Below are 54,968 nucleotides of genomic sequence, written 5' to 3' on the forward strand. Positions count from 1 at the left end.
CGAAATCCTGGACGACCTCGGGGCGCGGGGCGTGGAAAAGCTCATGGTCGAAGGCGGCACGAGCATTCACACCGAGTTCCTGCGCGCCGGGCTGGCCGACGAGATCCGCGTCGCGGTGGCGCCGATGCTGATCGGGCAGGCGACGGCCCCGCGTTTCGTGAATCCCGCCGAATTCCCCGGTGGACCGGCACGCCGATTCCACCTGGAGGACGTCACGAAAGTCGGGGACGTCGCGGTGCTCCGCTACCTCCCGAAAGTCACTTCCTCTTCACCAGGCTGAGCGCGCCGAGGATCTGCTCACGGCGGTAGACCGCGATCACCAGCGCCCACACCATGAAGACCAGCGGCATCGTCGCGTCGTCGATGCCGCCGTTCGTCACGAGGAGCATCTCGGTGAGCGCGGCGCCGGCCATGATGCCCGCCAGCGCGAGCGCGGCGAGGCCGCAGATGCGCGGGATGAGCAGGCCGACCGCGGTGGCGATCTCCAGCACGCCGGTGAGGTACCGGAACCACTGCCCGAAGCCGATGTCGTCGAACTTCGCGACGAACTGGTCGGTGAACAGGGCGTAGCCGTTCAGGAAGAACTGCACGGCGAGCGCGATCTGCAGGATCCAGACGACGACGTTGCCGACCTTCGCCGCGGTAGAGGTCTGCTCAGACATGGCGGGATTGTCCCACCGCGACAGCGCTGGTCGTCCACAGCCAGAGCACGTCGCGACCGAACGACCACACCAGCGACGCCAGCGCGAGACCGACGAGCACGCTCGCGAACGGCAGGAGGCCCGACGCCGCCACGACGAGGAAGATCCCCTGGACCGCGGCCACGACCTTGCGCGCGTAGCTGGCGGGCAGCGGCGCGTTCATCCAGCGGAAGCGCCACGACGCGGCGACGAACACGTACCGCATGAGGCCGATCGCGAGCACCCACGGACCCATGTGCACGGCCACGTACGCGCTGAGCACGAGGATCAGGAAGGCGTCGACCTCCATGTCGAACCTCGCCCCCAGCGCCGTCGAGGTGCCGGTGCGGCGAGCGACCTGGCCGTCCACCCAGTCGAGCGACAACGCGACAGCCGCGAGGGTCACGACCAGCGCCACCGGCACGTCCTGCCCGGCGCGGTCGGCGACCAGCGCGGTCACGGCGCCGACCATCAGGCCGCGGGCCAGCGTGACGCGGTCAGCGGGCCCCAGTGACCTGGTGCGGTGGCGTTGCATGCCGTAGCCGAGGAACGCCCACGTGGCGAACCCGTAGGCGAGACCCGCGGCCCAGCCCATCGGCCCGAGGCCCGCGGTGGCGGCCACCACACCCAGCAGGAGGACCTGGGCGAGGGCCCAGGCGGCAGGCTCCCGCACGACGGCGGGTGTCCCGGTGTGCTGAAGTGTGATCATCAGGTGCCCCTAACGAACTTCGTGCGGCGGAGGTGTTGTGAGTGACACGTACGGCGAGTGCCTTTTGGCTCAATGAATCCGGGAACGGGGAGGTCCGGCGGGTCGCGCTGGCCGAACCCGGTCCGGGTGAGGTCGAGGTGCGCACGCTGTTCTCGGGGGTCAGCCGCGGCACGGAGACCCTCGTCTTCCGCGGCGGCGTGCCGGAGAACCAGTACTCGGTGATGAGGGCTCCCTTCCAGGAGGGCGACTTCCCGTGGCCGGTGAAGTACGGGTACCTCAACGTGGGCGTCGTCGAACACGGACCCGAACGACTGCGCGGGCGCACGGTGTTCTGCCTCTACCCGCACCAGACCCGTTACGTGGTGCCGGAATCGGCGGTCACCCCCGTTCCGGACGGCGTTCCCGCCGCTCGGGCGGTGCTCGCGGGCACCGTGGAGACCGCGGTCAACGCCGTGTGGGACGCACGTCCGCTGGTCGGCGACCGGATCGCGGTGGTCGGTGGTGGCATGGTCGGGTCGAGCATCACCGCGGTGCTCGCGACGTTCCCCGGCGCGCGGGTCGAGCTCGTGGACGCCGATCCCGCGCGCGAGTCGACCGCCCGCGCCCTCGGTGTCGGCTTCGCCCTGCCGGACGACGCCCTCGACGGCTGCGACCTCGTCTTCCACGCCAGCGCGACCGAAGCCGGTCTCACCACGGCGCTGAACCTGCTCGCGCCCGAGGGCCGCGTCGTCGAGCTGAGCTGGTACGGCGACAGGAAGATCTCCGTGCCGCTGGGCGAGTTCTTCCACTCGCGCCGGCTCACGATCCGCAGCAGCCAGGTCGGCGCGGTCGGCCGCCCGGACCGCACCTACGCCGAACGCATGGCCGTCGCGCTGGACCTGCTGGCCGACGACAGGTTCGACGCGCTGATCACGGGACACAGCGCGTTCGAGGAGTTGCCGGACGTGATGCCGGGACTGGCCGACGGTGCGATTCCGGCGCTGTGCCACCGGATTGACTACGGTCGGGGCCATGTTCCCGAGTGACACCACGGTCGACGTCCGCGACCAGCGCGTGGCCGTGCTCCCGGTCGGCAGCACCGAGCAGCACGGCCCGCACCTGCCGTTGGCCACGGACTCGGTGATCGCGTGGACGATCGCGTCGGCGATCGCCGCGCGGTACCCGGTCCGGCTGCTGCCGCCGCTGCAGTTCTCGTGCTCGCAGGAGCACGCCGACTGGGCCGGCACCGTCAGCATCACCGCGCGCACGCTGATCTCAGTGGTCGAGGACATCGCGGATTCCCTGCGGCGCACCGGTGTCACGAACCTGGTCCTGGTCAACGGCCACGGCGGCAACTACGTGCTGTCGAACGTCGTGCAGGAGGGCGAGGGGCTCGCGCTCTTCCCTGGCCGCGACGACTGGGCGTTCGCGCGGGAGAAGGCCGGCATCGAGACCCCGGCGTACAGCGACATGCACGCGGGCGAGCTGGAGACCTCGATCCTGCTGCACGCCCACCCCGATCTGATCCGCCCCGGTTACGACAGCGCCGACCACCTGGCGGAGGACCGGCGGCACATGCTGACCCTGGGTCTGGCGCCGTACACCGGGTCCGGCGTCATCGGGCGCCCCTCGCTCGCGTCAGCGCGCAAGGGCGAGCTCCTGCTCGCGGGTCTGACCGAGTCGTTCGGCCACTACGCCACCCTTTTCGGTCTTGGCACGGCGTGAGAGGAAGAGCACGACCGCGCCGGGCAGGGCCGCGATGAGCGCGAGCACGCCGTAGACGATGCCCGTGGTGAAGCCGTGCTGGGCGCCCAGGCCGGCGGCGCCGAACGCCACCGCCAGGAACGCCTCGCGCGGGCCGAACCCGCCGATGTTCACCGGGATCGCCATGATCAGCAGTGCCAGCACGACGACCGGCGCGAGCTGGGTGATCGTGGCGTCCGACCCGGCGGCGCGGGCGGCCACCAGGAACAGCGCGACGTAGCCCGCGACCGCGGCGGCCGAGAGCGCGACGACCGCGGGCCAGATCTTCAGCGAGAGCAGCCGGATGCCGTCCGCCAGGGTGGTGACGAGCGCCCTCCGCACGGGCTTGACCCGCCAGCCGGCGACCACGGCCACGACGAGGCCCGCGAGGACGAGTGCCGCGGTGGTGGGGTCCGGAGCGAGGCCGAGGCCGGGCGCGGGGTGCGTGAGCAGCACCGCGAGCCCGATCCCGATGAGGACCATCTGGCCGGCGAAGCGTTCGAAGAACACGGCGCGCACGCCCCGTCCGACGTCGCCCGACTCCCGGCCGTGGTTGACCGCGCGGTGCACGTCGCCGAGCACGCCCGCGGGCAGCACGGCGTTGACGAGTTGGGCGCGGTAGTAGTCGCCGACCGCGGTGCGCAGGGTCAGCGTCAGGCCGAGGCGGCGCGCGACGAGGACCCAGCGACCCGCGCTGAGCACCGTCGTCACGAGCCCGATCGCCAGGGCGGCGGCGACGGAGAACGCGTCGATCGCGCGCAGCCCGTCGACGAACGCCCCGGTGCCCAGGCGCAGGCCCAGGGCGAGGAGGATCCCCGCCGCCAGCACCAGGCGCAGCCACGGCCAGAACTTCTTCATCACACAGCTCCCGGTAGTGCCAGCAGGTCGACGTGGTGGACCACCGCGGAGGCCGTCGACCTGCGGCGCAGGTACTCGGACGCCTCGGAGGCGAGTGCGGGTTCCTGCTCCACCGCCGCGCCGACCCAGCCCTTCAGCCACTCCGACTGCAGGGCGCCGGCGTGCAGGCGCCAGGGGCTCCGCGCCGTGCGGACCGAAGCGCCGAGAGCCGCGAACGCCTCTTCCGCGACGGCCGGGGCGTCCGGTCCGAGCAGACGACGCCCGTCCACGACGCGACGCTGATGGGCGTTGAACGCGTCCTGGAAAGCGGCGTCGAGCGGCTCGGCCGGGTCGAGTTCGATCCGGCCTGCCACCGAGAGCGTGAACAGTGCGGGCACATGAGCTTCTACGCAGGCAGCGGCCAGAGCGTTCATCTCCTCGGCGGTGAGCAGGTCCAGCAGCGCGGAGCAGGTGACGAGGTCGGAGCCCTCGAGGTCGGCGGCCCGCAGCGACGTGAGGTCACCCTCGCGCGTCTCGGCGGTGACGTTCTCGAAGGCGCTCATGCCGGCCTCCGCGAGGCCGAGCAGCCGGGGGTCGCGGTCGTGCAGCACCCAGTGCTGCACGCCGCCGAGCCTGCCGGCGAGCCACCGCCCCATCGATCCCGTTCCACAACCGAGGTCACGGATCGTCAGGGGGTTTCGGTTCACCAGAGTTTCGCGGAGGGTCTCCACGAGCTCGGCCGAGCGCGCCTGGGCGTCGGCGCTTTCCCGCAGTGCCAGCCATTCCGGGGCGAAGGTCATGGCCGCAGAGTAGCCAGCACCCTCCGCAAGTCCTCTGTGGATTCGTCCCAAGTGGACAGGACGGCTCTTCTGGCGAGTGCCCTGGCCCGCAGCTCCGAGCGGAGTTCCTGATCTTGGAACCAGCGCGTCAGTGCAGCTTCCCAGGCGTTTTCGTCCCCGGCGGGAACGAGCAGGCCGCCGTCGCCGAGGGCGTCCGGGACAGCGCTCGCGATGACCGGCAGGCCGTGTGCGAGCGCCTCGGTGACCACCATGCCGTAGGTCTCGGCGCGGGAGGCCAGCACGAACAGGTCGGCCTGGAGGTAAGCGCTGGTCAGCGCCTCGCCGGCGAGTGGTCCGGGGAAGCTGACGCGCTGGTCGGGCGGGAGTTCGCCCAGGAACGGCCGGTGCGGGCCGACGCACGTCAGCCGCCAGTCGCGGTCGATCCTCCGCAACGCCCTGAGCAGCACGTCGTGGCCTTTGCGGGGTGTGATGGACGCGACGCAGAGCAGGTGGTGCACGCCGTCGGTGCCCGTGGCGACCGGCGCCGGATCGGTGCCCGGCACGACGACGTGGACGTGCCCGAGCCCGTGCTTGGCCCGGATCTCGCGCGCGGCCGTGGGACTGGTCGCGACCACGGCGCTCGCGGCCCGCAGGACCCGGCCCTCCTTCTCGTCCAGGAGTGCGGCCCTCGCCGGGTCGAGCCCGGTCTCGTCGGCCAGCGGGAGGTGCACGAGGACGGCGAGCCGCAGCCGCCGGGCGTGCGGGACGATCACCTCGGGCAGACCGCAGCCCACCAGGCCGTCGAGCAGGACGACCTCTCCGTCCGGGATCCGCGCAAGCGTTTGCTCCAACGCGGTGGGGTCGGACGGGCGCGGCCAGTCACCAGCGACGGTCAACAGGTCCATCCCCGCGCTCACGCGGAGGTCGTAGACGTTGCCGCCGCTGGGACTGGCCGGATCGCCGACGTCAGCCGGCAGGACGAAGCGCACGTTCGTAGCTCGCCCACGCCACGTGCGACTCGTGGAGTGTGACGGCGATCGCATCGATCCCGTGAGCGCCCTCACCCAGTGCACCCTCGGAGATCTTCTCCGCGAGCTGGTCGGCGATGTGCTTCGCGAGCCACTCCGTGGACGTGTTGATGCCCGCGAACTGCGGTTCCTCGTCCAGGTTGCGGTAGTTGAACACGGCCAGGACCTTGCCCAGCTCCTGCGTCGCGAGTCCGATGTCGACGACGATGTTGTCGGAATCGAGTTCAGCGCGTTTGAACGTTGCGTCCACCAGGAACGTTGCTCCATGCAGACGTTGCGCTGGACCGAAGACCTCGCCGCGGAAACTGTGGGCGATCATCACGTGATCGCGAACGGTGATGCTGAACAGGATGACCTCCGCTGTGCGGTCGGGTTACGGTGCGACCTCCATCCGAGCGTAGCTGCACGTTCGGAAGGCGTTCTGTGACGAGGGGACCGAGATGTTCGAACAGGCCTTCAGCGAAGAGGACGTGGCCGAGTCCGACCTGGTGACACGACGTGGCACTTTCCGCGCGGTGGCGTTCCGATCGAACGGTCACGAGCACATGGCCCTTGTCTACGGGAAGACCAAGCTGCGCGAGAACGTGCTGGTGCGCATCCACTCCGAGTGCATGACCGGTGACATCTTCGCGGCCATGCGCTGCGAGTGCGGAGAACAGCTCGACGCCGCGTTGAACACCATCGTGCGTGAGGGCAGCGGAATCCTCGTGTACGTGCGCGGGCACGAGGGTCGCGGGATCGGTCTGGTGTCGAAGATCCGCACGCACGTGTTGCAGGACCAGGGACTGGACACGTTGGACTCGGCGACGTCGCTCGGCCTGCCGGTCGACGTCCGCGACTACTCCCCCGCGGCCCGCGTGCTCAAGCACCTGCGGGTGCAGTCGGTGCGGCTGCTGTCCAACAACCCCGACAAGATCGCGGCGCTCGAGGAGAACGGCATCTCGGTGACCGCACGGGTGCCGTCGTTGATGAAGCCCAACGCCCACAACATCGCGTACCTGACGGCGAAGCGCGACCGGCTGGGCCACGACCTGCCCCAGGTCGAGGAGTTCACCCCCCTCCCGCACGCCCGCTGACCGTTGCTTTCCCAGCACGTGGAGCTCACACTGGCCGGATGCTGGCGCTGCGGGCAGGGCGTGCCTTCGACGGTGAGCGGACGCTCACCGGCCCCGTCACGGTCATCACCGAGAACGGCACGATCAAGGCCGTCGAGCAGGGCCATCCGGACGTCGCGGGTGCCGAGGTCGTCGACCTCGGCACCGCCACCGTCCTACCGGGACTGATCGACACCCACGTGCACCTGTGCGCGGACAGCGAGAACGGCGCGCTGGACCGCCTGCCCGAGTTCACCGAGGACCACCTCGACGAGGTGGTCGAGGACGGTCTGCGCCGCCACCTCCTGGCCGGTGTCACGACCGTCCGCGACCTCGGCGACCGCCGGTGGTCCGTCGTGGAGCAGCGGTCGAGGCACCGGCAGCGCGTCCTCGCGTCCGGCCCGCCCATCACGAGCCCGCGCGGCCACTGCTGGTCGATGGGCGGTGAGGCGTCCGGCGACGAGGCGTTGCGCCGGGCCGTGCGCGAGCGGGCCGAGCGCGCGGCCGACATCGTCAAGATCATGGCCAGCGGCGGGTTCGCCACCCCCGGCACGGCCGTCGACGACTGCCAGTTCACCGAGCACGAACTGCGCGTGGTCGTCGAGGAGGCCCACGGGCTCGGCCTCCCCGTGACCGCGCACGCCCACAGCCTCGCGGCGGTCCAGCGCGCCGTGGCCGCGGGCGTCGACGGCGTCGAGCACTGCACGTGCCTGTCCCGCGGGGCGATGGTGCTCCCCGCGGAACTGCTGGACGCGCTGGCAGAAGCTGACATCGCCGTCTGCCACACCCTGGGCTCCACGCTCGAACCGCCCCCGCACGTCAAGGAGGCGTTCGAGCGCATGGGGATGAGCCTCGCCGCCAAGATCAACGCCGTCGGCCGCATGTACGACCACGGCGTTCGTGCCGTGTCCGGGACCGACGGCGGCATCGGTGCCGGCAAGGGCCACGGGATCACCGCCCACGCGCTGGGCGACATGATCGACGCGGGCCTGCCGAACCGCGCCGTGCTGGCGAGCGCGACCAGTCAGGCCGCCAGGGGCGTGCGGGGTGAGCAAGGGGATGCTGAGGGCCGGTTGGGACGCCGACGTCATCGCCGTGCAAGGAGATCCCATGCGGGACATCACGGCGCTGCACCACGTGACGACCGTGGTGATCGGCGGTCAGGTCGTGACGACGACCTTGCCGAGCACCCGCCGCGAGTAGACGTGCTCGATCGCGTCGAGTCCTTCGGAGAGCGGGAACTCGCGCTCCACCGGGGCCCGGAGGCTGCCCGCCTCGACCAGCACGCGCAGTTCCTCGAAGACGTCGGCGCGTTCAGCCGACATGAGGGGGACGAGCTTCTGGGACACGAACAGGTTCAGCACGACCGCGGCCAGTGACCGCTCGAACCCGCCCGTGACCGCGCCACCGGTCTCGGAACCGACGAGCACCAGCGTGCCTCGCGGTGTGAGCATCTTGCGCATCTTCGACAACGACCTGTTGCCACCGCAGTCGAAGATGAGGTCGTAGGTCCCGGTGAAGTCCGCGACCGTGTAGTCGACGACCTCGTCCGCGCCCAGCGAGCGCACCAGACCTACCTTGCGCGTGCTGCACACACCGGTGACGTGCGCACCGAGCGCCTTCGCGATCTGCACCGCGTACGACCCGACGCCACCGCCGGCGCCGAGCACGGCAACCCGTTGTCCCGCCCGCACTCCCCGCAACCCCTGCAGCGCCGTTCCACCCGAGATCGGCAGGGCGGCCGCCTCCGCGAACGACGTCCCGGCGGGCTTGCGCGCCAGCCGTGAGACGGGGGCGACCGCGTACTCGGCGAACGACCCCTCGCACGTGCCGAACACCTCGTCGCCGACCGCGAACTCCGCGACGCCGGGCCCGAGTCGCGTCACGACACCGGACACGTCCCGTCCCGGCACGGGCGACTTCGGCCCGCGAACCCCGAACCCGATGCAGCGCACCAGGTACGGCTTGCCGGTGAGGAGGTGCCAGGTGCCCATGTCGACGCCCGCCGCCCGCACCTCCAGCAGAACCTCACCCTGTCTGGGCACGGGCACGTCCAGCTCACCGAACACCGCCGATCCGTATCTTCGTTGCACGACAGCCTTCACAGCTCACTCCTCCGGATACTGGAACACCTCTTCGAGCGACACCCCGAACACTCGGGCGATCTTGAACGCCACCTCCAGCGAGGGCGAGTACCTGCCCTGCTCGATGGCGATCAGCGTCTGCCGCGTGACGCCGACGGCCGAGGCGAGGTCGGCCTGCTTCATCTCGCCGTGCGCGAACCGCAGGGCGCGGATGGAGTTCGTGACTTTCGTGGGCTTCACAGCGTTCCCCGCCGGTAGAGCGCGATCTTCGCGGCCGAGCCGAGCACCGCGGACAGCACGAAGCAGAGGTACAGCACGTTCGCGATCCAGAAGTGCGACGCCTCGAGCACCGCCAGCACCATCGCGGTCATGCCGCCGATGACGACGAACGACTGCCCGACGTGGTCGCCGAGCCGGCCGATCTCCCTGTCCCGTTCGTCGCTCTGCAGCCCGTCGTTGCGCGCCGCGACGCCGAACCAGATGCCCGACACGATGCCGGCGACGATCCCGAGCCCCGTGGTCCACAGCAGGACGTCCGCGTACGACACGTCGACCAGCGACCCGGCCGCGGCACGACTCAGGACAACCACCGCGTACACGGCGTACCCGACCAGGGCGATGACCGCCAGGGCCCACGCCCGCTTCTCCTCGAACGCCACGGTCCCGCTCCTGATGTCAAAGAAACCTGACACAACCAAGGTAAAACGAAGCCGACACCGTGTCAAACATCTTTTACATTCCGGGCAACCTGGCCGACGCGGCCGTCTGGCGGTCGACCGCCCCCGATCACCCCAATAGCGTGCGGCGCATGCTCCGTCCGATCCTCGTCGCGTGCGCGCTCGCCCTGACGGCGTGCGGCCACGCCGTGACGGCGGAACCTCCCGCCGCGGCCCACACCCCGGCCGCGGCACCTCCCGTGGCCGCGCCGGAGGCCTGCCCGCTGCCCGACAGCGGGTTCGAGTGCGAGTTCCAGAGGCGCCTCGAGACCGCCGAGGACTACGCCGAGACCAGGCCGGGCACCGTGGGCTTCGTGCTGCGCGACCGCAAGACCGGCGCGATCTGGCGCAACGGCCACGCGAACGACCTGACGTGGACCGCGTCGACCATCAAGCTCGCCATGGTCGTGAACCTGCTGGAACGCCACCGCACCGGCGAGATCAAGCTGAGCGGAGACGACCGCACGCTCATGAGCGCGATGCTGCACACGTCCGACGACGATGCAGCGGACACGCTCTGGAAGCGCTACGGCGGCACGACGTTCAACACCGCGTTCGCCCGGTACGGCATGACCGGCCTGGTGGCACAAAGGGGGTACTCCGCCGCGTTCCCCTACTGGGGCTTCGAGAAGTGCACGGCGAACGACCTCGACCGCCTGATCAACTACGTCCTCGACGCCGTGCCGGCCGAAGACCGCGCCTACGTCGTCGAGCAGATGCGCGAGGTCGGCCCGCCGCAGCAGTGGGGCGTCTGGGGCCCGGACTCCGGTGCGAAGAACGGCTGGTCGGAGGAGGACGGCGGCTGGGTGGTGAACTCCGTCGGCTTCGTCGGCCAGGACGAGCGCTACACCCTCGCCATCATGAACGACCTCAAGGGCGAGGGCGCCTACGACGAAGGCCGCGCCACCGACACCGAGATCACGCGCATCCTGTTCCGCTAGCTCGTCGCCTGTGAGGAACGCCGCCGTCGCGACGAGCACGTCGACCTGGCGGCGCGGCCCTCAGCCCTCGACCGGCTCCTCAGCCGATCTCTCGCCGTCGTCGGCAGGCGGCTCGAACCCGCCCCTGCTCATCGCGCGAGGTCGGGCACCTGGGCCACCAGCTCTTCCGGCGCCGTCAGCCGCCACGCCTCGAAGACCAGTTCGCCGAGCTCGTCGGCGTCGACGCCCTCCAGGTGCGCCACGACCCAGCCGAAGCCGCCGGAGGTGAACTGCACCTCGAACACGTCGGGGCGTTCGGCCACGAGCGCCAGCTGCTCCGACAGCGTCTGCTTGAGACCGACGGTCTGCGTGCGCGGCCAGTAGTAGCCGAACACCTTGCCCCGCACGCGGAACGTGTCGTACTGCCGACCGGACGAGCGCTGCGCCTCGGCGAGTCCGTCCACGATCGTGAACAGCTGCTTGTTCGATGTCGCCACTGCCGACCCCCAAAGCCGAAGGCGGAAAGTATAAATCCGGGTTGTCAGGGCGCGGACGCGGTGAGCCTCCTCAGGTGGTCGGCGACGAGAGCGGCATGGGACAGCGGCGTCCTCACGTCCTCGACGTCGCCGTTGGTGGTGTAGTCGAGCAGCACGACGTCGGAGGACCGGGCCAACTCGCGCAACCGCTCGACCTCGGCTCGCAACCGGTGGTCGAGGGCCCAGCGGTACGCCGGCAGGTAGATCTCGCGGCGGGCCGTGCGGTAGTCGAGCAGGTGCTCCCCCGCCAGGCCCGCGCGGTGGCCGCGGACCTGACCGAAGCGGCGGACCGTCCGCTTCAGGCCTTTCATGGACTTCACCGCGAGCTTGGAGGGATCGACGCCGGCCGACTCGAAGACCTTGAGCGCCTGCCACAAGCCCTCGACGGATTCGCTCGTGACGCCCGGCGACAACGGCACCGGAATCCCGCCGTGCGGGTAGAACGGGCTGAAGCGCACCCACGGCGCGGGACCGCGGGAGGTCACGTCGACGACCACCGCGTCGGGGCGCTTCACCTTGCGGCGCTTGCTCACGACTTCGATCGGCACGGGTCGAGCATGGCAGGGAGGTCCGACGATTCCGGTGGGTCAGCGCACCGGCTGGGCCGTTGCCGCCGTGGGCGACGTGGCACGGTTGCGTTGGGTCAGCACCACACACACGAGAACGACCGCGGCCGTGGCGAGTGCCGGCCAGCCAACGGGTTCACCGAGCACCACGGCCGACCACAGCAACGTCAGAACCGGTTGCGCCAGCTGGATCTGCCCGATCTTGGCCACCCCTCCCGCGGCCAGGCCCGCGTACCAGGCGAAGAAGCCGAGGAACATCGAGATCAGCGACACGTACCCGAAGCTGAGCCAGACGACGCCGGTCGCGCGGGAGAAGTCCGCCGTCCACAGGGAGATCGGGACCGTCGCCGGCAACGAGACCACCAGCGCCCAGCACACCGTCCTCGCCCCGCCGAGCTCGCGGGACAACGCGCCGCCCTCGGCGTAACCCAAGCCGCACAACACGACGGCGACCACCAGGTAGAGGTCGGCGACGCCGAGCGATCCGGAGAGACCGCCACCGGTGGCCACGAACGCCAGCACCGCGAGCAGACCGGCACCGCTGGAGAGCCAGAACGCGACGGGCGGACGTTCCGAGGCGCGCAGGACCGCCCAGATCGCCGTCGACATCGGCAGCACGGCGATCACGACGGCGCCGTGGGCCGAGGTCTGGGTGGTGAGGGCGAGAGAGGTGAAGAGCGGGAAGCCGATCACGATGCCGAGCGCGACGACGACGAGCCGCCGCACCTGCGTCACCGTCGGGCGGGGCGCACGCGACAACGCGAGGTAGCCGATCGCCAGGACACCGGCGACGAACGCGCGTCCGAAGGCGACGAACCACGGGTCGAGTCCTGCCACCGCCAGGCGGGTCGCGGGCAGGGAGAAGCTGAACCCCAGCACGCCCAGCGCGCCGAGTGTTACCCCCGCAGGCACGATAACGTTACTCTTGGCTCTCATGAATGAGGATAACGCAGCCGTCCGCGTTATCGAGGACCTCAGGGCGGCCGCCCGCGCCGGTCGCGCCGGAGACCGCATGCCCTCGGTGCGCGACCTGATGGCACGGCACCGCGCGTCGCCCGCGACGGTCCAGCAGGCGATCCAGCGCGTGGCGGCGGAAGGCCTCGTCGAGGTGCGGCCGGGCCGGGGCAGCTTCGTCGCCCCGCGGACGGGTGCGAGCAGCCACGACCTGTCGTGGCAGGCCGTCGCGCTCGGCGAGGGCAGGCCCGGCGAGGACCTGGTGGCGAACCTCGTCGCGGTGCCGAAACCCGAGGCGATCCCGCTGACCAGCGGCTACCTCGACCCCGGCCTGCAGCCCACCGACGCGCTCGGCGCCGCGCTCAGCCGGGCCGCCCGCAGACCCGCGTCGTGGGGACGCGTGCCGGTCGAGGGCAGGGAGGAGCTGCGCGCGTGGTTCGCGAAGGAGGCGGGCGGCGAGCTGCGGGCCGGTGACATCACGGTCTGCGCGGGCGCGCAGGAAGCCCTGGCGACGGTGTTCCGCGGGCTCGGCAGCCGGGGCGACGCCGTGCTCGTCGAGTCCCCCACCTACCTCGGCGCCATCGCGGCCGCACGCGACGCCGGGCTCAAGGTCGTGCCCGTCCCCGCCGACCACGACGGCGTGCGGCCGGACCTGCTGCGGGCCGCGTTCGACCGGACCGGCGCGAAGGTCTTCTACTGCCAGCCGTTGCACGCGAACCCGCACGGCGCGGTGCTGTCGGACGAGCGGCGCACCGAGGTCATGCGGACCGTCCGCGAGGTCGGGGCGTTCCTCGTCGAGGACGACTGGGCACGCGGCTTCACGATCGACGGCACCGCGCCGCCGACGCTGGCCTCGCAGGACACCGATGGCCACGTCGTCTACGTCCGCTCGCTCACCAAGGTCGCCGCGCCCGGACTGCGCGTCGCGGCGATAGGAGCGCGCGGACCGGCCGGCACACGCCTGAAGAACACCCGTTCCCGGCAGGACCTGTACGTCGCGGGACCCCTGCAGGAGGCGGCGATCGACTTCGTGACCTCCCCCGCCTGGCGGCGGCACCTGCGCACGCTCCAGCAGTCCTTGAGGTCCCGCCGCGACGCTCTGGCCCGCGCGGTCGGCGAGCACCTGCCGGAGCTGCGGATCGCGAAGTCGTCGGGCGGCCTGCACCTGTGGGCGGCGTTGCCCGACGGCGTCGACGACCTGGAGCTGACGACGGCCGCGGCGGCGCGGGACGTCGTGGTCTTCCCGGGACGGCCGTGGTTCGCCGCTGAACCGCCCGGGAGCTTTCTCCGTTTGACTTACGGGGGCGCACCCGAGCACGTGCTCGCCGAGGGTGTGCGACGGCTGGCGGACGCCGTGTCGGCCGTGCGGCGGTGACCGCGCCGCGAGAATTGCATCATTCATTAACTTGACTCAATCCAGAAAAGACGGCAGAGTGGGGTCGTGCCCACGGCTTCCGATTTCGAGCGCATGTTGCGTGGAGCGTCGCTCCGGGTGACAGCTCCGCGGATGGCAGTGCTGTCCGCGGTGCACTCCCACCCGCACGCCGACACGGACTCGATCATCGGTGTCGTGCGTCAGAACCTCGGCGCGGTCTCCCACCAGGCCGTGTACGACGTGCTCCGTGCCCTGACCGGAGCCGGCCTGCTGCGCAAGATCGAACCCCAGGGCTCGGTCGCGCGCTACGAGGCCCGCGTCGGGGACAACCACCACCATGTCGTGTGCAGGTCCTGCGGTGCCATCGCCGACGTCGACTGCGCGATCGGCCACGCACCGTGCATGGACGCGTCCGACGACCACGGGTTCGTCATCGACGAGGCCGAGGTCATCTACTGGGGCACCTGCCCTGAGTGCACGACCGCCGCGAAGAGTTCTTGAACACCCGGAAGGATTCCTGTGTCCGACAGCACTGACGCCAACGTGAGCGAGTCGAAGGGCGAGTGCCCGGTCGCCCACAACCGGCGCAGCCACCCCACCGAAGGCGGCGGCAACCGCGACTGGTGGCCCAAGCAGCTCAACCTCCGGATCCTCCGCAAGCACCCCGTCCAGGCCAACCCCTTCGGTGGCGACTTCGACTACGGCAAGGAGTTCCTGACCGTCGACCTCGACGAGCTCGCTCGCGACGTCGACGCCGTGCTGACCGACTCGAAGGACTGGTGGCCGGCGGACTTCGGGCACTACGGCCCGTTCATGATCCGCATGGCGTGGCACAGCGCGGGCACCTACCGCACCCACGACGGCCGTGGTGGCGCCGGCGCGGGCATGCAGCGGTTCGCCCCGCTGAACAGCTGGCCGGACAACGGCAACCTCGACAAGGCCCGCCGTCTGCTGTGGCCGGTCAAGAAGAAGTGGGGCCGCAAGGTCTCCTGGGCCGACCTCATGATCTTCACGGGCAACCGCGCCCTGGAGACCATGGGCCTCAAGACCTTCGGCTTCGCCGGCGGCCGCAACGACGTGTGGGAGCCGGACGAGGACGTCTACTGGGGCCCCGAGACCGAGTGGCTGGGCGGCGACACCCGCTACAGCGGTGAGCGCGAACTGGAAGCGCCGCTCGCGGCCGTCCAGATGGGTCTGATCTACGTCAACCCCGAGGGCCCGAACAGCAACCCGGACCCGCTGGCCTCCGCCCGCGACATCCGCGAGACGTTCGGCCGCATGGGCATGAACGACGAGGAGACCGTCGCCCTCATCGCCGGCGGCCACACCTTCGGCAAGGCGCACGGCGCGGGCGACCCGTCGCTCGTCGGCTCCGAGCCCGAGGGCTCGCTGATGGACGCGCAGGGCTTCGGCTGGATCAGCACGCACGGCACCGGCAAGGGCCGTGACGCGATCACCTCCGGCCTCGAGGTCACCTGGACCCAGAAGCCCACCCAGTGGACGAACCTGTTCTTCAAGAACCTGTTCGAGTTCGAGTGGGAGCTCACCAAGTCCCCGGCCGGCGCCCACCAGTGGAAGCCGAAGGGCGACGCGGGCGCCAACACCGTCCCGGACCCCGAGGACGGCACCCTCAACCGCCAGCCGATGATGCTGACGACGGACCTCGCGCTGCGCTTCGACCCGATCTACGAGCCGATCTCGCGCCGGTTCGCCGAGGACCACGAGGCCTTCGCCGAGGCGTTCTCCCGCGCGTGGTTCAAGCTGACCCACCGCGACATGGGCCCGATCCAGCGCTACCTCGGCCCGCTGGTGCCGCAGGAGGAGCTGATCTGGCAGGACCGCCTCCCGGCCCGCGACCACGAGCTGATCGACGCCTCGGACGTCGCGGCCCTGAAGGCCAAGATCCTCGCGACCGGCCTCTCGGTCTCGCAGCTGGTCAAGACGGCGTGGGCCTCGGCTTCGTCGTTCCGCCAGAGCGACAAGCGCGGCGGCGCCAACGGTGCCCGCATCCGCCTGGAGCCGCAGCGCAACTGGGAGGTCAACGAGCCCGACCAGCTCGCGCGGGTCCTGCCGATTCTCGAAGGCGTGCAGGAGGCCTTCAACAGCTCCGCGACCGGCGGCAAGAAGGTCTCGCTGGCCGACGTGATCGTCCTCGGCGGCGCCGCGGCGATCGAGCAGGCCGCCAAGGCCGCGGGCCACGAGGTCGAGGTGCCGTTCCTCGCGGGCCGCACCGACGCCACCCAGGAGCAGACCGACGCCGAGTCGTTCGCCGTCCTGGAGCCCACCGTCGACGGCTTCCGCAACTACGGCAACAAGGCCACGCCGCTGCCGTCGGAGTACCTGCTGATCGACAGGGCCAACCTGCTCGGCCTCTCCGCGCCGGAGATGACCGTGCTGGTCGGCGGCCTGCGCGTGCTGGGCGCGAACCACGGCGGCTCGACCGCCGGCGTGCTCACCGCCAAGCCGGAGACGCTGACCAACGACTTCTTCGTCAACCTCCTCGACATGGAGACGGAGTGGAAGTCGGTCACCGAGGACCAGGAGAACTTCGAGGGCCGCGACCGCGCCACCGGAGCCGTCCGCTGGACCGCCACCCGCAACGACCTGGTGTTCGGCTCGAACTCCGAGCTGCGCGCCGTCGCCGAGGTCTACGCGAGTGACGACGCCTCGACGAAGTTCGTCCAGGACTTCGTGTCCGCGTGGAACAAGGTCATGAACGCGGACCGCTACGACGTCTGATCCCGTTCTGCCCCGGTACCCCAGGCCACTCCTCGGCCTGGGGTACCGGCGTTTTCGGCGTGTGGTGGCTCGGGTGGTCGGGCGCGAGGGCGCTCGGGTGGTGAGGCGCGGATCCGGCTGAGCGGCCAGGTGCTGGGCCGGCCGAACGCTGGAGCGCGAGGACTCGGGTTGTCGCGGCGCGAAACCCGCGGCGCTGCCCTCTCCGGTGAGGCGCGACCTGAGGCTTGCGGCGCCGCCTGCACGGGTGGCGTCTGTTGTCGGACAAGCAGCGGTGGACGGGCAGCGCCGGCGGGCCTGAATTCGCGGGCCGATAGCGGTCCCAGATCGACCACGGAAGCAGAGTCCCGTTCGGACAGTGGAGCCAGAACACCACCACAACAGACAACGGGCCGCCTAACGCCGCACTCTTCAACCACCGCGGCGCGCCCTGCCCACACCTCCCTGCTCACACCTCCCCTGCGCCGCAACGTCATCGGCGGACGCGGGGCATCACCACCGTCTCCTCCGGATCGCCCGTGGAGCGCTGGCGCAGCCGCGTCACCACGAACAGCACCACGGCGACCACCACGGCGGCGATGACGAGCTTCTGGAAGATGCCGGCGTACGACTCGACACGGTGCCAGTTCTCGCCGAGCAGGTAGCCGGCGCTGACGAACACCGTGTTCCAGATCAGGCTGCCGGCGGTGGTCAGCACCAGGAACTTCGGGAAGTTCATGCGTTCCACGCCCGCGGGCAGCGAGATGAAGCTGCGGAACAGCGGCACCATGCGGCCTAAGAACACCGCCTTGGTGCCGTGGCGGGTGAACCAGGCCTCGGTCCTGTCGAAGTCGGACACGCGCACCAGCGGGAGGCGCGAGACCAGGCGGCGGGTCCGGTCGCGGCCGAGGAGCAGGCCCGCCAGGTAGACGACCACAGCGCCCAGCACCGAGCCCAGCGTGGTCCAGAACAGGGCCGCCGGGAAGCTGAACACGCCCTTGCTCGCGGAGAAGCCCGCGAGGGGCAGGACCAGTTCGCTCGGGATCGGCGGGAACAGGTTGTCGAGGCCCACGACCACGGCCGCGCCCACGCCTCCCAGCGACTCCATCAGCGAGACGGCCCACTCTGCCAGCATCGGATTCTCCCTGCGTTGCAACGGATTTGTCGTGGTCAACGCTAGGAAGCGGGTCGCTCGAGGACCATGAGGTCTTCCGTCGGGATTCGTGTGGGAAGCCGCAGGGCAAGAGTGCGGTAAACCGCAATGCCGGGGCTCGGGTGGGTCAGTACCGTGATCCACGTGCACCAGGATGAGCAGCTCAGCGCGGGTTCGTTGGTGCGCGGCTGGTTCCGGGCGTTCTTCGGGGTGCTGCTCGGGATCGCGACCGCGCTGCCGGGCCTGCTGGCCGCGATGCTCGGGGTCGGCACGGTCAGGATTACCGAGTTCGAGCTGCGACGCATCGAGCGGTGGAGCGGCGCGGCGCACGCCGACCCGCTGACGCCGCGGCGGTGCCAGCGTTACCTGGGCGTGCGGTGGATGGTGGGCGGCCTGGGCTTCGGCGTGGTCCTGATGCTGCTGCTCTACCTCACCACCGCGGCGTCGATGGTGACGGCGTGGCTCTTCGACGGCTCGTGGGGACTGGTCAAGGACGGCGACGTCGTGAGCGGCGAGTTGATCGCGGTGGCGACGCTGCCGGGCGCCCTGCTCATCTTCGTCACGCTGGCCGGCGTGACGGGCGTGGCGGTGCTCGACCGGTGGCTCGCGACGGCGATGCTCGGCCGCAGTCAGCAAACGATGCTGCGGCAACGGGTCGCGGAGCTGACCAGCACGCGGGCGGAGGTGATCGAGGCGATCGACGACGAGCGCAGGCGCATCGAGCGCGACCTGCACGACGGCGTCCAGCAGCGGCTCGTCGCGCTCGGCATGCTGATCGGCAGAGCGCGGCGGGCCAGGGGCGAGGAGCAGGTGCAGCAGTTGCTGGAGCAGGCGCACGACACCGCGGGCGAGGCCATCGACGAGCTGCGCGAGGTCGCGACTCGCGTGTACCCCGCCGTGCTCGACGACTCGGGGCTGGGCACGGCGCTCGAGGTGCTGGCGGAACGGTCGGGCGTGCGCGTCGAGATCCGCAACGAGCTGCGATCCTCACCGGGCGCCGCGCTGGAGACGGTGATCTACTTCGTGGCGTCCGAGGCGGTCAACAACGCGGCCAAGCACGCCGGCGCCTCACTTGTGGAGATCTTCGTGCAGCAGGTGCCGGGCGGCATCACGGTCCTGGTGCGGGACGACGGCGTCGGTGGCGCCGACCCGTCCGGCACCGGGCTGTCCGGGCTCGCCAGGAGGGTCAAGGCGGTGGACGGGGTGTTCGAGGTGATCAGCCCGAGCGGCGGTCCCACCACGATCGGTGCGAGGGTGCCGTGCGAGTGATCCTGGCCGAAGACTCGACGCTGCTGCGCGAGGGCCTGGTCCGGCTGCTCGCCGAGGAGGGCCACGACGTCGTGGCAGCCGTCGGCACCGCGCCCGAGCTGCTCAAAGCCACCGAGGAGCACCGGCCGGACGTCGTGGTCACCGACGTCAGGATGCCGCCGGACCACAGGGACGACGGCATGCGGGCCGCGCTCGAGATCCGCGAGCGGTGGCCCGAGGTCAGCGTGCTGGTGCTCTCCCAGTACGTCGAGAACCGCTACGCCACCGAGCTGATCACCAGCACCGGCGGCAAGGTCGGCTACCTGCTCAAGGACCGGGTCGCCCAGGTCGACGAGTTCCTGGAGGCGCTCGAGAGGGTCGCGGCGGGCGGCGCGGCCTTCGACCCGGAGGTCGTACGGCGGCTGCTGACGAGGACGACGCACGTCGACCCGCTCGAAACGCTGACAGCGCGGGAGAAGGACGTCCTGGAGCTGATGGCGCAAGGCCTCACGAACGCCCGCATCTCCACCCAGCTGCACATCTCGCAGAGCGCCGCCGAGAAGCACATCAACGCGATCTTCGACAAGCTCGGCCTCTCCGGCTCGACCGGCGTGAGCCGCCGCGTGATGGCCGTCGTCCGCTACCTGGGCAGCTGATGGCCGGCCTCGCCGAAACGCCGAGCGAAGGCACTCGCGAACATCGGAAGGCAGGACCCGCCGTTCGCCTGCCGCAGGTCCTCGAGGACAGGTGGGACCTGCCACGCGGCCAGGTCCACGTCGTCCTCTCGCACCTACCCGGCGCCCTGTTCCTACCTGCCCGGCACCCGGTCGAGCACGGACGCCGAACTGGCCGGCCTGCTCGACGAACCGCTGCACCACGCGGGCGGGCTGCGAGCAGCCGAGACGATCACCGAGTTCGTCTTCCGCCGCTGACCGACGACGAGCGGAGCCAGGCCGAGGAAGTGCTGCGGCATCCTCGACTGGGACTTCGCCTGCGCCGGCGACCCCGCGCTCGACGCGGCCGCGATCGCGAGCTACGGCTGGCCGCTGGTCCGCCGGGTGCGGCCTGACCTGTACGACCGGGCGCTCACGCACGCCGCGATGTTCCCGCTGACGGGCGCGGTGTCCGCACTCCGGCAGGGCAGCGACCCGGCGAGCTTCCTCGCCTGGTTCCACCGCCGCCGCGCGGTCCGCGAACACCCTCCCACCAGCGGAAAGACCTAGCCCACAGCACCGGGACGAGAACCGCGGAGGCGACCGGCACCGTCAAGGCCGCCTGCGAGCTCCCAGCCACGAAGATCACCAACGAGACCCTGTGCTCACCATCACAGGACCGAGGAACTCGCCGGCGAACCCCGAGGCGTTCGCCGGGTGTCCAGGTCGCCGCCGATAGACCCGACGACCTCGCGCTCACCCCGGGTTCGTCCTGCTCACCCGCACCGGAGGCGCCCGGCACGGCAGGTCCGGCCTCAGCGATGCAAGTCCCACGGTCCGGGTCACGCCGCCCGCGTCGAGCCGGGAAGGCCGGGTGACGCCGCAGCGTCTCCCCCAGAAGCTCTGATCCGCCGGAATCGTGCGCTTGGGCAGCGGCGTCGCGCTCTGCACGACCGCTCGCGGGACTCATCGCCGAGGTATGAACCGGCCCAGCGCCAACGGACTTCACCCGACCGGAGGAGTTGATCACTATGATGAGTGGGTGCCCCTGAGTCGCCGACCTCCCGCGTTACTCGCTGCGCTCGCACTGCTCAGTGCGGTCACCGCGTGCACGAACGCGGCGGTCGGTGACCCGGTCGGCGCTCCCGAGGAGCCGCAGACCAGCACGTCGACGAAGAAGACGCCACAGGCCGCACCGCCCAGGAACAAGATCAGGCTGACGCTCGAGAACGGCCGGCAGAGCGCCGGGACGGTGCTCGCGGGCTCCGGGGACGCGCCGTACAACTACGCACCGGCCGTGATGGTGGACAAGGGGCGCATCCGCGCCTGGTGGTGCAGCCAGCTCAGCGCGGCACCGCCCGGCGGCGACGACATCCTCTACAGCGACGGACCGTCGGTGGGCGGCCCGTTCAGCACCGCGATCCCGGTGTTCTCCGGCAGCGGCGGCAGCTTCGACGCGATGCACACGTGCGATCCGTCGCTGGTCAAGGTCGGTGACAAGTACTTCATGTACTACACCGGCGCCGCGCGGGACAACCACGCGAACGGCAGCTCGGTGGGCGTCGCGTCGAGCTTCGACGGCATCACCTGGACGCGGGAGAACGGCGGCCAGTCGATCGTGGCCCCGGCCGGCGACAACATCCGGGAGAACACCTACGGCGCCGGTCAGCAGTCGGCCGTCTACGTCGACGGCTGGGTGTACCTGATGTTCACCGACACGACCGGCCTCGCCTCGCACCAGAACGGCGCCGGTCAGTACGTGCTGCGCTCGCGCGACCCGCTGTTCACCAAGGGCGTCGAGGCGCTCGGCCAGCAGGGCTTCAAGCCGGTGACGTCGAACAACCAGCCGCGCACCCGATCGGTCGTCGAGGCGTTCAGCGCGGACTGGATGTGGATCGAGGCGGTGTCCTCGTTCGCCATCGCCCACGAGACCGACGACGGCACGACCGTCACGTTCTGGAACAAGGACTTCACCCGTCACCCGTTCGAACCGGTGCTGATCCCCGGCGTCTGGGAGGAAGGCCCCGGCCTGGTGCGCACGCCGGAGGGCCACGCGCCGGTCGACCTCAAGGACCCGTGCGGCCGGGTGGCGCTGGACGTGCTGCGCGGCACCTTCGAGGGTCCGGCGGGGCCGACGAACATCTCGCACTTCGGCCTCGACGCCGTCGGGATGAAGGGCTGCACCACCGGGCCCGAGGCGCACGTGCTCAACGGCTACGCGGTGCCGTCCCCCGAACGCACGCTGGACGTCGTCATCGGCGGCAACGTGATGCGGTTCGAGCGCCGTTCGGTGGCCGAGAAGTTCGCCCGCGGCGTGCTGAGCACCCGTCCCCTGGGCGTCGACTCGCTGAAGCTCGCGGTCACGGTCCCCGCGGGCGCTCCCGCGGTCGCCAACCCCCAGGGCGAGGTCGGGTTGCTGCTCGACGACAAGCTGTGGGTGGTGACGGCCGAGGTCGCGGCGCTGAACTCGTCCAAGGTCACGCCGGTGTCCGCGGAGCAGTGGACCCGCTACCAGCGCCTGCCGGACCTCGCCCGCCGCTGACCGGATACGTTCTCCCGGGTCGAATCGGACATGGGGGACCGAGTGGTGGCGATGACGGCGCAACGGTCAGCAGCGCTCGCGGACGGCGTGGTGCCGCTGCCGGACGAGCCCCGGCACGAACGGGCCTGGCTGGGCCTCCTGGCCGGGTTCCTGGCGTCGATGGCGTTCCTGCTGCTCGTCCCGGCCGGCTGGTCCCGGCTCGACCACCTGTGGGCCGAGGACGGCGCCCGGTTCCTGGTCGACGCGGTGCGCTCGCCGGCGCTGGAGAACCTGGTCACCCCCTACGGCGGCTACCTGCACGCGCTGCCGCGCCTCGTGGCCCAGCTGGTCGCGCTGCTGCCGGTCGAGTGGGCCGCGGCGGGGTTCGCGGTGTGCGCGGCGGTGCTGCGGGCGTTGATCGCGTTGATCGTGTTCGCGGCCTCCAAGGCCTACCTGCGCTCGGCGCCGCTGCGGTTCGCACTGGCGGCGCTCGTGGTCGTCCTGCCCGCGGGCAACTCCGAGACGCTCAACAACATGACGAACCTGCACTGGTTCCTGCTCTACGGCGCCTTCTGGGCGTTGCTGTGGCGCAACGCCCCGCGCGTGCCGGTCGCCGTGTTCGTGGTCCTCGCCGCCCTGTCCAGCCCCTTGATCTTCCTGCTGACGCCGATCGCGCTCGTGCGGTTCTTCCAGCCGCGCAAGGTGGTGCCGATCGCGTTCCTCGCCGCGACGGCCGTCCAGGGCCTCACGATGATGTTCACGTCCCGCACGCCGTACTCGCACGACGAGGTCGACCCGGTGCAGGTACTGCTCGCGAGCCTGCTGCGGGTGCCCGTGGTGGCGTTCACGGGCTCGGAGCGCGTCAGCCAGTTCTACCCGGCGCACGGCAACCTGGTGGTCCTCGGCGCGCTGCTGGTGGCCGCCGTGCCGATCGCGGCGGGCCTGCGGTTCGGCGACCGGGCGGGGCGGGCGCTCGTGCTGGTGTCTTGCGTGTTCAGCGTGGTCGTCATCGTCGCGTGCCTGGTGCTGAACTGGACGCAGGTGCTGCAGGTGCAGGCGCCGGAGGTCGTGATGGCCGGGCAGCGCTACAGCATCGCGCCGTGCCTGTTCCTGTTCACCGCGATCTTCGTGGGCCTCGACGCGACGCCGGCGAAGACGTGGGAGCGGCTCGCGGTGTCCGGCAGCCGCTACCTCGTCGGCATCCTCGTGGTGGTCAGCGTCGTCGCCCACATGCGGGTGCCGAGGACGGTGCTGTCAGGCATTCCGTGGGACGAAAGCCTCACTCGCGCGCGCACGGAATGTGCAACCGGCGCATCGGAAGCACGGCTGGAGCACGAGCCCTCGGGCTGGTTCTTCATCACGCCGTGTGAATCCATACGCCCGTAGGTGTCGAAACGCGGATCCGCGATCGCCGCACAACTCCACTTTGGACCGGGCCCTACGCGGTGCTCGTTCGCCTGATGAAGTCCCGGAACGACCGGGCGGGCCTGCCCGTCACGTCCTCGACGGTCGTGCTGACGCGGTCCTCCGCCCCGCCGCGGATGTCCTCGTCGAGACCGGCGAGCAGCGCGGCGAACTCGGCCGGCAGCCAGGAGGACAGGCGTTCGGTCAGCTCCTCGGTGCTGACCGAACGGTGCCGCACGGGCTGTCCGGTGACCTCGGTGATGATCGCGGCGGCGTCGGCGTAGCTGAGGGCCTCCGGACCGGTGATCAGGTGGTCGGTGTTGTGCGGCAACGGGTCCGTGAGCGCCCGTGCGGCCACGGCGGCTATGTCGGCGGCATCGACGAACGCGATCCTGCCGTCTCCGGTCGCGGTCACGATCTCCCCGGCGCGCACGCCGGCCGCGACCGCGTGGTCGCCGGTGAAGTTCTGCATGAACCAGGACGGCCGGAGCACCGTCCACTCCGGCATCGCGCGCACGAGTGCGGGGAGAGCGCCCATCCCCGAGACGCTCTCCGCCACCGCGGACGAGCTCAGCAACACCGCTCGTCGCACGAACCGCGCCCGTGACAGGAACGACTCGACCACCGGCGCGGGGTCCGCGACACCGACCGGGGGGATGAGGTAAATGCTGCTTATCCCTTCCAGTGCCGGTTCAAACGTCTCCGGATCGTCCCAGTCGAACAGGACGTGCCGGTCGTGCGCGGGTCTTCTGGTCGCCACGAGGGAATCGGGCAGCAGGGACGCGAGCAGGCTGCCGGTCGTGCCGGTGCCGCCGATGAGCAGCGTGCTCATGCCGTGAGCTCCTGCGCGAGCAGCGGGTTCCAGTAGTCGCGGTAGTGCGCGATCTCGCCGTCGCGGGTCGTGATGACGGCGATGTACGACGCCCGGTACGGCTTGCCGGTCGCGACCACGACCCCCTCGGCGTCGAACTCGGCGATCAGCACGCCGGCGTCGGTGGTCCGGTGCACGACCTGCTTCGGGAAGCTGCGGATGTCGAGCGTCTCCGGGTAGTCGCGCAGGTAGTCCTCGATCGCGGCACGGCCCTCCAGCCGTGCGGGCCAGCCGGGTGGGGCGAACGGGAACTCCACCACGCCGTCCTCGGCCCACAGACCGGCGAACCCGGCCATGTCCTTGTCCAGCAGCAGCTGCAGCGCCCTCGGGATGAGATCCACGGATGTCCTCCGAACGAAATGGACGAGACGGTACCGTCCCGTCCATCACATTAGGCGGGACGGGACCGTCTCGTCCAGCCCTATGATGTGCGCCATGACCAAGCGCACCCCGACCGGCGCCGCCGTCCTGCAGCCCCAGGTGACGCGGGCGATCACCGAGGCCGTGTTCGACGAGCTGGCCCTGCACGGCTACGGCCGGCTGTCGATGGAGGCGGTGGCCAAGCGCGCCGAGGTCGGCAAGAGCGCGCTGTACCGGCGCTGGCCGTCCAAGCAGGACATGGTGGTCGCGGCGCTGTCGGAGTTCTCCGTGCCGCTGGCCGAGGTCCCGGACACCGGGTCGTTGCGCGGCGACCTGCTGGCGACCGTCACGGCGGTGCACGACTGGCTGACGCACCCGCGGTTCGCGACGATCCTGCCCGACCTCACCGCCGAGGCGGTCCGCAACCCGGCGCTGTCCGAGGCGATCGCGGCGACGATCGGCGAACCCCGGCGCGCGCTCGGCGCGGCGACGCTGCGGCGGGCGGTCGACCGGGGCGAGCTCCCCGCGGATCTCGACGTCGAGATCGCGCTCGACCTGGTCGCCGCGCCCGTCTACTGGCGGCTGTCCGTCCGCCGCGCCGAGATCGGGCCCGACTACCTCGAACGGCTCGTCGACCACCTGCTGCGCGCGCTTCAGTGCTGATAGCTGGGGTAGTCGATGAACCCGCGGGGTGCCTGGAAGTACGTCTCGCGGTCGGCGCTCACGAGCGGCAGGCCGAGCCGGAACCGTTCCACGAGGTCGGGGTTGGCGATGTACGCGCGGCCGTAGCTGATCAGGTCGGCGCCGTTGGCGAGCCAGCGCTCCCCCTGCTCCCGCGTGCTCTCCCGCGGGCCGATCTGGCCACCGGGGTTGAGGATGAACGCGGTCGGCCACGCCTTGCGCAGGCCCATCAGCACCTCGTCGTCCACGGTCGCGACCAGGTGGACGTAGGCGATGTCCGGCAACGCCTTCAGCAGCTCGCCGTAGAGCACGGGCACGTCTTCTTCGACGATGCCCTGGATCTCACCGCCGGGTGAGAGCCGGATGCCGACGCGCTCCGGCCCGATGGCGCCGGCCGCCGCCTCGACCGCCTCGACGGCGAACCGGATGCGCCCGGTGACCGAGCCGCCGTAGCCGTCGGTGCGCCGGTTGGCGCTGGAGGAGAGGAACTGCTGGATGAGGTAGCCGTTCGCGCCGTGCAGTTCCACGCCGTCGAACCCGGCGTCGACGGCCCGTCGTGCCGCGTCGGCGAACGCCTGGACCTGCTCGGCGACCTCCGCGGTCTCCAGGGCGCGGGGCACCGGCGCGGGGGCCGCGCCCGCGGGCGTGAAGACCTCGGTGCCGGCCGCGACCGCCGACGGGCCGACGGGGTGGTGCCCGGCGACCTCGACGTGGCCGATGCGGCCGCCGTGCATGAGCTGGGCGAAGATCCGGCCGCCGTTGGCGTGCACGGCGTCGGTGACCCCGCGCCAGGCCGCGACCTGCTCGTCGGTGTGGATGCCGGGCATGAACGGACCGGCCTGGCCGACGGCGTTCGGGTGCACGCCCTCGCTGACGATGAGACCGGCGGTGGCGCGCTGGGCGTAGTAGGTGGCTGTGTCCGCGGTCGGTTTGCCGTCGACGGCCCGTGCGCGGGTCATCGGCGCCATGACGAGGCGGTTCGGCAGGGTCAGGTGTCCGAGGCGGTAGCTGGTGAGGAGCATGGGAGCTACGCTAGAAACCTGACGTTGACGTCAGAGGTAGCTTTTGTGGCGGAGGTCTCATGCGGATCGGTGAGCTGGCGGAACGCACAGGTGTGAGCGTGCGCGCGCTGCGCTACTACGAAGAGCAGGGCCTTCTGACTTCGGAGCGCAGCGAAAGCGGGCAACGGCGCTATGCCGGGAACGCCGTCGACCGGGTGCGGCTGATCCAGCAGCTCTACGGCGCGGGGATCTCCAGCGCGTCGATCCTCGAGATGCTGCCGTGCGTGCTGACGGGGGTGGCGGCGCCGGACGTCCTCGCGAAGCTGCACGGGCACCGGTCGTCGGTCGTCCGGCAGATCGAGGAGCTGCAGGAGACCCTCCTGCGGCTCGACTCGGTGATCGCGGGTGCCACGGAGGCCTACGCGACCGGCAAGCCGTGCCCGCCGCAGTGAGCGGGCACGGCGCCGGACCTCAGATGGTCGAGGCGTCGATCACGAACCGGTACCGCACGTCGCTCGAGAGCACGCGCTCGTAGGCGGTGTTGACCTGGTCGGCGTCGATCAGCTCGATCTCGGCGCCCAGGCCGTGCTCGGCGCAGAAGTCCAGCATCTCCTGGGTCTCGGCGATGCCGCCGATCATCGACCCGGCGAGCGTCTTGCGGCCGCCGAGAAGGCCGAACAGGTTGATGGAGACGGGCTCCTCCGGTGCGCCGACGTTGACCAGGGCGCCGTCGGTCTTGAGCAGGCCGAGGTAGGCGGTCAGGTCGAGCGGCGCGGACACCGTGGAGACGATCACGTCGAACTGGCCGGCGAGCTCGGTGAACGTGGCCGGGTCGCTGGTGGCGCGGTAGTCGTGGGCGCCGAGCTTGAGCCCGTCGTCCTTCTTGCGCAGCGACTGCGACAGCACGGTCACCTCGGCGCCGAGCGCGGACGCGATCTTGACGCCCATGTGGCCGAGACCGCCCAGACCGACGACGGCGACCTTCTTGCCCGGCGCGACACCCCAGTGCTTGAGCGGGGAGTAGAGCGTGATGCCCGCGCACAGCAGCGGCGCGGCCACGTCCAGCGGCAGCGCGTCCGGGATGCGCACGACGAAGTTCTCGTCGACCACGATCTGCCGCGAGTAGCCGCCGTAGGTGACGTCACCGCGGCGGTCGACGCCGTTGTAGGTCATCGTGTTGCCGTTGGCGCAGTACTGCTCCAGGCCCCGCAGGCAGAACTCGCACTCGCGGCACGAATCGACCATGCAGCCGACGCCCACCCGGTCGCCGACGGCGTGCCGCGTGACCTCGGAGCCGACCTCGACGACCACGCCCGCGATCTCGTGGCCGGGGACCATCGGGAAGATGGCCTCGCCCCAGCCCTCGTTGACCTGGTGGATGTCGGAGTGGCAGATGCCCGCGAACTTGATGTCGATCAGGACGTCGTGCGCGCCGACCGCGCGACGCTCGATGGTGGTGCGCTCCAGCGGTGCCTTGGGTGCGGGAGCGGCGTAGGCAGCGACGGTGCTCATCGGGTTTCTCCTCGGTTCGTCGTGTCGCTTCCCGACACTGCTCCGGTTCCGGGGATGCACCCAGACACCTGGTTTTCGTACGACTGGCGTGCCTACCACCGGCAGTGGCAGGCACGACCTCCGCGGCACGGGGATACTCGGTCTCATGACCGATCCGCGCACCGAGCTGAGCGAGTTCCTGCGCAGCCGCCGGGCGCGGCTGTCCCCGGACGACGTCGGGCTGCCCCGCTACGGGCGCACCCGCCGCGTCCCCGGCCTGCGCCGCGAGGAACTGGCGCAGCTCGCGGGCGTCTCGGTCGCCTACTACACGCGTCTGGAACAGGGCAACGGCCGCAACGTCTCGGACGAGGTCCTGGACGCGATCTCCAACGCGTTGCAGCTCAACGACGCCGAGCGCACACACCTGCGCAACCTCTCGTCGTGCCCGCACGACACGAGGAAGAAGAAGGCTGCCACCACACGTCTGCGGCCGGCGCTGACGAGCCTGCTCGACCACGTCGGCGTGCCCGCGTACATCGGCGGGCGGCGCTCCGACGTGCTCGGGTGGAACCCGATGGCCGCGGCGCTGTTCGGCGACTGGTCGAAGGTGCCGCCGCGGGAACGCAACTGGGCGCGGTTCATCTTCCTGCAGCCCTCCTACCAGCAGCTCTTCGTCAACTGGGAGAGCAAGGCCGCCGACGTCGTCGCCTTCCTGAGGATGGACGCGGGCTGCTACCCGAACGACCCCGAGCTGGCCGCGCTGATCGGCGAGCTGTCGGTGAAGAGCGACCTGTTCCGCCGGCTCTGGGCGAAGCACGACGTCAAGGAGAAGAGCTTCGGCACGAAGGTGTTGCGGCACCCGCTCGTGGGCGAGATGACGCTGTCCTACGAGACGCTCCGGATGCCCAGCGAGCCGGACCTGTTCCTGACGACCTACCACGCCGACTCCAAGACGCCCTCCGGCGAGGCGCTGCAGCTGCTGGCGAACTGGGGTGCCGACGCGACCAGGTCCGGCACCTCGGTTGAATCGCAGGCATGAGAACACCGCGTCTGGAGATCGAGTACTGCACGCAGTGCCGCTGGCTGCTGCGCGCCGGCTGGACCGCGCAGGAGCTGCTGACCACGTTCACCGCGGAGCTCGGCGAGGTGGCGCTGGTCCCCGGCACCGGCGGCGTGTTCGACGTGCGGCTCGACGGCGAGACCCTGTGGTCGCGCAAGGAGCGGGACGGGTTCCCGGACCTGGCCGTGCTCAAGCAGCTCGTGCGCGACCGGGTGGCGCCGGAGCGTTCGCTGGGGCACACCGACCGCAAGAACTCCTGAGCCGCTCCCGCGGCGTGGACCCAAGCGCAGCAAGGTGACTTCGCGGTGGTGTCACCCGTCCACCCGTCGGACCTCCACCACCCCTTGAGCCCGTTCCGGTAAACCTCTGCGGCTGCCCACCCCCCGCTCCGCTCCAGCAGGTTTCGAGGCTCCACCAATACGTTCGGCAACCAACCAAGAACGCCCTCGCACCTGCTCACGACTGCTGACCGCTTGGGGGATTTCTGAGATGTCGCAAGAAGCTGAAGTCGACGGCGGCTGCCTCCCGGACCTGCTGCGCAAGCAGGTGAAGGAACACCCCGATCGCACGGCCGTCGTCTTCGGTGACCAGAGCATCACCTACGGCGAGCTGTTCGAGCAAAGTTCCGCGCTGGCCACACATCTGCGCCGGCTCGGCGTCAGCACCGACGACTGCGTCGGCGTGTTCGTCGAGCCGTCGCTCGACCTCGTCGTCGGCGCCTGGGGAATTCTCTGCAGCGGCGGCGCCTACCTGCCGCTGAGCCCGGAGTACCCGGAGGAGCGGCTCCGGTACATGATCGAGGACTCCCGCACCAAGGTCGTCGTCACCCAGCCCGCCCTGAAGCACCGTCTCGCCGAGCTGGCGCCCGCGACGACGAGGATCGTCACGCTGGACGACTGCGACGAGGCGTTCGACGACGGCTTCTCCCCCTCGCACGACAGCCTCGCCTACATCATCTACACCTCGGGCAGCACCGGGCGGCCCAAGGGCGTGATGATCGAGCACCGCAGCATCGTCAACCAGATGCTGTGGCTGCACGACGTGCACGCCATCGACGGCACGAAGCGCGTGGTGCAGAAGACTCCGATGAGCTTCGACGCGGCGCAGTGGGAGATCCTCGCGCCGTCGGTCGGCAGCACCGTCGTGATGGGCCGTCCCGGCATCTACCGCGATCCCGAGATGCTGATCGAGACCATGCGCGAGCAGGGCGTCACGACGCTGCAGTGCGTGCCGACGCTGCTGCAGGCGCTGATCGACACCGAGGAGTTCCACACCGTCACGTCGTTGAAGCAGGTCTTCAGCGGCGGCGAGGCGTTGTCCCGCACGCTGGCGCAGAGCTTCGTCGACACGATGCCCGGCACCGCTCTCATCAACCTCTACGGCCCGACGGAGACGACGATCAACTCGTCGTCGCACGTGGTCGACCCCGCCGAGCTCGCGGAGGCCCCGAAGTCCATCTCGATCGGGCTGCCCGTCACGAACACGACGTACCTCGTGCTCGACCAGAACCGCGACCTGGTCACGCCGGGCGAGATCGGTGAGCTCTACATCGGCGGCGTGCAGGTCGCCCGCGGCTACCTGCACCAGCCCGAACTGACCGAGGACCGGTTCGTGGACGGCATGTTCCGCACCGGCGACCTCGTGACGCAGAACCTCGACGGCACCGTGCAGTTCGCCGGACGGGCGGACAGCCAGGTCAAGCTGCGCGGCTACCGGGTGGAGCTCGACGAGATCCGGCTCGCGATCGAGACGCACGACTGGGTGCGCAACGCGGCGGTGATCGTCAAGGAGGACCAGCGCACCGGGTTCCAGAACCTGATCGCGTGCGTCGAGCTGAACCCCAAGGAAGCCGCCCTGATGGACCAGGGCAACGCGGGCGCGCACCACCAGTCGAAGTCGAGCCGCCTGCAGGTCCGCGCGCAGCTGTCGAACCCCGGCGTGCGCGACGACCTCAGCGGCAGGCAGACCTTCGCGCTGCCCGGCGAGGAGGCCTCCTGCCTGCAGCGCAAGGTCGTCTTCAGCCGCAAGTCCTACCGCTTCTACGAGGGCGGCCAGGTCACCGACGACGACCTGCGGCGGTTGCTCGAGCGCAAGCCGATCGGGGCCGGCTCCCAGGACCCGAAGTCGATCCACTTCGCCGAACTGGGCGAGATCCTGCGTTACTTCGGCGCGCACTTCAGCGACCAGCGGCTGCTGCCGAAATACGGCTACGCCTCGCCCGGTTCGCTCTACGCGACGCAGCTGCACCTGGAACTGCACCACATCGCGGGCCTGCCGTCCGGGCTGTACTACTACCACCCGCTGCGCCACCAGCTCGTGCTGATCAAGCAGCTCCCGGAGAGCTTCGAGGCCACGGTGAAGCTGCACTTCATCGGGCACAAGGCCGCGATCGAGGCGGTGTACCTCAACAACATCCAGGAGGTCCTGGAGATCGAGACCGGCCACATGGTCGGGCTCTTCGAGGAGGTCCTGCCGGGCTACGGCCTCGACGTCACGGCGTCAGCGTACGCACCGGAGACGAAGGACCTGCTCGACGTCGCCGGCGAGGACTACTACCTCGGCACGTTCGAGCTGTGCGCCTACACCGGTGTCCGCGAGGACGACGTCGAGGTCTACCTGCAGACGCACCCCGGCCGCGTCGCGAACCTGCCGAGCGGGCTCTACAGGTTCGCGGACGGCGAGTTCGAGCGCGTGTCCGACGACCTGTTGCAGCGCAAGCACGTCATCGCGATCAACCAGGCCGTGTACGAGCGGGCGAGCTTCGGCGTCAGCGCCGTCGCGAGGTCGGCGGAGGGCTGGCGGCGCTACGTCGACCTCGGCCGGACCATGCACCGGTTGTCCGCCAACGACGTCGACCTCGGCTTCATGTCGTCGGGCTACAGCTCCAAGTCCGACAACGACCTCCCGTCCGCCAAGCGCATCTGCGACATCCTGAAGGCAGCGGGCGAGCAGGACGGCCCCTCGTACTTCTTCCTGGGCGGCAAGGTCTCCTACGAGCAGCGCCGCAGCCCCGGCATGAAGGAAGACGTCGTCCACATGAAGGGCCCGGCCGAGCTGATCCGCGACGACCTGGTCAACTTCCTGCCGGACTACATGATCCCGAACAAGGTCGTGGTGCTGGACGCCCTGCCGGTCACCGCGAACGGCAAGATCGACGTCAAGGCGCTGGTCGCGTCGGACAAGACGAACGTCGACGACCAGGACCGGCCGTTCGTCGCGCCGCGCACCACCACCGAGCGCCGCATCAGCGAGATGTGGAAGAAGCTGATGAAGCGCGAGACCGTCTCGACGCACGACGACTTCTTCGAGACGGGCGGCAACTCGCTGATCGCGGTCGGTCTGGTCAACCGCATCAACAAGGAGTTCGGCACGAGCCTGCCGCTGCAGGTGCTCTTCGAGTCGCCGACGATCGAGCAGCTCTCCCGGCGGGTCGACGGCCTGCACGAGGGTCCGATCTCGCGGCTGGTCCCGTTGCAGCCCAACGGAGATGACGTGCCGGTGTTCTGCTGGCCCGGTCTCGGCGGCTACCCGATGAACCTGCGCACGCTCGCAAGCCGTTCCGAGCGCCCTTTCTACGGCGTCCAGGCGCACGGCATCAACGAGGGCGAGACGCCGTACAGCACGATCCGCGAGATGGCCGCGGCCGACATCGAGGCGATCAAGGAGGTCCAGCCGGAGGGCCCGTACACGCTGTGGGGCTACTCCTTCGGCGCGCGCGTCGCGTTCGAGACGGCCTACCAGCTGGAGCAGGCGGGCGAGAAGATCGCGAACCTGTACCTGATCGCGCCGGGGTCGCCGAAGGTCCGGTCGGAGCGGGACAGCGACGAGGCGTCGTACACCAACAGCGCGTTCGTGACGATCCTGTTCTCGGTGTTCGCGGGCAGCATCACCGACGCGCGGCTGGCCCGGTGCCTGGAGGTCGCGCGGGACGAGGACAGCTTCGCGGCGTTCGTCAGCAGCGAGTTCCGCGACCTCGACAGCGAACTGGTGCGGCGGATCATCAGGATCGTCACCGAGACCTTCTCCTTCAAGTACACGTTCGGCGAACTGGCCGAGCGCACGATCACCGCACCGCTCACCATCTTCAAGGCGCAGGGCGACGACTACTCGTTCATCGAGGGCAGCGAGGGCTTCTCGGTCACCGAGCCGACCGTCGTCGAACTGCAGGCCGACCACTACAGCCTGTTGCGCGAGCCCGACATCGACGAGCTGCTCGCGTCCATGCGGCGGCGCAACACCGTGCAGGCGGAAGTCGCCCATGTGCCGGTGCTGCTGTCCAACGAGCAGATGTCCGAACTGATCGCCGCCGTCACCAAGGCCGTCACCCTCGCCATCGCAGGTGGCCAATCCTGAGGAGTCAGTCGTGCCGCACGTGAACATCAAGCACTTCCCCGCACCGCTCACCGAAGAACAGGCGTCCGAGCTGGTGGCGGCCATCACCGAGGCGGTCACCCGCGCGTTCGGCTGCGACGAGGGCGTGGTGTCCATCGCCCTCGAACCGGTCCCCCAGCAGGCGTGGCAGGAGCAGGTCTACGCGCCGGAGATCCTGCGACGCGGGGAACTCCTGCGCAAGACCCCGACCTACTGAGGGCTCGGATGCACATCCCCTGGTGTGCGGCGAGGAAGTGGCCGGGGCGATCACGGCCGGGCTGGGGTTCTTCTCCCCGGCCGGGATCGCCGCCCACGCGAAGGAAACCGCTGCGCGAACTTCAGCGCACGACGTCGTAGACGAGCTTCTGGATGCCGTTGGAGTAGGTCTCGCTCTCGACGACCTTCAGCATCTGCTTGTCCTTGTCGGTCTGGCTGAACAGCCGCTTGCCCGCGCCGAGCAGCACCGGGAACACCAGCAGGTGGTAGCGGTCGATCAGGCCCGCGTCGGACAGGTTGCGGTTCAGCGTCGCGCTGCCGTGGACGGAGATCGGGCCGCCCTCGGTCTCCTTCAGCGCGGCCACGTCGTCGAGCGACCGCAGGATCGTGATGTCGCCCCAGTTGTCGACCAGCTGGTCCTCCTTCAGGGTGCTGGACACGACGAACTTCGGCATGGCGTTGTACTGCGGGAAGTAGTCGAGCGTCGGCCACACCGGGGCGAACGCCTCGTAGCTGACCCGGCCCATCATCATCGCCGCGGCTTCCTCCTGCTCACGGCCCTTGATCTCGTAGGCGGCCTCGTCGAACTCGATGTCCTTGAAGGTCCAGCCGGCGCTGCGGTGGCCGGGCTCGCCACCGGGCGCCTCGACGACGCCGTCGAGGGAGACGAAAGCGGTGGCGATGAGGGTGCGCATCTGGATCTCCTTGATGTTCGCGCTTGCTGTCATCAGTGCGTCGAACGGTAGATGACCGGAATCGACAACTCGCGCGGAGGAACTTCCCGGCGCCTCGCTCCCGCGGCCCCCACGACCGGTCAGGAATCGAGAAGCACCGCCACCTCTCCTGCTCCTAGCGTTGCCGGCATCGGGTTCGACGACAGGGAGGACGAGGAAGATGGCAGGCAGCAAGGGGATCCGCCGGTTCCACCGCGTGGTCAGCATGGTGTTCATGGCCACCGTCGTGTTCACGGCGGCGGCGCTGACGGTCGACAGCTCGATGGCGTGGGTGTCGTACGTGCCGCTGTTGCCGCTGTTCGTGCTCATGGGCACCGGCGTCTACATGTGGTTCCTGCCGCAGATCACGCGGCGCCGCGCGGCCCGCGGCGTCTAGCCGTCGAGGCGTTGTTCGAGGTGCGTCAGGGTGGCGTCGAGCGCCACCCCGTACACCGCGATCCGGCACGCCAGCCGCCACAGCGTCCCGTCGGACGGCGCCACGGCAAGGCTGATCACCAGTTCGCGCACGAGCCGCCGGGTCTGCGCGACCAGCACCCCGACGCTCTCGGTGATCTCCCCGAACGCCGCCGACACCGCGCTCAGACCCCGGATCGCCTCGATGTTGTGGCCCATCAGCCGCAGGTGCTCCTCGCACCCGGTCCACCCCGGCGCGTCGTGCTCCAGGAACGCCTCCAGCTCGGCGGCCATGTCCCGCTGGGCGAGCGCGATGTTGTACCAGGTCGCCGCGTGCGCGGCGATGACGTCCGGAAGACCGGTGAGGTCGTCCAGCACGTCCTTCAGCGGCCCGATCTGCTCCATCGCGGACCCGGCCGCGGGTTCGACCGGCGCGACCAGTGAGGGCACGGCGGCCTCGCGCACGGGGTCCGCGGCCGGTGGCCGCACGCCGTAGAGGTCGTAGAGGCCCGCCACGATGAGCCGCAGGTTCTCCTCGACGTACGAGACCAGCTCGTCCTGCCGGGCGTGCTTCTCCAGCACCGCGTCGATCACCCACCGGCACAGCCGCCCGTACACGGTCTCGTCGCCGACGACGACGGCGCTGGCCTTGGTGACGGCGGCGAACCGCACGCGCACGGACTCGATCTGGGCGGCGTGGCGCACGATCTGGCCGGTCACCCGTCCCCCTCGGCTCAACGAACCCTCGCGGCTCCACGTTAGTGGGCAGGAGGGGTGCGCATGACCGGACCACGCCGCAGGATCGTCGGGGTGTCGATCGCGGTCGCGGCGCTGAGCAGCTGAGCAGGAGCTCGTAGGCTGTCGGCCACCGGTGGCGAACGGGAGGTCGGGCGGTGGCGGAGACGGTGGCCGAGGTGATGGCCGAGCTGGCCGCGCTGGAGGACCCGAGGGCGCGGGCGGTCAACGAGAAGCACGGCGACGACCACGGCGTGAACCTCGGCAAGCTGCGGGCGATCGCGAAGCGCCTCAAGACCCAGCACGACCTGGCGCTGCGGCTGTGGGCGACCGGCGACACCGCGGCCAGGCTGCTCGCGCTGCTCGTCTGCCGCCCCAAGGCGTTCGGGCGCGACGAGCTCGACGTCATGCTGCGCGGGGCCCGGCGCCCCAAGGTGCACGACTGGCTCGTGAACTACGTGGTGAAGAAGAACCCGCACGCCGAAGAGCTGCGCGTGCTGTGGTTCGCCGACCCGGACCCGGTGGTCGCGAGCGCAGGCTGGGCGCTCACCGGCGAGCGCGTGGTGAAGAAGCCGGAGGGCCTCGACCTGGACGGCCTGCTCGACACGATCGAGGCCGGGATGAAGGACGCCCCGGAACGCCTGCAGTGGGCGATGAACCACTGCCTGGCGCAGATCGGGATCGAGCACCCGTCGCTGCGCGCCCGTGCGATCGGCATCGGCGAACGGCTGGAGGTCCTCAAGGACTACCCGACGCCACCGAACTGCACGTCGCCGTTCGCGCCGATCTGGATCAACGAGATGGTGAGCCGCAAGTCCTAGCGGACCGTTCCGCTAGGTCGCCTATTCGGGCCGGACCGCCTGAGCGCGCGGGTACTTGCGGCCGGGCATCGGCGCGGGCGACCCGGTGAACGACACCGGCGTGCCCGCGAGCAGCAACGTCAGCCCGGCCGGCAGTTCGTCGCGCGAGACGAACCACGAGCCGCCGCGCGTGTCGGTGATGAACCCGTGCGCCTGTCCGGTCTTCCAGCTCGCCACGGTGCCCTTCCTGCGCCCGCGCGGTGCTCCGACCGGGGACGCCACGGCCTGTGACGACCGCACGAACGCACGCCGCAGCGGGTAGTCGGCCTGGTCACCGGGGGCGAACAGCGCGTCGAAACCGGGGGTGAAGGGCGCCGCGGCCCGCAGCGGCGCGGCGGTGCGCGGCGTCCAGGCGGGCGGTGCCTGCACGGTCCTGATGTCCACGACCGGCACGACCACGTGCACGCCCCGGGCCGCCAGCCTCGCCGCGAGCGGGGAGAAGTCCGAGTCGCCGGTCAGCAGCACGACCCACTGCAACGGCACCGTCGTCGCCCGGTCCCACGCCTCCAGGGCGAGCTGGACGTCGACGCCCTTCTCCTTGCCGTTGTGCAGCGGCAGGTCGTGGCGCGTGATGCCGGCGGCCGCCAGTGCCCGGTCGAACGACTCGGCGGGTGTCTCGATGCGACCGCGGACGTAGTGGGCCTCGGCGACCACGCACTCGTCGAGCGGGCGGCCCGTCTCGGTGTGGACGAACCAGCGCAGCGCGTCGTGCAGGCCGTCGAGCGCGATCCGCGCGCCTCTCGGGTGTGCCGTGGCGTAGAAATCGCTGAGGTAGGCGAACCACGTGCCGTCGTAGAACACTCCGATCCGGACGGTCTCACCCACCAGATGAGGTTACTACTTCCCCTCGAACGCCGAATGGCCCGGCGCCGCGGGTAACTCCAGCAGCCGGCCTGCGACGTCCAGGAACTCGCCACCGCACTGCCACAGGGCCAGGTCGGGATCGACGAGGAACGGGTCGGAGAGGTCCGAGTCGCTCTCGCGGACGCGATAGGCCAGGGCTTCGGTCTCCGACAACGCGAGCACCGTCTCGTTGGTGCCGCGCCACACCCGCCGGAACATCACAGCGTTGACGCAGGTGAAGCGGTCCTGCACGACACTCCGCCGGAACCCGCGCCGCAGCAACAACTTCATGCATTCCTCGACGCTGTTCACAACGCCCGATTCTGGCCGGGCGCAGTGGCGTCCTCACCGTCCATCACTCGATAGGGTCAAACGTTTCAGGCACGTGCACAACACGGGACTCCCCCTTTCGTGCACACAACCACACCGGAACGGGCTATCGCTCCCAGCCGCCGCATGCGCAAGCCTCTGGCGGTGGTCGACATCCCCGCCCCGAACCCCGCAGCCCCGCTGTACGACCGTGCCGCGACGCAGATCCCGCGGATCGCCGAGAAGGTCCTCGAGGCGTTCTTCGCCAGATCCGCCACCTACCGGCAGCTGCCGCACCAGCTGGTGGACCGCGAGATCAACGAGGCGGTGACCCGGCACCTGCACGTCTTCCTGCGGGCGTTGCGCGAACAACGCCCGCCCGCGCCGGAAGAGCTGGACATGCAGATCGCCACGGCGGTGCGCCGCGCCCAGCAGGGCGTTCCGCTCGACGTCGTGCTGAGCACGTACCACGTCGCCGCGACCGTCGGCTGGGAGGCGATGGCCGCCGTCGCCGAACCGGACGAGATCCCGGACCTGCTCGCGACCGTGCCCGCGCTGCTGCGGTACCTGAGCTTCGCCGTGCCGTCGGTGGCCGCCTCCTACCTGGCCGAACAGCAGGCGTTGCACGCGGAACGGCGCGAGGCGGGCCGTGCGCTGGTCGCCGCGCTGCTGACCGGCAGGGAGGCCGAGCCGCTCGCGGAACGGATAGGCCTGGAGCTGTCCGGTCACCACGTCGTGGTCGCCGTGCGCGTCGAAGCACCGCCGTTGGCCGAGGGTGCCGACGCGAGGCTCGCCGTCCACGGGCTCGTACGACGCCTGCGCGCCGAGTTGCCGAAGCACGCCCTCTCGGCGTTGGACCACGACGGCGGAACGGTCCTGCTGCCCACCACCCCCGACGCCGTCGACGCGGACGTGGAGGAGGCCCTGGCCCTCGTCCGCACCCTGCACACCGCCGCCGGCACCGGCCTGACCGGCGGGGTCGCCGTAGCGGAACGCCGCGAGGACGTCCCCGCGGCCGCCCGGCAGGCCGCCGACATCGCCGAGCTGGCCGAACGCCTCGGACGCCCGCCCGGCGCGTACGTCCTCGACGACGTGCTGCTCGAGTACCAGCTCTGCCGTCCCGGCCCCGGTCGCAAACGCTTGGCACGGGTGATGGACAGGCTGGCGGAACACCCCGACCTGCTGCACACGCTCCGGACGTTCATCAACAGCGACCACAACCGCCACCGCACGGCCGAGGAGCTGCACCTGCACCGCAACACGCTCAACTACCGCCTGCGCCGCGTCGCCGAGCTCACCGGCTACAACCCCGCCGACCCCACCGACGTCCGGCTGCTCTCGGCATCGTTGATCGTCCACGACCTGGGGTCCTGAACGCCGGGGAGGCGAGCGCCCGGCAGCGCTCGCCTCCGGCGTTCACGTTCGGGTCAGTCGCCGTGCGGGTTCTGCACGGAGACGTGGACGTGGTCGTAGTGACCAGCGGTGACACCGGTGCCCGCGGTGTAGTTGCGCCAGCCCTCGGACGCGCGGGCGACGCTCCAGATCTTGCCCTGCCAGATCACGTACCGGACGTCGAGCTTGCCCGCGTGCTTCTGCAGCCAGTAGGCGAGCTTCCAGCCCTGCGCCTTCTGCGCGGCCGTCGGGTAGGTGCCGATCGCGTCCGAGATGGTGCAGTCGAGCGCGTTGCCCGTGTTGTGGTTGCTCGTCGACGACTCGTAGCTGCGGTAGTCGCCCACCCAGCACTGCTTCTCGCCGGTCTTCGAGGCGATCTGGTCGTCGATGAACTGCGTGCGCTTGGTCGCCTGCGGCGCCCGCGCCGTCGCCTCCGGGTGCGGGTTCGTCTCCGGCGCGGGGTAGGTGCCCGGAGCCGGGTCCGGGTCGCCACCGGCGTCACCGAAGCGGTGCGAGGCGTTCTCGTTCTTGAGCTCCGCCTTCAGGTTCCCCTTGGCGCCCGCCGCGAACGTCTGCTTCGCGCCACCGTAGTTGCTGTTGTAGAAGACGGTGACGGCCTTGTTGGTCTTGTTCCAGACCGACGCGGCGTTGTTCTTGACGCAGACGCCCTTGCCGCTGCCCGCGCCCTTGAACTCGTAGCAGCTCGGCTGCGAGTCCCCGTAGTCGGCGACCGAACCGGTGAAGTCGGACACCGAGCCGGCCTGGTCGCTGTTGTAGTACAGGCAGAACTCGCCCGAGTCGCAGGACCCGTCGCGGTCCGCCGCGTTGGCGACACCCGCCCCGAAGGACGCGCTGACCAGCGCCCCCATCAACGTCACGAACGTGAGTTTCTTCAGCACTGTTGACCTGTTTCCGGTTCACGGTCCCGGCGCGACGGGCGCTGGTCCGCGCCCGGCCGCCCCCCGATCGACATCGCCGGGACCCCGTTTGTGCAGGGGAAGCTTCGTTGCGGTCGAAGAGTCCCGAGCAGCGCTGACATTCCACTGACAGGCGCGGCCACCGATCTGTCAGTGCGCCGAGGTCATTCGCAGGCCACGCCGTCGTTGTCCCGGTCGAGCGCGGCGCGGTGGCCGGGCTGCCCGCGGTACAGCGACTGGACGAGTCGCACGACCTCGGCGTTGGCGCCAAGGGACAACGTCGCCGTCCGACCGTCCACAGCAGACGGGACAGCCGTTCGCAACCAACGCTCTTCCGGCCCGACGCGCCGCTCCTGACGCGGTGGTGGTGCCGCGGGACCGGTCGGCCCCGCGGCACCCGGGATCACCGGTGGTCGGCGTCGGCCGGCGACACCCGCTGCCGCACGGGCACCTCGGCTGACATGACCACCAGGGCCGCGGTGATCAGGACCAGGTTCTTGACCACGAACTCACCGGTCATGGTCAACAGCAGTGGATTCCCCGTCTGGAACGCGACGGCCGGTTGCACGAGCAGCGTCAAGAACGTGCCGAGCAGGTGAAGTGCCACCAGCAGCGCCACCCAGCGCAACCGACGACCCACCACCAGGGCTGTCCCCAGCACCACCTCGACCGCCCCCAGGCCGAGCACGACCACATCTCCGTCGAGCCAGGGGACGGTTCGGGCGACCAACTCGGCCACCGGCGTCGTGCCGGTCAACTTGAGGGCGCCGAACCACACGAACACCAAACCGAGCGCCCCTCTGAGGAGGGCAATGCTCAACGGCCGCAACGCATTCGCACGCGCATCCAGACGGGACGAAATCTCGGTCATCCACATCACATCCTTCGAGCGGGTCCTCGCTGACCCACGTCGGGAGTTCCATCCCCTCGCGGTCCACATCGACCGAAGGAGACTGGGAGCGCTCCCAGAACTGTAACGTTCAGGACACGCGGTGTGAAGAGGCCATTCCGCTCTGCTACACCAGCAGCCACTTGGGCGGCCGATCGCGGATACATGAGTTGCCAGCGCAAACGCCCGTTCCTGGAGCGGCGCTGCCACCCAGGCCGGTCGACAGGATTGTCGGCGAGACCGAAACGTCGCGGCGATCGCCACGCAGTGACGGTTCGTTGTGGTAGGACCCAAGCGGCCACCAGGCATATCCGCAGGTTGAGCGGTATTCGTTCAGTTGCTCCGGTGTCATCGTCATCGTGCAGCGCGACCAATTCGATACCGACCACAGTCGGAGTCGAGCACGAGAACACCGACCTCGCGAGGTCCAAAAAGCCTCATCCGCAGCATCCGATACGCCTCAGGCACCCGGTCCACATGGCCGCTTTACCGCAACTTTCCCGCCATGTGACCCGAATGGCGGATGCAGACCAGGAAGCCCGACCCGACACTGACTTCGCTCTGGGAGCGCTCCCAGAATTGGGCGGAAGCACCCGCGAAAGTCCACGTCGTCGATCAACGAAGATTTGGCGGTACACATGCTTCGCTTCTTTGAAGACGTCTCCGACCGGCACCGCCGGGCACCGGGAACCGCGGCGAAGGCCGGCCCGGCCCGTGGCAAGGCCGCCGTCTGGCGGGCGTTCGCCATTCTCGGCGCCTGCCTGACCCTGCTGACGACGATGCTCGTCACCTTCGGCGCGGGCGATGCCTCCGCGCACGGCGCGGTCAGCGACCCACCATCGCGCCACTACGGCTGCTACAACCGCTGGCCCAACGGCCCGTCGCAGCAGATGGCCACCGAAGACCCCATGTGCTACCAGGCGTGGCAGGCCGACCCGTCCGCGATGTACAACTGGAACGGTCTGTTCCGCGAAGGCGTCGCCGGCAACCACCAGGGAGCCATCCCCGACGGGCAGCTGTGCAGCGGCGGCCTGACCTTCAACGGCCGCTACGCCGCGATGGACAAGCCCGGCGCGTGGGTCGCCCCGAACCGGCCCAGCCGGTTCACCCTCAACCTGAACGACACCTCCTCGCACGGCGCCGACTACATCCGCGTCTACGCCACCAAGCAGGGCTTCAACCCCAAGACCCAGGCCCTGAAGTGGAGCGACCTGGAACTCGTCGGCCAGACCGGCAGGATCCCCACCGGCACCCGGACGCCCGTCGAGATCAACGCGCCCGGCCGCACCGGCCACCACGTCCTGTACACGGTGTGGCAGGCCAGCCACCTCGACCAGAGCTACTACGCGTGCAGCGACGTGAACTTCACCGACGGTGCCACCACGACCAGCACGACCACAACCACCACGACCACCACCACGACCGGCAACCCCTCGGCGGGCTGCTCGGCCACCTTCCGGGTGATCTCGCAGTGGGCCGGTGGCTTCCAGGCCGAGGCGCGCGTGACCGCCGGCGCGACGGCGATCTCCGGCTGGCAGGTGGACTGGACGTTCGCCAACGGCGAGCGGATCAACTCCTCGTGGAACGCGGCCCTGACCACGAGCGGGACCACGATCACCGCCCGCAACGCCGCTCACAACGGCTCCGTGGGCGCGGGCGCCTCCACCACGTTCGGTTTCGTCGCCTCCGGAACCGCGGGCACCCCGACCCCCACCTGCACCGCTACCTGATCCCGTGCCGGTCCGCCCGCCGCCTCGACGGCGACGGGCGGACCGGCACGCCTCAACCGGCCTCGCGGCTGGAGTGCTCACTCAGCTCGGCGTGGATCCGCCGTGCCCCACAGGTGCCGTTCGCCCCGTCTTGCACCTCGATGATCTTTTCGGTCGACGAACACCGAAATCACGAACCCGGATGCGGTCAAACCGGAGCAGTGCTCAACAGGGTCACCGCAAGACGATCACTCAAGATCCGCCCAGAACAGCAAGAAGCCCGCCTGACCAGCGAATCACCAGATCAGGCGGGTTCTACCCACAGGTGGAACTGGGGGACTCGAACCCCTGACCCTCACACTGCCAGTTTGGTCCACAAAGGACTTCTACCAGCACAACACGGGAATCCCAACAATTCCAACACGACTAGCCGCCGTTCGGCACCGTTGAGCGCCGTTCGATGACGTTGTGCTCCTGATATTGCTCCAAGCCGGAGATCACTGCTCCAGAACTGCTCCACAGGGTCACCGCACCACGATCAACAGCCCCTCGATCCGACCCAGAACAGCAAGAAACCCGCCTGACCAGCGGAAACCGCTCGATCAGACGGGCTCTCGATTCAAGTGGAGCTGAGGGGACTCGAACCCCTGACCCTCACACTGCCAGTGTGATGCGCTACCAGCTGCGCCACAGCCCCTTGAAGGTCCACGTTCCCGCCGGGTTTCCCCGTCGTTCTCGTGTGGCAATACCGTACATCACCCGCGCCACAGGATAAAAATCGGGGGTCCCCCAACCGCATTCGGCCTGGTAGGACCGGGTGCCACCCACCACGGCCCCACCACCCCCAAGATCAGCCCCAGACGGCCGAACGCACCGGGAGCTGCACGAACAGGCCATGCGGCCGCCACCCGTACCCGAACGAACCGGGAACACCCGATCCTGGAAAACCCGAGTGACGCGCAGCACAACGATCAAGTCCACAGAGGACGAAAAACCGGCCCGAGGCGAACCCCGGGCCGGTCGTTGCGCCAGCAGGACTCACTTGGTCAGGTCGGCGAGCCAGTTCTTGTTGTCCAGGTCGACGAGCTTGCCGCCGGAAGCCACGCTCGGCGTGCCGCGGAAGCGGCCGGTCTCGGCGTCGCGCAGGGCGGGGTCGTTGCTGGTCTTGGACATCAGCTCGTCGAGCTGCGCCTTGTAGGTCTGGTTCTGCACGCAGGACTCGAAGGAGGGGGAGGTGACGCCGACCTCCTTGCCCAGCTTGATGAGCTGGTCCTTGGTGTAGCCGGCCTCGCCCTCCTCGGGCTGGGTGTGGAACAGCGCCGCGTGGAAGGCGTTGAACTTGCCGTCGTCGGCCACGCACAGGGCGGCGTTGGCGGAGTCGGTCGAGTAGCCCTCGGGGGACGAGAGGCGGTTCAGCATCGGGAGGACGTGGTAGCGGATCTTGACCTTGCCGTCCTCGACGGCCTTCTTGATGTCGGTGCCGTAGGTCTTCTCGAACGTGCCGCAGATCGGGCACAGGAAGTCCTCGTACACGTCGACCGTCACGGTGGCCGTGTCCTTGCCCACGAGCACGGTGCCGCCCTCGCGGACCGCTGGAGCCGAGATCGTGTGGTCCGCCGGGGCGAGGGGGACGGCGTCCGAGGCCGACTTGGACGGCCTCGACTGCTGGAACACGACGTAGCCGATGACCGCGAGGGCCAGGACCGCCACGACGGCGACGCCGGCGATCACCTTCGTCCGGTCGGAACCGCCGCTCTTGCCTCGCGCCTGGGCGACCGCGAGCGCGGCCTGCTTCTTCTTCCGCGCACTGCGCTCTGCTCCACCCACGGCGACGAGGGTAGCGACACAAACTAAAAGAAAGCTGAGCGGACGCTCACGCTTCCGGGTGACGTGGTTTGCCGCCGACCCGTTCTCCCGTGGGGATCTCGGCACTTTCGTCGAGGCAACCGCATTCGGGTGCGACGGCGGTGGCCGTGTGCTCTTCCTCGTGCGTGGGCAGGGTCTCCGGGGCCACGAGCCAGAAGACGACGGACAGCAGCAGTGCGGCGCCGGTGATGGCGAACGACGCCCCGAAGCCGAACGAGTCGGCGAGCAGGCCCGCGCACATCGGGCCGATGATCGCGCCCAGGTCGGTCACCATCTGGAAGCCCGCGAGGACGGGGCCTCCCTTGCCGCGCGGGCCGATGACGTCGGCCACGACGGCGTTCTGCGGCGGGTTCAGCAGGCCGGCACCCATGCCCGCGACGAGCGAGGCGGCCATGAACGTCCACAGGTCGCCGGTGAAGCCCATCCAGACCGTGGCGGCACCGCTGACCAGCAGGCCGATGATGGCGACGGGCTTGCGGCCGCGGGTGTCGGCGATCCGGCCGGACAGGAACAGCATCGCCGCGTTGCCGCCGGCGAACACCGACATGGAGATGCCGGCGACGGCGGGGCTGTGCTTCAGGGCCTCGATGACGAACACCGGCACCAGCGAGATGCGGACGCCGAACACCGCCCAGCCGTTCGCGAACCCGGACGCCAGGGCGGCGCGGTAGGCGCCGTGCCGGACGGCCTCGCGCACGGTCATGGGGATCTCGGTGTTGGTCCTGTCGATCTCCACCAGCGTCGAGCGGCGCAGGAAGAACCAAACCACGAACGCCGCGAGGCACAGCAACAGGCCGTACGACACGAACGGCACCCACAGGCCGAACGGCACCAGCCCGGCGCCGACGATCGGGCCCGCGACGTTGCCGACCAGGAAGCCCGCCGCCCACATGCCGGAGGCCCGGCCGCGCATCGGCGCCGGGGTGATCCGGATCAGCAGGCCCAGCGCGGCCACGGTGAACATGGTCGACCCGACCCCGGCCAGCGCGCGCCACGACAGCATCTCGGCGTAGCTCGACGAGAACCCGCACATCGCGGTGCCCAGAGCCACGATCAGGATGCCGGCGATGTAGATCTTCGGTTCGCCGAACCGGTTGACCAGTTTGCCGCTCATCGGCGCGAACGCCAGCCGGACGAACGCGAAAGCGCTGATCAGGGCCGCCACCGCCGTGTGACCCACACCGAACGATGACGCATACACCGGCAGAACGGGTGCCACGATCCCGAACCCCACGGCGATGATGAAACTCGCCGCGACCAGAACCCACACCTCGACCGGCAACCGCTCGCGCACACAGCCTCCCTTAGCCCTGCTAAGGATATGTCACGCGGCAACTAACAAGTTCAGTCGAGCAGCTCATCCACCCTGCGTACATACGCAGTCACGGGATACGCCGCAACGAACCCGCACGCCTCGGCGAACTTCTCCCCCGGCCCCTCGTCCACCTGGGACGCGACGAGCATCGCCCCGGCCGAGCGCAGGGTCGCGACGGCGGACACCACGAGTGAGCGCCCCACACCCCGGCGACGCCGCGCCGGGCGCACCACGCACTGCTCGACGAGGCCCACACCGCGTTCGGCGAACCCCGACACGAACCCGCCGATCCGGTCGCCGTCGTCCACGACCAGCACCGGGCACCGCGGGTCGTCCAGCCGGTGCCCGAGCCACCGCGACAGGCGGTCGCGGTGGCCGACGAGCTCGTCGGACAGCAGCTCGACGATGCCGGGCACGTCGGCGTCGACGGCCCGCCTGACCTCGGCGGACACCGAGGCGGACCCGCGGTGGACCACGGTCTGCAGCTCCTCGACGGCGTACCAGCCGGAGTCGTCCGCGATCCCCTCGATCTCGTCCACGGTCGTCGGCGACGCGTAGACCACGGCTTCGGCGCGGCCCACGTCGGCGAAGGTCTGCTCCAGCTGCAGCAGGGTGGACGCGACCTCGACCGACGACCCGTCGAGGGCGCAGCCGAAGTTGCCGGACGGCAGCGGGTTCTCGCGGTTGATCACCACGGCCGCGCAGCCGACCCGTCCGACCTTGCCGTAGCGGACGGCTCCGGACGCGAGTCGCGCCCCTTCGACCAGGATCGCGAGCGACCGCGACTGGTAGGGGTCGAGCAGCTCCGGGTCGTCCGGATCGCGCAGCGGGTCAACCAACTCGACGGCCCTTCCATGAGGTACCCGGACGCACCGCGCAGTCCGAGGGGAACACCTCAATCGTCGCCCACGGCAGCGGAGCCGGCACACCGGAGCCCCGCCGCCCTGCGAGATCGGGCGCGCACGCCACGTCCGCCGGCCGCGACGACGCCGGGACGGGACCCCGGACACCACACCGGTCATCCCCATGAGCCCACCCTGACACACTCGACGACGTGCACCTGCCCGATCTCCCGGTGAAGTCCGTCCTGCCCGACCTGCTCCAGGCCCTCTCCGACCACGGCGCCGCGGTGCTCGTCGCACCCCCGGGCACCGGCAAGACGACGCTCGTCCCGCTGGCCCTCGAGGGGAGGGTCGTCGTCGCCGAACCGCGCCGGATCGCCGCTCGCGCCGCCGCCGCGCGCATGGCGAGCCTGCTCGGCGAACAGGTCGGCCAGACCGTGGGCTACTCGGTCAGGGGCGACCGCAAGGTCGGGAAGAACACCCGCATCGAGGTCGTGACCAGCGGTCTCCTCGTCCGCAGGCTCCAGCACGACCAGGAGCTCGCGGGCGTCGGCACCGTGCTGCTCGACGAGTGCCACGAACGCCACCTCGACGCCGACCTGCTGCTCACGCTCCTGCTGGACGCCAAGGCGGCCCTGCGCCCCGACCTGAGGATCCTCGCGACGAGTGCGACCGTCGCGGCGCAACGGCTCTCGGACCTGCTCGGCGCTCCCGTGCTGCACAGCCAGTCGCGCATGTACCCGACGGAGATCACGTACGTCCCGCCGGCGCGGGGCGAGCACATCGAGAACACCGTCGCGAGGGCCATCGGCAAAGCCTTGTCCGAAGTGGACGGAGACGTGCTCGCGTTCCTGCCCGGCGTCAGGGAGATCAACCGGACCAGGAGCCTCCTGAGCGCCGAGACGGTCGTCCTGCACGGCCAGCTCAACGCCCAGACGCAGGACGCCGCCCTGCGACCCGGCGGGCACCAGCGGGTCGTGCTCGCCACGAGCATCGCCGAGTCGAGTCTCACCGTCCCCGGTGTCCGCGCGGTCGTGGACGCGGGCCTGGCCAGGGTCCCGCGCGTGGACCACCGCAGGGGCCTGGCGGGCCTCGCCACGATCCGCGTCTCCCAGGCCGTCGCCGAGCAGCGCGCCGGCCGTGCGGGACGTGAAGCGCCCGGCCGCGTCTACCGCTGCTGGCCGGAGCACGAGCACTCCACGCTCCCGCGCTACCCCGAGCCCGAGATCCGCACCGCGGACCTGACGCGGCTCGCCCTCGAGCTCGCGGTGTGGGGCTCCCCGGACGGCACCGGCCTGAACTGGTGGGACGCCCCGCCGGAGGGTGCGCTCAAGGCCGCGCAGGAGACCCTCGACGCCATCGGAGCTCTCGACCCAGGTCGCCGCGACCGCATCGCGGGCGTCGGCCTGCACCCCCGCCTCGGCCGGGCCCTGATCGACGGCAGCGCGCTCGTGGGCAACCGGACCGCCGCCGAGGTCGTGGCACTGCTCGACGACAGCACGCACCCCAGCACGACCGACCTCGCGACCGCGCTGAAGTCCCCCGGCAGGTGGCGCCAGGAGGCGAAGAAGCTGGAGAAGCTCGGCACCAACCCCGCGGGCAACGGCGACGCCGCGCTCGTCGTGGCCCTCGCCTACCCGGAACGGCTGGCGAAGCGCAGGTCCAAGAACAGCAACGTCTACCTGATGGCCAACGGCACGGCCGTGGAGCACAGCGACTCGCACAACAGGTGGCTGGCGATCGCGATCGCCGACCGCGAGCCGGGCAGCAAGCACGGCCGCGTGCGCCTCGCCGCCCCGGCCGACGAGGAGCTCGCCGTCACCGCCGCCCAGGCCCTCGTGCACACGGTCGACGACATCCGGTGGACCGGTGACGTCGTCGCGAACGAGGTGCGCAAGCTCGGCGCGATCACCCTCGACGAACGCCCGTTGAACGACCTCGCCAAGTCCCAGCAGGCGCTGCGCCTCGGCCTCGAGACCGAGGGCCTGGGCCTGCTCAAGTGGACCGACGCGGCCCACCGCCTGCGCGAGCGCATGGCGTTCCTGCACCGCACGCGCGACTGGCCGAGCGTCGACGACGAGCACCTGATCCGCGCGATCGACCTCGGCAAGGCCAGGAAGCGGTCGGACCTGGCCAAGATCGACACGGTGGCGCTGCTGCGGAGCCTGCTGCCGTGGCCGGAGGCGGCGGAGTTCGACAAGCTCGCCCCGGAGCGCATCGGCCAGGGCAAGGTCGACTACACGCAGGACCAGCCCGTCCTCTCCGTCCGCATCCAGGACGCCATGAAGTGGGCGGACACGCCGCTCATCGCCGGGGTCCCCGTCGTGGTGCACCTGCTCTCCCCCGCGGGCCGCCCCACGGCCGTGACCAGCGACCTCCGGTCCTTCTGGCGCAACGGCTACCTGCGGGTGCGCAGCGAGCTCAAGGGCCGCTACCCCAAGCACCACTGGCCGGAGAAGCCCTACGACCGGAGCAAACGACCCGACTCCTCCTGACCGACGCCGACCGGCTGTGGCGCACATCGCGATCTTCCTGGTACAGCTGTCCCCTGGTTCCGCGATCGTCGCGCGGGCGGAGGACGTGCGGCGGATGATTCACCGGGCGGGCGGCAGCAGACCCGCAGCGGACGTCGTCGAGGAGGAGCTGGCGCGGTGAGACGGATTTGGGACGACGCGGTCCGCACGCTCGGCGGTGCGCCGGACGCGGGCGATCTGATGGAGCGCTACGCCGAACCGCACCGGACCTACCACAACACCTTCCACGTGGTGTCGGTCGTCCGCGACTCGTCGGCGCTGGCCGACGCGTTCGCGTTCTCGGTGGAGGAACGCGCGGTCCTCGCCCTGGCCGCGTGCGCCCACGACGTGATCTACGACGGCGAACCGGGTGAGGACGAGCGCGCGTCGGCCGCCTGGGCCCGCGAACGCCTGGCAGACCTGGAAGAGGCGCACGTGCGGCGCGTGGAGTCGCTGGTGCTGGCGACGATCACGCACTCGTCGGACGACCCGCTGGCGCACGTGCTGCTCGACGCCGACCTGGCGATCCTGGGCTCGGAGCCGGAGCACTACGAGCGCTACAGCCTCGCCGTGCGCCAGGAGTACTCGCGCTACGACGACGAGACGTGGCGCGCGGGCCGGTCGAAGGTCCTCAGGACCCTGCTCGACCGCGAGCACCTCTTCGTGACCGAGCCCGCGCGGCAGCTGTGGGGCGCCGCCGCGCGGACCAACCTGGCGCGGGAGCTTCAGTCCCTGGCCTGAACCTCCAGGCGCGCCTTGCGCACGCTGTAGCCGAAGTAGATGACGAACCCGAGGACCATCCAGCCGAGGAACGCGACCCACGTGTCCAGCCCGAGGCTGAACATCATGTAGACGCAGAACCCGAGACCCAGCAACGGGGTCACGGGCGAGAGCGGCACCCGGAAGCTGCGCTCGCGGTGCGGCTCGGTGCGGCGCAGGATGATCACCGCGACGTTGACCAGCGCGAACGCGAACAGCGTGCCGATGCTCGTCGCGTCGGCCAGTGCTCCCAGGGGCACCAGGGCGGCGAGCACCGCGATGAACAGGCCGACGACGACGGTGTTCGCGAACGGCACGCCGGTGCGGGGGCTGAGCTTCGAGAAGAGCGACGGCACCAGGCCGTCGCGAGACATCGCGTAGAGGATGCGCGTCTGTCCGTAGAGGACGGTCAGCACCACCGAGGTGATCGCGATGACCGCTCCGACCGACAGCAGGACCGGGAAGATCGTGCTGCCGGTGTTGTCCGTCAGCACCCGGCTCAGCGCGGCCTCGGTGCCCTCGAAGCTCTGCCACGGCATCGCGCCGACCGCGGCCAGCGCGACGGCGCAGTACAACGCCGTGACCACGACCAGCGAGATGATGATCGCGCGCGGCAGGTCGCGCTGCGGGTTCGTGGCCTCCTCGCCGGCGGTGGAGGCGGCGTCGAAACCGATGTAGGAGAAGAACAACGTGGCCGCGCCGGCGCTCATCCCCGCCAGCCCCAGCGGGAACAGCGGCGCGAAGTTGCCCGCCTTGAACGCGGTGAACGCGACCGCGCAGAACATGAGCAGCGCGCCGACCTTCACCCACACCAGGATCGTGTTCGTGCGCGCGCTCCCCCTGGCACCACCGAGGAGCACGAGCATCGAGATGACCACGACCAGCACGGCGGGGACGTTGACGACGCCGCCCGCACCCGGCGGCTGGCTCAGCACGTCGGGGATCCGCAGCCCCGTCAGCAGGTGCAGCAGCTCGTTGACGTACTGCCCCCACCCGACCGCGACCGCCGCGACCGAGACGCCGTACTCGAGCACGAGGCACCAGCCGCAGACCCACGCGACGATCTCGCCGAGAGTCGCGTAGGTGTAGGAGTACGAGGAGCCGGACGCGGGGATCAGGCCCGCCAGCTCGGCGTACGACAGCGCGGAGAACAACGCCGTGATGCCCGCCAGCACGAACGACACGACGATGGCGGGACCGGCCAGCGGCACCGCCTCCCCCAGCACGACGAAGATGCCGGTGCCGAGCGTGGCACCGATGCTGATCATGGTGAGGTGGCCGACCCCCATGGTGCGCTTGAGTTCGCCGCCGGGATGGGTCAGCTGGTCGATCGGCTTGCGCCGCAACACCCGCGCCCCGATGCGCTGTCCGTTGCTCATCCGGTCAACATAACGTCCGTTCCGCGACCTACCGGCCACCGATGGGCCGGAACGTGCGGCGGTACGTGTCCGGCGGCACACCGACGGACCGGTGGAAGTGCCGGCGCAACGTCGTGGCCGTGCCCATCCCGGACGCCTCGGCGATCTGGTCCACGCTGTCGTCGGTCATCTCCAGCAGCTCCTGCGCGCGCCGGATCCGCTGGGTGTGCAGCCACTGCAGCGGTGTGGTGCCCGTCACCGCGCGGAAGAGCCGCGCGAGGTGCCGCGAGCTCATGTTCGCCTGCCGGGCCATGTCCTCGACGGTGATCATCCGGTCGAACCGCGCCGAGACCCAGTCGAACAGCTCCGTGAGCGGGTGCCCCTCGCCGGACGGCACGGGCGCCAGGACGAACTGCGCCTGGCCGCCGTCGCGGTGCGGGGGCACCACGAGCCTGCGCGCCGCCGTGTTCGCCGTCGCGGTGCCGTGGTCGTTGCGGATCACGTGCAGGCTCAGGTCGATCGCCGCAGCCTTGCCCGCGCTCGTCAGCACCCGGCCGTTGTCGACGTAGAGCACGTCCGGGTCGACCTCCACCCGCGGGTACCGCCTGGCGAGTTCGTCGGTGTGGCCCCAGTGCGTCGTCGCCCTCAGCCCGTCGAGCAGCCCCGCCTCCGCCAGCACGAACGCGCCCGTGCACAGCGAGACGATCCGCGCGCCCTCGTCGTGGGCCGCTCTGACGGCTCGGACGAGCCCGGGGTCGAGGGGCCCGTCGACGTCCTCGACGGCGGGGACGACGACGGTGTGCGCCCCGCGGAGCCGGTCGAGCGGCAGGTCCGGTTCCAGCGAGAACCTGCCGAGCCGCACCGGCTGGTCACCGCAGATCCTGACGTCGTAGTCGAGCTGCGGCGCGGTGAAGATCTCGTACGTGGCGGTCAGCTCGAAGTGCAGCATCCCGCTGGTGACGGCGAACGCGAGCATGTCCGAAAGTGTACGCATCGTGTCGTTCCAGACACTCGCCCGTTCCTGTCCGCCGGGCTTGACTGGTCCACATGGGACACAAGATCGCGGTCTACGGCGCTTCGGGAACCACGGGGCGGTTCGTGGTGGCGGAACTGGAGAAGCGCGGCCACGGCGCTCTGCCGTTCGGCCGCGCACAGGCCACCGCCGACGACCCGGCGGCACTCGACCGCGCGCTGGCGGGCGCCGACGCGGTGATCAACACGGCCGGCCCGTTCGCCGTCACCGCCGCCCCGCTCATCGCCGCCGCCGAACGCGTCGGCATCCCGTACGTGGACGTGGCGGCCGAGATCGAGGCGAACGCGGACACCCTCGCCCGCGGCGCCGCGGTCCCGGTGGTGCCCGCGATGGCGTTCTTCGGCGGCCTCGCGGACCTGCTGGTCACCGCCGCGATGGGCGACTGGACGCAGGCCGACGAGGCGCATGTCGCGTACGGCCTGAGCGGCTGGCAGCCGACGCCGGGCACGCTCACCGCCGGCGCGGTGTCCCGCGAGCGCCGCGGCGGCCAGCGCGTCCGGTTCCGCGACGGTTCGCTGCAGCACCACTCCGACGCCCCACCGACGCTGCGGTGGGAGTTCCCCGGCGGACCGCGCGAGGTCGTCGGCGAGTTCTCGATGGCGGACGTCGTCACGGTCCCCAGCCACCTGGCGATCCCGTCGGTGACCTCGTACATGTCGGCCACCGCCGCCCAGGGGCTGAGCGAGGGCGCCGAGCGCCGCGAGCCCGAGACGTTCGAGGTCGACGTCGTCGTGCGCCGGGCCGGTGAGGAACGCCGGATGACCGCCTCCGGCAAGGACATCTACGCCGTGAGCGCCCCTCTGGCCGTGGAAGCGACCGAACGCCTGCTGACAGGCCGTTCCCACATCACCGGAGCGGCGTCAGCGGGAGCGATGTTCGACGCCGCCGACTTCCTGTCCGCACTGGCGGACGTCATCCAGACCACCGCACCAGACGACAAGCCGCAGCCAGGCGAGTAGTCGATGTCGCAACGCGACGAGCCCCGCCAGGTGGGGGCCACGATGTCGCAACGCGACGAGGCGGCCCGGGGGTCCGGGGGCGGAGCCCGCCGGCTGGGGGTCTGGGGGCTCGGCCCCCAGAAGACACCCGGAACGAGAACGGGTGAGTGCTGTCCACGAACAGCACTCACCCATCGAGTGGAGGTGCCGGGAATCGAACCCGGGTCCTGTGGCGGTTCATCAGGGCTTCTCCGTGCGCAGTTCGCTCTGCCTCTACTCGGCCCCACCTGTCACGCGAACGAGCAGGTGTGACGGGCCCAGCCGCTGTGAGTGTCCCGAACAGCCCCCGCGACCGGGACTGCTGGTAAGCCCTCTAGCTGATGCCGGACACTAGGCCGAAGGCACTCCTAGGCCGACAACCGCTAGCTCCGCTGTCAGGCAGCGAGAGCGTACGCGGTGCGCTTGTCGTTAGACGTGGCGCTTATTGGTTTGCGATGACGCTTAACGGTGGTCTCTCGCCTGCACCGGCACGCTTCCCCTGAATCAACGTCCACAGTCGAAACCGTTCACCCCCTTGTAGTGGTACGCATAGCATAACGAGTCGGGCCACCGAGTTCTTCCCGAGGCGGGTAGGGCTGTCCCCACCACCGACCGGATAGCCAGCCGGATGGTCTCTGACCAGCGGTAACGACAGCATGGACGTCATGAGGAAACCGAACGCGCTCGCAGCCGGGTTCTACCTGCTGACCAACCTGGTGACCGGCATCTTCTGGTTCACCCTCGCCGTCGTGCTGACCGCCGTCGGGTTCGCGACCTCGGTCCTGTGGGTCGGTCTGCCGATCCTGTGGCTCGCGATGAACGCCGTGCGGGTCGGTGCGACGGTGGAGCGGGCGTGGGTCGGGGCGGCGTTGCGCACGGAGATCCCCGCGCCGTACCGGGCGAAGCCGGAGGGCTCGCTGTGGGTGCGCTGGAAGGCCCAGTTCACCGATCCGGCGACGTGGCGCGACTACGGCTACCTGCTGCTGCTCCTGCCGGTGGGCGTTCTCGAGTTCGCGGCGGTCCTCGCGATGTGGACGGTGGCGGCGGCGTTCATCGCCGTGCCGTTCTGGATCGGCCACGCGCCGTTCGCGGTGGTCGTCGGTGAGTTCTGGACCATCGACTCGTTCGTGTCGGCGCTGCCCGTCACGCTGATCGGGCTGGCGCTGATCCCGTTCGCGGTCATCGGCACCCGGTCGCTGGGGGTGCTGCACAGCAGGTTCGCCCGCGCCATGCTCGGGCCGACGCGGGCCGACGAGCTCGCGGTCGAGGCGGAACGGCTGCAGTCGAGCCGGGCGCGCGGGGTCGAGGCGGCCGAGGCGGAGCGCCGGCGCATCGAACGCGACCTGCACGACGGCGCGCAGCAGCGGCTGGTGGCCGTGGCGATGGGCTTGGGCCGGGCGAAGTCCAAGATGGGCTCCGATCCCGAGGGCGCGGCCGTGCTGATCGCCGAGGCGCACGCGGACGCCAAGGAGGCCATCCGGGAGCTGCGCGACCTCGCGCGGGGCATCTACCCGTCCGTGCTCGGCGACCGGGGGCTCGACGCCGCGCTGTCCGCGCTCGCCGCCCGCGTGCCGATCGAGGTCGACCTGCAGGTGGACGTCGACCCGCGGCCGCCGACAGCGGTGGAGAGCGCCGCGTACTTCACCGTCGGCGAGGCGCTCACGAACATCACCAAGCACTCCAACGGCACCAAGGCGACCGTTCGGGTCAACAGGGTGGACACCGGGGTGCTGGTCGAGGTCACCGACAACGGTCAGGGCGGCGCGGAGCTGAAGCCGG

Annotated in this window: 58 protein-coding genes, 1 tRNA gene, 1 other RNA gene and 2 pseudogenes (2 of these 62 cut by a window edge); 30 read left to right on the forward strand and 32 right to left on the reverse strand. The window is 70.3% G+C overall.

What is annotated here, in order from left to right; translation table 11 throughout:
- On the forward strand, window positions 1–280 hold the final stretch of the coding sequence (locus tag V1227_RS22455) for a RibD family protein (protein ID WP_329787541.1). Its footprint begins 386 nt before the window's first position; 280 of the gene's 666 nt are visible here — the last part of the coding sequence; its start codon lies off the left edge, out of view; its stop codon occupies window positions 278–280.
- Here the strand turns inward: V1227_RS22455 and V1227_RS22460 are convergent.
- The gene (locus tag V1227_RS22460) at window positions 258–662 is read right to left on the reverse strand and encodes a DoxX family protein (RefSeq protein ID WP_329787542.1); all 405 of its coding nucleotides are present in this window, start codon (window positions 660–662) and stop codon (window positions 258–260) included. The two genes, V1227_RS22455 and V1227_RS22460, sit on opposite strands and share 23 nt — an antisense overlap.
- Window positions 655–1,389: a CDP-alcohol phosphatidyltransferase family protein gene (locus V1227_RS22465; protein WP_329787543.1), complete on the reverse strand. Its 735-nt coding sequence runs from the start codon at window positions 1,387–1,389 to the stop codon at window positions 655–657. The genes V1227_RS22460 and V1227_RS22465 overlap by 8 nt, the downstream gene beginning before the upstream one ends.
- Before the next feature lie 41 nt (window positions 1,390–1,430).
- Here V1227_RS22465 and V1227_RS22470 point away from each other — a divergent pair, with 41 nt between their 5' ends.
- Window positions 1,431–2,414 (forward strand): zinc-dependent alcohol dehydrogenase, encoded by a 984-nt coding sequence (locus V1227_RS22470; RefSeq protein ID WP_329787544.1) that lies wholly within the window; start codon window positions 1,431–1,433, stop codon window positions 2,412–2,414.
- A complete protein-coding gene (locus V1227_RS22475; protein WP_329787545.1) occupies window positions 2,401–3,093 on the forward strand; it encodes a creatininase family protein in 693 nt (230 codons plus the stop codon). Before V1227_RS22470 ends, V1227_RS22475 begins: the two co-directional genes overlap by 14 nt.
- Here the strand turns inward: V1227_RS22475 and V1227_RS22480 are convergent.
- From V1227_RS22480 to V1227_RS22495, 4 genes are read right to left on the reverse strand one after another with little or no spacing between them, the layout of a single operon-like run.
- Window positions 3,007–3,969 (reverse strand): lysylphosphatidylglycerol synthase transmembrane domain-containing protein, encoded by a 963-nt coding sequence (locus V1227_RS22480; protein WP_329787546.1) that lies wholly within the window; start codon window positions 3,967–3,969, stop codon window positions 3,007–3,009. The two genes, V1227_RS22475 and V1227_RS22480, sit on opposite strands and share 87 nt — an antisense overlap.
- Entirely contained in the window at window positions 3,969–4,748 is a 780-nt protein-coding gene (locus tag V1227_RS22485) for a class I SAM-dependent methyltransferase (RefSeq protein ID WP_329787547.1), read from the reverse strand. Before V1227_RS22485 ends, V1227_RS22480 begins: the two co-directional genes overlap by 1 nt.
- Window positions 4,745–5,716 carry a glycosyltransferase family 4 protein gene (locus V1227_RS22490; RefSeq protein WP_329787548.1) on the reverse strand — a complete coding sequence of 324 codons (972 nt, stop codon included), beginning with the start codon at window positions 5,714–5,716 and terminating at the stop codon, window positions 4,745–4,747. Before V1227_RS22490 ends, V1227_RS22485 begins: the two co-directional genes overlap by 4 nt.
- Window positions 5,694–6,104 (reverse strand): 6-pyruvoyl trahydropterin synthase family protein, encoded by a 411-nt coding sequence (locus V1227_RS22495; RefSeq protein WP_236221744.1) that lies wholly within the window; start codon window positions 6,102–6,104, stop codon window positions 5,694–5,696. Before V1227_RS22495 ends, V1227_RS22490 begins: the two co-directional genes overlap by 23 nt.
- A 91-nt stretch (window positions 6,105–6,195) precedes the next feature.
- On the opposite strand from V1227_RS22495, the gene ribA reads away from it, so the two are divergent.
- Window positions 6,196–6,831 (forward strand): GTP cyclohydrolase II, encoded by a 636-nt coding sequence (gene ribA, locus V1227_RS22500; protein ID WP_329787549.1) that lies wholly within the window; start codon window positions 6,196–6,198, stop codon window positions 6,829–6,831.
- A gap of 38 nt (window positions 6,832–6,869) precedes the next feature.
- Window positions 6,870–7,826, forward strand: a pseudogene (locus V1227_RS22505) (amidohydrolase family protein); the annotation flags it as partial.
- Between the two features lie 183 nt (window positions 7,827–8,009).
- Here the strand turns inward: V1227_RS22505 and V1227_RS22510 are convergent.
- The 3 genes from V1227_RS22510 to V1227_RS22520 are packed head-to-tail and all read right to left on the reverse strand — an operon-like array spanning window position 8,010 to window position 9,592.
- Window positions 8,010–8,954 (reverse strand): NAD(P)-dependent alcohol dehydrogenase, encoded by a 945-nt coding sequence (locus tag V1227_RS22510; protein ID WP_329787550.1) that lies wholly within the window; start codon window positions 8,952–8,954, stop codon window positions 8,010–8,012.
- A gap of 3 nt (window positions 8,955–8,957) precedes the next feature.
- A complete protein-coding gene (locus V1227_RS22515) occupies window positions 8,958–9,116 on the reverse strand; it encodes a helix-turn-helix transcriptional regulator (RefSeq protein ID WP_329794085.1) in 159 nt (52 codons plus the stop codon).
- Between the two features lie 53 nt (window positions 9,117–9,169).
- Window positions 9,170–9,592: a hypothetical protein gene (locus tag V1227_RS22520; protein ID WP_329787551.1), complete on the reverse strand. Its 423-nt coding sequence runs from the start codon at window positions 9,590–9,592 to the stop codon at window positions 9,170–9,172.
- A 149-nt stretch (window positions 9,593–9,741) separates the two neighbouring features.
- Between V1227_RS22520 and V1227_RS22525 the strand changes: the two genes are divergently transcribed.
- On the forward strand, window positions 9,742–10,590 hold the full coding sequence (locus V1227_RS22525; RefSeq protein WP_329787552.1) for a serine hydrolase: 849 nt from the start codon (window positions 9,742–9,744) through the stop codon (window positions 10,588–10,590).
- Window positions 10,591–10,718: 128 nt separating this feature from the next.
- Here V1227_RS22525 and V1227_RS22530 read toward each other — a convergent pair whose 3' ends face one another.
- From V1227_RS22530 to V1227_RS22540, 3 genes are read right to left on the reverse strand one after another with little or no spacing between them, the layout of a single operon-like run.
- On the reverse strand, window positions 10,719–11,066 hold the full coding sequence (locus V1227_RS22530) for an MmcQ/YjbR family DNA-binding protein (protein ID WP_329787553.1): 348 nt from the start codon (window positions 11,064–11,066) through the stop codon (window positions 10,719–10,721).
- Between the two features lie 44 nt (window positions 11,067–11,110).
- Complete coding sequence (locus V1227_RS22535; protein WP_329787554.1) at window positions 11,111–11,653, reverse strand: DUF6939 family protein; 543 nt, start codon at window positions 11,651–11,653, stop codon at window positions 11,111–11,113.
- A gap of 39 nt (window positions 11,654–11,692) precedes the next feature.
- Window positions 11,693–12,583 carry a DMT family transporter gene (locus V1227_RS22540; RefSeq protein WP_329787555.1) on the reverse strand — a complete coding sequence of 297 codons (891 nt, stop codon included), beginning with the start codon at window positions 12,581–12,583 and terminating at the stop codon, window positions 11,693–11,695.
- A gap of 22 nt (window positions 12,584–12,605) precedes the next feature.
- Here V1227_RS22540 and V1227_RS22545 point away from each other — a divergent pair, with 22 nt between their 5' ends.
- The 3 genes from V1227_RS22545 (at window position 12,606) to katG (ending at window position 16,739) form a co-directional block, all read left to right on the forward strand.
- Window positions 12,606–14,000: an aminotransferase-like domain-containing protein gene (locus V1227_RS22545; protein ID WP_329787556.1), complete on the forward strand. Its 1,395-nt coding sequence runs from the start codon at window positions 12,606–12,608 to the stop codon at window positions 13,998–14,000.
- 66 nt (window positions 14,001–14,066) lie between these two features.
- Entirely contained in the window at window positions 14,067–14,501 is a 435-nt protein-coding gene (locus V1227_RS22550) for a Fur family transcriptional regulator (protein WP_329787557.1), read from the forward strand.
- Between the two features lie 18 nt (window positions 14,502–14,519).
- Complete coding sequence (katG, locus tag V1227_RS22555; protein WP_329787558.1) at window positions 14,520–16,739, forward strand: catalase/peroxidase HPI; 2,220 nt, start codon at window positions 14,520–14,522, stop codon at window positions 16,737–16,739.
- A gap of 469 nt (window positions 16,740–17,208) precedes the next feature.
- Here the strand turns inward: katG and V1227_RS22560 are convergent, their stop codons facing one another.
- Window positions 17,209–17,850: a DedA family protein gene (locus V1227_RS22560; RefSeq protein WP_329787559.1), complete on the reverse strand. Its 642-nt coding sequence runs from the start codon at window positions 17,848–17,850 to the stop codon at window positions 17,209–17,211.
- A 162-nt stretch (window positions 17,851–18,012) separates the two neighbouring features.
- Here V1227_RS22560 and V1227_RS22565 point away from each other — a divergent pair, with 162 nt between their 5' ends.
- Together V1227_RS22565 and V1227_RS22570 are read left to right on the forward strand one after the other, a co-directional pair.
- On the forward strand, window positions 18,013–19,137 hold the full coding sequence (locus tag V1227_RS22565) for a sensor histidine kinase (protein ID WP_329787560.1): 1,125 nt from the start codon (window positions 18,013–18,015) through the stop codon (window positions 19,135–19,137).
- Entirely contained in the window at window positions 19,128–19,772 is a 645-nt protein-coding gene (locus V1227_RS22570; RefSeq protein WP_329787561.1) for a response regulator transcription factor, read from the forward strand. The genes V1227_RS22565 and V1227_RS22570 overlap by 10 nt, the downstream gene beginning before the upstream one ends.
- Before the next feature lie 152 nt (window positions 19,773–19,924).
- On the opposite strand, the gene V1227_RS22575 is transcribed toward V1227_RS22570, so the two are convergent.
- Complete coding sequence (locus V1227_RS22575; RefSeq protein ID WP_329787562.1) at window positions 19,925–20,089, reverse strand: hypothetical protein; 165 nt, start codon at window positions 20,087–20,089, stop codon at window positions 19,925–19,927.
- On the opposite strand from V1227_RS22575, the pseudogene V1227_RS40695 reads away from it, so the two are divergent.
- From V1227_RS40695 to V1227_RS22590, 4 genes and pseudogenes are all read left to right on the forward strand, one after another.
- Window positions 20,088–20,132 (forward strand): annotated as a pseudogene (locus tag V1227_RS40695) (hypothetical protein); the annotation flags it as partial. The gene V1227_RS22575 and the pseudogene V1227_RS40695 sit on opposite strands and share 2 nt — an antisense overlap.
- Window positions 20,133–20,174: 42 nt before the next feature.
- The gene (locus V1227_RS22580; RefSeq protein WP_329787563.1) at window positions 20,175–20,339 is read left to right on the forward strand and encodes a hypothetical protein; all 165 of its coding nucleotides are present in this window, start codon (window positions 20,175–20,177) and stop codon (window positions 20,337–20,339) included.
- 472 nt (window positions 20,340–20,811) lie between these two features.
- The gene (locus V1227_RS22585; RefSeq protein WP_329787564.1) at window positions 20,812–22,311 is read left to right on the forward strand and encodes a beta-xylosidase; all 1,500 of its coding nucleotides are present in this window, start codon (window positions 20,812–20,814) and stop codon (window positions 22,309–22,311) included.
- Window positions 22,312–22,341: 30 nt separating this feature from the next.
- Window positions 22,342–23,676, forward strand: coding sequence for a hypothetical protein (locus V1227_RS22590; protein ID WP_329787565.1), 1,335 nt, complete (start codon window positions 22,342–22,344; stop codon window positions 23,674–23,676).
- A 52-nt stretch (window positions 23,677–23,728) separates the two neighbouring features.
- Here V1227_RS22590 and V1227_RS22595 read toward each other — a convergent pair whose 3' ends face one another.
- Window positions 23,729–24,526, reverse strand: a complete 798-nt coding sequence (locus tag V1227_RS22595) for an NmrA family NAD(P)-binding protein (RefSeq protein WP_329787567.1) — start codon at window positions 24,524–24,526, stop codon at window positions 23,729–23,731.
- Entirely contained in the window at window positions 24,523–24,906 is a 384-nt protein-coding gene (locus V1227_RS22600) for a nuclear transport factor 2 family protein (protein WP_329787569.1), read from the reverse strand. The genes V1227_RS22595 and V1227_RS22600 overlap by 4 nt, the downstream gene beginning before the upstream one ends.
- A gap of 94 nt (window positions 24,907–25,000) precedes the next feature.
- Between V1227_RS22600 and V1227_RS22605 the strand changes: the two genes are divergently transcribed.
- Window positions 25,001–25,588, forward strand: a complete 588-nt coding sequence (locus V1227_RS22605) for a TetR/AcrR family transcriptional regulator (RefSeq protein ID WP_329787570.1) — start codon at window positions 25,001–25,003, stop codon at window positions 25,586–25,588.
- On the opposite strand, the gene V1227_RS22610 is transcribed toward V1227_RS22605, so the two are convergent.
- Entirely contained in the window at window positions 25,579–26,628 is a 1,050-nt protein-coding gene (locus tag V1227_RS22610) for an alkene reductase (protein ID WP_329787571.1), read from the reverse strand. The genes V1227_RS22605 and V1227_RS22610 overlap by 10 nt on opposite strands.
- 59 nt (window positions 26,629–26,687) lie before the next feature.
- Between V1227_RS22610 and V1227_RS22615 the strand changes: the two genes are divergently transcribed.
- Window positions 26,688–27,059, forward strand: a complete 372-nt coding sequence (locus tag V1227_RS22615; RefSeq protein WP_329787572.1) for a MerR family transcriptional regulator — start codon at window positions 26,688–26,690, stop codon at window positions 27,057–27,059.
- Window positions 27,060–27,078: 19 nt separating this feature from the next.
- Here V1227_RS22615 and V1227_RS22620 read toward each other — a convergent pair whose 3' ends face one another.
- Window positions 27,079–28,119 carry an NAD(P)-dependent alcohol dehydrogenase gene (locus V1227_RS22620; protein ID WP_329787573.1) on the reverse strand — a complete coding sequence of 347 codons (1,041 nt, stop codon included), beginning with the start codon at window positions 28,117–28,119 and terminating at the stop codon, window positions 27,079–27,081.
- A 145-nt stretch (window positions 28,120–28,264) separates the two neighbouring features.
- On the opposite strand from V1227_RS22620, the gene V1227_RS22625 reads away from it, so the two are divergent.
- The 4 genes from V1227_RS22625 (at window position 28,265) to V1227_RS22640 (ending at window position 33,746) form a co-directional block, all read left to right on the forward strand.
- Window positions 28,265–29,137, forward strand: a complete 873-nt coding sequence (locus V1227_RS22625; RefSeq protein ID WP_329787574.1) for a helix-turn-helix domain-containing protein — start codon at window positions 28,265–28,267, stop codon at window positions 29,135–29,137.
- The gene (locus tag V1227_RS22630; RefSeq protein WP_329787575.1) at window positions 29,134–29,418 is read left to right on the forward strand and encodes a SelT/SelW/SelH family protein; all 285 of its coding nucleotides are present in this window, start codon (window positions 29,134–29,136) and stop codon (window positions 29,416–29,418) included. The genes V1227_RS22625 and V1227_RS22630 overlap by 4 nt, the downstream gene beginning before the upstream one ends.
- A 229-nt stretch (window positions 29,419–29,647) precedes the next feature.
- Window positions 29,648–33,511 (forward strand): amino acid adenylation domain-containing protein, encoded by a 3,864-nt coding sequence (locus tag V1227_RS22635; protein ID WP_329787576.1) that lies wholly within the window; start codon window positions 29,648–29,650, stop codon window positions 33,509–33,511.
- A 10-nt stretch (window positions 33,512–33,521) separates the two neighbouring features.
- On the forward strand, window positions 33,522–33,746 hold the full coding sequence (locus V1227_RS22640; RefSeq protein WP_329787577.1) for a tautomerase family protein: 225 nt from the start codon (window positions 33,522–33,524) through the stop codon (window positions 33,744–33,746).
- 121 nt (window positions 33,747–33,867) lie between these two features.
- Here V1227_RS22640 and V1227_RS22645 read toward each other — a convergent pair whose 3' ends face one another.
- Window positions 33,868–34,440, reverse strand: coding sequence for a dihydrofolate reductase family protein (locus tag V1227_RS22645; protein WP_329794086.1), 573 nt, complete (start codon window positions 34,438–34,440; stop codon window positions 33,868–33,870).
- Between the two features lie 199 nt (window positions 34,441–34,639).
- Between V1227_RS22645 and V1227_RS22650 the strand changes: the two genes are divergently transcribed.
- Window positions 34,640–34,855, forward strand: coding sequence for a hypothetical protein (locus V1227_RS22650; RefSeq protein ID WP_329787578.1), 216 nt, complete (start codon window positions 34,640–34,642; stop codon window positions 34,853–34,855).
- On the opposite strand, the gene V1227_RS22655 is transcribed toward V1227_RS22650, so the two are convergent.
- Window positions 34,852–35,592, reverse strand: a complete 741-nt coding sequence (locus V1227_RS22655) for a hypothetical protein (RefSeq protein ID WP_329787579.1) — start codon at window positions 35,590–35,592, stop codon at window positions 34,852–34,854. The two genes, V1227_RS22650 and V1227_RS22655, sit on opposite strands and share 4 nt — an antisense overlap.
- A gap of 197 nt (window positions 35,593–35,789) precedes the next feature.
- Between V1227_RS22655 and V1227_RS22660 the strand changes: the two genes are divergently transcribed.
- Window positions 35,790–36,428, forward strand: coding sequence for a DNA alkylation repair protein (locus V1227_RS22660; protein WP_329794087.1), 639 nt, complete (start codon window positions 35,790–35,792; stop codon window positions 36,426–36,428).
- A gap of 21 nt (window positions 36,429–36,449) precedes the next feature.
- Here the strand turns inward: V1227_RS22660 and V1227_RS22665 are convergent, their stop codons facing one another.
- Both V1227_RS22665 and V1227_RS22670 read right to left on the reverse strand, forming a co-directional pair.
- Complete coding sequence (locus V1227_RS22665; RefSeq protein WP_329787580.1) at window positions 36,450–37,292, reverse strand: NYN domain-containing protein; 843 nt, start codon at window positions 37,290–37,292, stop codon at window positions 36,450–36,452.
- A gap of 12 nt (window positions 37,293–37,304) precedes the next feature.
- Entirely contained in the window at window positions 37,305–37,601 is a 297-nt protein-coding gene (locus V1227_RS22670) for a hypothetical protein (RefSeq protein WP_329787581.1), read from the reverse strand.
- 165 nt (window positions 37,602–37,766) lie between these two features.
- Between V1227_RS22670 and V1227_RS22675 the strand changes: the two genes are divergently transcribed.
- Window positions 37,767–38,993 carry a PucR family transcriptional regulator gene (locus tag V1227_RS22675; RefSeq protein WP_329787582.1) on the forward strand — a complete coding sequence of 409 codons (1,227 nt, stop codon included), beginning with the start codon at window positions 37,767–37,769 and terminating at the stop codon, window positions 38,991–38,993.
- Between the two features lie 53 nt (window positions 38,994–39,046).
- Here V1227_RS22675 and V1227_RS22680 read toward each other — a convergent pair whose 3' ends face one another.
- The 3 genes from V1227_RS22680 to V1227_RS22690 form a co-directional block, all read right to left on the reverse strand.
- On the reverse strand, window positions 39,047–39,910 hold the full coding sequence (locus V1227_RS22680; protein ID WP_329787583.1) for a peptidase inhibitor family I36 protein: 864 nt from the start codon (window positions 39,908–39,910) through the stop codon (window positions 39,047–39,049).
- Window positions 39,911–40,092: 182 nt separating this feature from the next.
- Window positions 40,093–40,251, reverse strand: coding sequence for an excalibur calcium-binding domain-containing protein (locus V1227_RS22685; RefSeq protein ID WP_329787584.1), 159 nt, complete (start codon window positions 40,249–40,251; stop codon window positions 40,093–40,095).
- An 80-nt stretch (window positions 40,252–40,331) separates the two neighbouring features.
- A complete protein-coding gene (locus V1227_RS22690) occupies window positions 40,332–40,805 on the reverse strand; it encodes a DoxX family membrane protein (RefSeq protein WP_329787585.1) in 474 nt (157 codons plus the stop codon).
- A gap of 650 nt (window positions 40,806–41,455) precedes the next feature.
- Between V1227_RS22690 and V1227_RS22695 the strand changes: the two genes are divergently transcribed.
- Complete coding sequence (locus tag V1227_RS22695) at window positions 41,456–42,547, forward strand: lytic polysaccharide monooxygenase auxiliary activity family 9 protein (RefSeq protein ID WP_329787586.1); 1,092 nt, start codon at window positions 41,456–41,458, stop codon at window positions 42,545–42,547.
- A 603-nt stretch (window positions 42,548–43,150) separates the two neighbouring features.
- Here the strand turns inward: V1227_RS22695 and V1227_RS22700 are convergent.
- The 4 genes from V1227_RS22700 to V1227_RS22715 form a co-directional block, all read right to left on the reverse strand.
- Window positions 43,151–43,223, reverse strand: a tRNA-Ala gene (locus V1227_RS22700).
- Window positions 43,224–43,564: 341 nt separating this feature from the next.
- Window positions 43,565–44,353, reverse strand: a complete 789-nt coding sequence (locus V1227_RS22705) for a DsbA family protein (RefSeq protein WP_329787587.1) — start codon at window positions 44,351–44,353, stop codon at window positions 43,565–43,567.
- A gap of 46 nt (window positions 44,354–44,399) precedes the next feature.
- Window positions 44,400–45,686 (reverse strand): MFS transporter, encoded by a 1,287-nt coding sequence (locus V1227_RS22710; RefSeq protein ID WP_329787588.1) that lies wholly within the window; start codon window positions 45,684–45,686, stop codon window positions 44,400–44,402.
- 50 nt (window positions 45,687–45,736) lie between these two features.
- Window positions 45,737–46,546, reverse strand: coding sequence for a GNAT family N-acetyltransferase (locus tag V1227_RS22715; protein WP_329787589.1), 810 nt, complete (start codon window positions 46,544–46,546; stop codon window positions 45,737–45,739).
- A gap of 215 nt (window positions 46,547–46,761) precedes the next feature.
- On the opposite strand from V1227_RS22715, the gene hrpB reads away from it, so the two are divergent.
- Genes hrpB through V1227_RS22730 form a run of 3 tightly spaced genes read left to right on the forward strand, consistent with a single transcriptional unit; the run spans window position 46,762 to window position 49,803 of the window.
- Window positions 46,762–49,044, forward strand: a complete 2,283-nt coding sequence (hrpB, locus tag V1227_RS22720) for an ATP-dependent helicase HrpB (protein WP_329787590.1) — start codon at window positions 46,762–46,764, stop codon at window positions 49,042–49,044.
- A gap of 16 nt (window positions 49,045–49,060) precedes the next feature.
- Window positions 49,061–49,204 (forward strand): hypothetical protein, encoded by a 144-nt coding sequence (locus V1227_RS22725; RefSeq protein ID WP_329787591.1) that lies wholly within the window; start codon window positions 49,061–49,063, stop codon window positions 49,202–49,204.
- On the forward strand, window positions 49,201–49,803 hold the full coding sequence (locus V1227_RS22730; RefSeq protein ID WP_236221565.1) for an HD domain-containing protein: 603 nt from the start codon (window positions 49,201–49,203) through the stop codon (window positions 49,801–49,803). The genes V1227_RS22725 and V1227_RS22730 overlap by 4 nt, the downstream gene beginning before the upstream one ends.
- Here V1227_RS22730 and V1227_RS22735 read toward each other — a convergent pair.
- Both V1227_RS22735 and V1227_RS22740 read right to left on the reverse strand, forming a co-directional pair.
- Window positions 49,788–51,200: an amino acid permease gene (locus V1227_RS22735; RefSeq protein ID WP_329787592.1), complete on the reverse strand. Its 1,413-nt coding sequence runs from the start codon at window positions 51,198–51,200 to the stop codon at window positions 49,788–49,790. The two genes, V1227_RS22730 and V1227_RS22735, sit on opposite strands and share 16 nt — an antisense overlap.
- Before the next feature lie 28 nt (window positions 51,201–51,228).
- Window positions 51,229–52,173: a GlxA family transcriptional regulator gene (locus tag V1227_RS22740; protein ID WP_442916348.1), complete on the reverse strand. Its 945-nt coding sequence runs from the start codon at window positions 52,171–52,173 to the stop codon at window positions 51,229–51,231.
- A gap of 53 nt (window positions 52,174–52,226) precedes the next feature.
- Between V1227_RS22740 and V1227_RS22745 the strand changes: the two genes are divergently transcribed.
- Window positions 52,227–53,171 (forward strand): saccharopine dehydrogenase NADP-binding domain-containing protein, encoded by a 945-nt coding sequence (locus tag V1227_RS22745; protein ID WP_329787594.1) that lies wholly within the window; start codon window positions 52,227–52,229, stop codon window positions 53,169–53,171.
- 175 nt (window positions 53,172–53,346) lie between these two features.
- Here the strand turns inward: V1227_RS22745 and ssrA are convergent.
- Window positions 53,347–53,724: a transfer-messenger RNA gene (gene ssrA / locus V1227_RS22750) on the reverse strand.
- Window positions 53,725–53,845: 121 nt separating this feature from the next.
- Here ssrA and V1227_RS22755 point away from each other — a divergent pair.
- Window positions 53,846–54,968: the 5' portion of a sensor histidine kinase gene (locus tag V1227_RS22755; RefSeq protein WP_442916349.1), read on the forward strand. It continues 116 nt past the right edge of the window; 1,123 of the gene's 1,239 nt are visible here — the first part of the coding sequence; it begins with the start codon at window positions 53,846–53,848; the stop codon falls past the right edge of the window.

The sequence above is a fragment of the Lentzea sp. DG1S-22 genome (assembly GCF_036321065.1).
Lineage (GTDB): Bacteria > Actinomycetota > Actinomycetes > Mycobacteriales > Pseudonocardiaceae > Lentzea > Lentzea jiangxiensis.

Bases quoted from the DNA above. Each gene is read 5' to 3' on its own strand.
- V1227_RS22605 (WP_329787570.1), top strand. From the start codon at position 25,001: ATGACCAAGCGCACCCCGACCGGCGCCGCCGTCCTGCAGCCCCAGGTG.
- V1227_RS22645 (WP_329794086.1), bottom strand. From the start codon at position 34,440: ATGCGCACCCTCATCGCCACCGCTTTCGTCTCCCTCGACGGCGTCGTC.
- V1227_RS22610 (WP_329787571.1), bottom strand. From the start codon at position 26,628: ATGCTCCTCACCAGCTACCGCCTCGGACACCTGACCCTGCCGAACCGC.
- V1227_RS22650 (WP_329787578.1), top strand. From the start codon at position 34,640: ATGGCAGGCAGCAAGGGGATCCGCCGGTTCCACCGCGTGGTCAGCATG.
- V1227_RS22735 (WP_329787592.1), bottom strand. From the start codon at position 51,200: ATGAGCAACGGACAGCGCATCGGGGCGCGGGTGTTGCGGCGCAAGCCG.
- V1227_RS22620 (WP_329787573.1), bottom strand. From the start codon at position 28,119: ATGAGCACCGTCGCTGCCTACGCCGCTCCCGCACCCAAGGCACCGCTG.
- V1227_RS22695 (WP_329787586.1), top strand. From the start codon at position 41,456: ATGCTTCGCTTCTTTGAAGACGTCTCCGACCGGCACCGCCGGGCACCG.
- V1227_RS22615 (WP_329787572.1), top strand. From the start codon at position 26,688: ATGCGGATCGGTGAGCTGGCGGAACGCACAGGTGTGAGCGTGCGCGCG.
- V1227_RS22675 (WP_329787582.1), top strand. From the start codon at position 37,767: ATGCGCAAGCCTCTGGCGGTGGTCGACATCCCCGCCCCGAACCCCGCA.
- V1227_RS22625 (WP_329787574.1), top strand. From the start codon at position 28,265: ATGACCGATCCGCGCACCGAGCTGAGCGAGTTCCTGCGCAGCCGCCGG.
- V1227_RS22630 (WP_329787575.1), top strand. From the start codon at position 29,134: ATGAGAACACCGCGTCTGGAGATCGAGTACTGCACGCAGTGCCGCTGG.
- V1227_RS22745 (WP_329787594.1), top strand. From the start codon at position 52,227: ATGGGACACAAGATCGCGGTCTACGGCGCTTCGGGAACCACGGGGCGG.
- V1227_RS22480 (WP_329787546.1), bottom strand. From the start codon at position 3,969: ATGAAGAAGTTCTGGCCGTGGCTGCGCCTGGTGCTGGCGGCGGGGATC.
- V1227_RS22525 (WP_329787552.1), top strand. From the start codon at position 9,742: ATGCTCCGTCCGATCCTCGTCGCGTGCGCGCTCGCCCTGACGGCGTGC.
- V1227_RS22465 (WP_329787543.1), bottom strand. From the start codon at position 1,389: ATGATCACACTTCAGCACACCGGGACACCCGCCGTCGTGCGGGAGCCT.
- V1227_RS22560 (WP_329787559.1), bottom strand. From the start codon at position 17,850: ATGCTGGCAGAGTGGGCCGTCTCGCTGATGGAGTCGCTGGGAGGCGTG.
- V1227_RS22575 (WP_329787562.1), bottom strand. From the start codon at position 20,089: ATGCCGCAGCACTTCCTCGGCCTGGCTCCGCTCGTCGTCGGTCAGCGG.
- V1227_RS22670 (WP_329787581.1), bottom strand. From the start codon at position 37,601: ATGAAGTTGTTGCTGCGGCGCGGGTTCCGGCGGAGTGTCGTGCAGGAC.
- V1227_RS22690 (WP_329787585.1), bottom strand. From the start codon at position 40,805: ATGTGGATGACCGAGATTTCGTCCCGTCTGGATGCGCGTGCGAATGCG.
- V1227_RS22485 (WP_329787547.1), bottom strand. From the start codon at position 4,748: ATGACCTTCGCCCCGGAATGGCTGGCACTGCGGGAAAGCGCCGACGCC.
- V1227_RS22740 (WP_442916348.1), bottom strand. From the start codon at position 52,173: ATGCGTACACTTTCGGACATGCTCGCGTTCGCCGTCACCAGCGGGATG.
- V1227_RS22460 (WP_329787542.1), bottom strand. From the start codon at position 662: ATGTCTGAGCAGACCTCTACCGCGGCGAAGGTCGGCAACGTCGTCGTC.
- ribA (WP_329787549.1), top strand. From the start codon at position 6,196: ATGTTCGAACAGGCCTTCAGCGAAGAGGACGTGGCCGAGTCCGACCTG.
- V1227_RS22475 (WP_329787545.1), top strand. From the start codon at position 2,401: ATGTTCCCGAGTGACACCACGGTCGACGTCCGCGACCAGCGCGTGGCC.
- V1227_RS22660 (WP_329794087.1), top strand. From the start codon at position 35,790: ATGGCCGAGCTGGCCGCGCTGGAGGACCCGAGGGCGCGGGCGGTCAAC.
- V1227_RS22590 (WP_329787565.1), top strand. From the start codon at position 22,342: ATGGGGGACCGAGTGGTGGCGATGACGGCGCAACGGTCAGCAGCGCTC.
- V1227_RS22595 (WP_329787567.1), bottom strand. From the start codon at position 24,526: ATGAGCACGCTGCTCATCGGCGGCACCGGCACGACCGGCAGCCTGCTC.
- V1227_RS22515 (WP_329794085.1), bottom strand. From the start codon at position 9,116: ATGAAGCAGGCCGACCTCGCCTCGGCCGTCGGCGTCACGCGGCAGACG.
- V1227_RS22545 (WP_329787556.1), top strand. From the start codon at position 12,606: ATGAATGAGGATAACGCAGCCGTCCGCGTTATCGAGGACCTCAGGGCG.
- V1227_RS22635 (WP_329787576.1), top strand. From the start codon at position 29,648: ATGTCGCAAGAAGCTGAAGTCGACGGCGGCTGCCTCCCGGACCTGCTG.